Source organism: Streptomyces sp. NPDC051567 (assembly GCF_044454165.1).
Taxonomy (GTDB): domain Bacteria; phylum Actinomycetota; class Actinomycetes; order Streptomycetales; family Streptomycetaceae; genus Streptomyces.
Map to the genome: position 1 here is coordinate 1 of NZ_JBITDK010000008.1, position 55,927 is coordinate 55,927.

Here is a 55,927-nt window from a genome sequence, read left to right on the forward strand (position 1 = left end):
CGCCCCCCCCCCCCCCCCCCCCCCCCCCCCCCCCCCCCCCCCCCCCCCCCCCCCCCCCCCCCCCCCCGGCGCCGGGGGGGGCCCGCCCCCCCCCCCCCCCCCCCCCCCCCCCCCCCCCCCCTCGGCTGTGCCCCGGACCCTTCGGGTCCGGTCTCCCCCGTACTGCCCGCAGGCGCCCCCCGACGCCCCGGGCCGCCCTGCGGCCGCGCCGGTGGTCCCGAGCACAGGATTCCTGTGCGGCGATGTCCACCCCGGTATGCCGCTCCTGCCCCGCACGCCCCCGGTGCGCGGTCCGGTGTGCGGCCGTCACATGGTCATCGTGCCGTCCGCCGCCGTCATGCCGTCATGCCGTACGGCATCGGATCGACCGTCGCGGTGCCGACGCGGGCCGCGAAGACCTGCTCGCCCTCCTGCGTGCCGGTGACCTCGACCGTGGCCGGGCCGGTGCGCTCGGCACGTATCCAGAGCGGGGAGCCGAACTCCGCGTACCGCCGGTACGTACTGGAGACCTCGGCGGGCAGCACCGCGGGGGCCGGGGTCAGCGCCAGCGCCGCCTGGCGGGCCGCCTCCAGCAGGACCATCCCGGGGATGTGGTCGCCGGGGTGGTCGAAAAGGACCGGGTGCCGGGTGTCGTAGCGCAGCTGCCAGGTGGCGGTGGTGCCGGTCTGCGGGGCGGCGGCGAGCACCACGTCGAAGGGGGAGAAGCGGCCGACCTGGGCGGGCTGGAGCGGGCCGGGGGGCAGCGAGGGCGTGGGCCGCTGGTTCACGCGGTCGGCGCGCAGTCGCCGGTAGACGGCCGGGGAGGCGACGCTGTAGCCGACCTCGCCCGTGGCGATCACGTGATTTTCGTGACGCATCGTCACCTGGTAGGTCAGGTGCTGGAGCTGGGTGCCGCGGTGGCGGATCTCGGTGCACACGACGTCGAGGTCCACATCGGCCGGAGCGTCGCCGATGACCAGGTGCTCGGGGGTGGTCGCGTAGTCGAGGCCCGCCAGCAGGAACTGGTGGCCCAGGGGTACGCCGAAGGACCGGTGGGCGAGGTAGGAGCCGACCTGGCGGATGGTCTCGCAGATCATCATGGGGTCGTAGTGGGTGCCGGCGATCGGGGTGAAGAAGCTGTGCCCGCGCGGAAGCTGGGCGGTGACGTGGAACCGGTTCTCGGCCGGGCGGCACATACCGGTGAGGAAGACCTCGGCGATGGCGGCGCGGTGCACGAGCTCGCGGGGTACGGAGTGGGTCAGCCGGCCCGGGGCGTCCGCCTCCGGGCATCTGCAGTCCCGGAGAAGCGGAGTCAGGTGCGTGAGGACATCCGTGGGTTCCAACGTCATGGTCATGAACTTCCCCCGAGGTCATGGCCGGAAGGTTCAGTCTCCGCTTGATGTCGCGAAGTACGTACTTCCGAGTCTGATTGGCAGGTAGAGGATTACCCGAGGAGTGCGCCATTCCGGGTCTAGATGTGAGTCAAGTCACATCGTTGGATGTAGCGGAGTGGGTGCTTCCAGTGCATATAGGGCCAGTTCAGGGATGTGGAACCAGTGACTCCCCTGTCGTGCGGCGATTTTTGGACCGACTAGCTGCATTCGGAGGGAAGTCGGGTATCTTTTGCTCGACGCCAGCCGCGTACCTGGAAGTATTTTTTGGGGGCTCTTCCGGAGGCACCGAGGCCGGCACACGCGCGCCGTACGGCGCCTGCTCCGATGGGGCGCACCGTGTCCTGAGACCGCCTCGGCCCCCGCCGATTGGAGAGCGATGCGCACCCTCCGGCACGTCAGCCCGCTGAGACAGCTCAGGCTCGCCGCCGTGAACATCGACGGAGTCCTGCTCAACGACACTTTCAGCCCGGTGATCCACCACTTCGTCACCAGCCGCGGCGGGGTCTACGACGTCGAGGTGGAGCGCGCGGTCTTCTCCCAGTCCCGCACCTCGGCCGCCCGTGCGCTCGGCGCCGCGGCCGGTGTCGACTGGAGCCCGCAAAAAGTACTGGACGTCTACTTTGAGGAGCGCGCCGCGTACCTCGCCCGCAATCCGCTCCAGGTGTCCTGCGGCGCGGAGCAGTTGCTGAGCCGGCTGCGCTCCCTGGGCCTGCGCACCATCTGTTACGGCGGTCTGGACAAGAAGCACTTCGACACCCACCTCGGCCGGTACGCCCATCTCTTCGACGGGCCGGGCTACATCTGCACCAACGACTTCCGTCCCGGCATCCACGAGATCGCGGTCGACGCCTTCGGTCTCGACTACGCCCAGGTGCTCTTCATCGACGACGTCGCCCGGGTCTCCGAGGCCGCCCGAGATCTGCGGGTCCCCTTCATCGGGCATCCGAGCGCCTTCGAACACGGCTATCAGGGAGGCCTGATGCGCGATGCGGGGGTGCGGCACCTGGTCGGCTCGCTCGACGAGATAGACGAGCCGCTGCTGCGCACGCTCGACACGGAGGCGGCCGAGGGCCGCGCGTGGGCCGCCTGACCCGCGCCCCCGCCGTCCGGGCGGCCCGTACCGGCAGGGACCGCCCGGACGGCACCGGAGGGGGCCGTCGCCGACGGGCCCCGGGCAGCACGGTGTGTCGGTGCTGGGCACGACACTTCGCGGTACAGGAACCACCGGCATCAGAAGGAGAGTCATGGCAGGCGAACGCATACTCGACGGCAAGGTCGCTCTGATCACCGGCGCGAGCAGCGGCATCGGGGCCGCGGCGGCCCGGGTCTTCGCCCGGGAGGGAGCCGCGCTGCTCCTCGTCGCGCGCCGCGAGGACCGGCTCGACGCCCTGACCCGGGAGCTGCGGGAGAAGGGCGCGGAGGTCGAGTACGCCGTGGCGGACGTGACCCGCCGCGTGGACACGGCGGCGGCCGTCGCCCGGGCGGTGCGGCACTTCGGGCGGCTGGACTGCGCCTTCAACAACGCGGGCTGGGGGGCCGGCCGGACGCCCCTGCACGAGATGGACGACGACCTGTACGACCGGATCATGGACGTCAACGTGCGCGGGGTGTGGAACTGCCTGCGCGACGAGATCCCCGCGATGCTGGCGACCGGCGGCGGCGCCGTCGTCAACAACAGCAGTGTCGGCGGACTGCTGGCGACCCCGGTGGCCGCCCCGTACGTGGCCGCCAAGCACGCGGTGATCGGCCTGACCAAGGCCGCCGCGGCCGAGTACGCGGCGCAGGGCGTCCGGGTCAACGCGGTCGCCCCCGGCACGACCCGGACCGAGGTGGTCAGCGAGTGGTTCGCCGCCGTCCCGGGGATGGAGGAACAGTTGCACGCCGGGACCCCCCAGCCGCGCACCGCGGAGCCCGAGGAGATCGCCGAGGCGGCGGCCTGGCTCTGCAGTTCCCGTGCTTCGTTCATCACAGGGGTCACGATGCCGGTGGACGGGGGGTTCACAATGGTGTGAAACTGTACTGCGAGGTACGTACCCGGGGGCATGTATTGCCGATCGATCGGGGGCATGGAGAGGGACAGATACGTATGAGGACTGAACGACCCCAGGTGAAGCAGGACCGTGCGGTGCGCACCCGCCAGGCCATCCTGGAAGCGGCTGCCGTGGTCTTCGAGGACCGGGGCTACGACGCGGCGAAGCTCACCGACATCGTCCGGCTGGCCAATGTCACCAAGGGCGCGCTCTACTTCCACTTCGACTCGAAGGAAGACCTCGCGCAAGCGGTCATCGACGCCCAGGTGGGGATGGACCCCGCCTTCACCCCACAGGAGTTCAGGGCGCAGCAGTTCGTCGACATCGGCATGATCTTCTCGCACCGCCTCCAGCACGACGTGCTGATGCGCGGCAGCGCGCGGCTCACGCTGGAGCAGAACGGCCGGTCCCTGGACCGGGCCTCGCCCTACCAGGGATGGATCGATCTCCACACGGCCCTGATGGCGGAGGCGAAGGAGCGTGGTGAACTCCTCTCGCACGTGGACCCGGCCGGCCCCGCGCGGCTGGTGGTCGGCGCCTTCGCGGGGCTCAACGTCATGTCGCAGACGCTGGGCCTCGACCTTGACCAGGAGGTCTCGGCCCTGTACACCAGCGTGATGCCGAGCCTGGTGGTCTCGGCCGTGGCGATCCGCCTGGACACCGCGCCGGGGCGTGGCGGGCGGGCTCTGCACGGGCCGAACGGCGCGCACCTGTGCGACTGTTCGGAAGTGCCGGCGCCCGGCGCCCCCGCCCCGGCGCCCGCCGTCGGCTGACCCGGCGCCCGGCCCGCGCCGGGCGTCCGGCCAGGGTGGGACACGAGATCCCCCCGCCCTCCTGGGCGGGGGGATCTCGTGCTTCTCCGGGCTCTGGTGCGAGACCGGTAGCCAATAAAAGAATCCCGGGTATTATTTTATTGAGGGGCTCGCGCCGACCGGACCCAGCCCTGCCCTGCCCTGGGAGAAGACTGTGGACATTGACGTACTCGGAGGACTGGACGTCCTTGAGAACGGCGTGCCCGTCGCGCCCGCCGCCCCGCCCGCGCGACAGGTCCTGGCCGTCCTGGCCGGGCACGCAGACCAGATGGTTCCGGTCGCCGTGCTCGCCGAGGAGCTGGAGGCGCACGCGCCGCCCGAGCACACGCGCGCGGTGCTGCACTCCTGCGTGCGCCAGCTGCGCGAGCGGCTGGCCGCCGCGGTGGACCCCGGCGGCCCGCGCACCGCCACCACCGTGCTCTTCCAGGCCCCCGGCGGATACCTGCTCGACACCGGTGGAGGCCGCTGTGACCTGCACGAGTTCGCCCGTGAGGCCGGCGCCGGATACCGCGCGATGGCCCGCGGCGAGTACGAGACCGCCGCCCGCCGGCTGCGCGGGGCGCTGCGGCTCTGGAAGGGTCCAGCCTTCGACGGGGTGAACCCCGGACCGCGGCTGGCCGAGCTGATCGCCGGGCTGGAGGCCACCCGCAAGTCGGTCGTGGAGCAGTGGGTCGAGGCCGAACTCGCCCTCGGCCGCCACCGCGAACTCCGCTCCGGACTGCACGAACTGTCGCGGTCCGGGGGCGTGGCCACGGGCATCGCCGGGTCCGGCGGTGACGTCAGGGGCCTCCGGGACGCGGGCTGGGGACGTGCCCGTCGATCATCTTTCGAGGAGCAGCCCTTCCGGAGCTGGGGTTCCGGGTCTGATTTCCGGCGCGCCACCGCCCAGGAGCCCGGAGAAACGTACCGGGCGTTGGCGGACGTGCTCCGCGGCGATTTCGAACACGGCCCCCAGGACACCACCAGCGCCCTGCGGCGCACCCTGCTGCGCGGATCGTTCTCGCCGTCCGTGGTCTGACCCCCGCCGCCGCAGCAGGCCCTGAACCGGCCCCCGGGAGCCCCCGCCCCGGGGGCCTCCTCCTGTCCGCGGACGGTCTTGGCGCGGACGGCGCCCCTTTCACCCCACGCCCTGACCGCCGGAGCCCGTCCCCGCGCCGCCCGTCACTCCGGCAACCGCCATCCCCCGTACCCCGCAGTCCTCTTGACCGTGGCCGAACCTGAATCTAGGTTCGAACGGCCTGATTCCGCCGCCCGGGGACGGTATCGGCCACCGGGGTACGAGGGGTTGGCGGAGGGTTATGGCCTGGGACAACGGGACCGGCGCGCTCGCCGTGCTGGAACTCCTGGCCCAGGAGGCCCCGCCGGGCCGCTTCGACGAGCTGCTGCACGACGCCCTCAGATCCGGCGCCGACGAGGCGGAGCTGAACCAGCTCGCGAAAGCCGCCGTCATGGCCCGTACCGTTCTGGCCAGTGCCGGCCGCAGCCGTGACCGGGAGGCGGCGCTCACCGCGCTCGTGGACACGGCGCACGACCTGACCTCGCCGTACGACCTCGACAGCCTCCTGCGGGTGATAGCCCGCCGGGCCCGCCGGCTGCTCACCTTCGACATGGCGTACGTGAGCCTCCAGCGCCCGGACGGCACCTCGTACATACGTACCTCCGAGGGGGACACCACCGCCCTCAGCGCCGGGCTCGAACTGGGCGCGGCCCAGAACCTGGGCAGCCTCGCGCAGCGCCGCCGCGCACCTGTGTGGAGCGCCGACTACCCCGGCGACCGGAGCGTCCCGCACGACCCCGCCCTCGACGCGGTCGTCCTCGCCGAGGGGCTGCGCGCGGTCATCGCCGTCCCGCTGCGCCACGGCGACTCCAGCATGGGCGCCCTGTACTGCGCCGACCGCAAGGTCCGTCACTTCACCCCGGACGAGATCGGGGTGCTGCTCTCCCTCGCCGACCTCGCGGCGCTCGCCATCCAGAAGGCGAGCCTGCTGGAGCGCACCCGCGACGAGGTCACCGAGCTGGAGTACTTCAGCTCCGCCACGAACACCGCGCTGACCCGCATCCGCTACCTGTGGGACTGCCACGCGCGCCTGGTCCGGCTGGTCCTGGACGGCGCCCGGCTGCCGACGCTCGCACGGGCGACCGGGGACGCGCTGGACGGCGTGCTCCAGGTACGGGACCCCGGCGGGCGGCCGTTGACCGACGCCGGGGAACTGCCCGGACTGGACGAGGAGGCCGTCACGAGGGCCGCCCTCCAGGCGCACACCGGGCGGGCCCCGGTCCCGCTGCCCGACGAGGTGTGGGTGGCGCCGGTGACGGCCGGGGCCGAGGACCTGGGCGTCCTGGTGCTGCGCGCGTTCGCACCGCTGACGGACGAGGACGTACGCCTCCTGGAGCTGGCGGCACAGTCGGTGGCCGCGCTGCTGCTGATCCAGCGGTCCACGGCGGCGGCCGAGGGCCCGGTCCACGAGGAGCTGCTCCAGGACCTGCTGGACCGGCCGCACCGCGCCGGCCTGGACCTGCGGGAGCGGACCCGGCGGCTCGGGCTCGACCTGGACGTGCCGCACGTGGTCGTGGTGGCCCGCCCCGAGGGCGGCGAGCTGGGCAAGGCGGTCGCCTGGGCCAGCTCGTACGCGTACCGGCACGGCGGCCTCAAGGGGGTGCGGCGCGGCTGCATCGTGCTGCTGCTGCCCGGGGACGACGCCTCGGCGGCGGCCCGGCAGGTCTCGGCGGAACTCTCCCCGCTCCTGGGCCACCCCGTCTCCACGGGCGCGGCGGGCCCCACCGAGGGCGCCGGGGGCGTGGCCGCGGTCTACGAGGAGGCGTCCCGCTGCCTGGACGCCCTGACGGCGCTGGACGGCACCGGTGGCACGGCCTCCCTGCGGGAGCTGGGCTTCCTCGGGCTGCTGCTCTCCGCCGACCACGACGTGGACGCGTTCATCACCACCACGATCGGCCCGGTCCTGGAGTACGACGAGACCCGGCTGACCGAGCTGACCCGCACCCTGGACGCCTACTACGAGTCCGGCTCCAGCCCGACCCACGCCGCCGAGGCCCTGCACGTCCATCCGAACACGGTCTCGCGGCGGCTGGAGCGGATCGCCGAACTCCTGGGGGAGGGCTGGCAGAAGCCCGCCCAGGCCCTGGAGATCCAGATGGCGCTGCGGCTGCGCAAGACCCGCGTGGTCCTCCAGGAACGCCGTACCTCGCCGCCCCCGCGCCGACAGTAGCCGCCTGGGCCGCGCCGCCCCGTACGGAAGGTGGTCACTCCGCCGCCAGGGGGTGGGGGGAGGATGCCCCTGGCGGCGGAGGGTCAGCGGACGGCCAGCGCCGGGTGGACGCGGGCCGGGACGGTGGGCCGCCGCAGGGCGTGGGCCGTCACCGGTACGGGCTGGACCGGGCGCTGGCCCACCTGCGGACGCCCCGCCGGGGCCGCCTGGTGCACGGGCTCGGGCAGCGCGCCCGCCGGTACGGGTACGGCGCCGGCCCGGTGCGCGGCCCCGCCCAGGGCGAGCGCCGCGTGGGCCACCGAAGCCAGTGTCACGTGCCGGTTCCATCCGGGCAGCGACCGCCCCGAGAAGTCCCGCAGCCCGACCTCCTGCACGCTCCGCCCGGCGGCCAGCGTGACCCGTCGCGCCTGCTTCGTCATCCGCACCAGCGCGCCCGGGGCCGTCCGCACCATGTCGGTCACCCACAGCTGCGTCGGCAGCCGCCGGGCGTCCGCCCACTCCCCGAACAGCAGCACCTCGCGCCGTCGCCCCGGCGAGGGGTCCGGCACCATCACCCGCACCGCCGCCACCAGCGAGCTGCGCCGGGTGCCCGGCCGGTCCGGGTCGGCCCATTCCACGGGCATCCGCAGCCCGCGCACGTTCTGCAGGATGTCCCGCGCGGCCAGCGTCCCGGAGCCGTACCCCGGCAGCGAGGGGTCCGTCACCAGCAGCCGGGCGGTGGAGCTGACCCGGGCCACCACCGGGACCCGGGCCTCGGCGAAGCGGTTCAGCGTGGAGCGGGTCCCTATGTCACGGACGTCGAGGACCACCGGCCGCAGGGGCATCCGGCCTTCGCGTACGGCCTCCAGCACGCCCGTGACGGCGCAGGACTCGTACGACGCCTCCACGGCCTCCGGGCCGCCCGGCTCCTGCTCCGGCAGGAACAGCCGCCACCCGACGGGGGTGAGCACCCCGGCCGAGGTGAACCAGGTGCCGAACGCCTGCTGGCCCCGGAACATCTGGCCCTGGTGGGGGTCGTAGCGGTGCCCGACCCCCACCGAGTGGTCCCCGCCCTTCGGTATCGCCATCGGCTGCGCCACCCAGACACCCAGCGGGGTGGTCTGCCCCAGGTACTGCGTCAGCGCGGTGCGGATCGGCTGCCAGTCCCACGTGGAACCGGCGATGAAGTGGTGCAGGCTCTGTTCCGCCGCCGGACCGCCGGGGCCGATCTGCTGGGCGATGTTGCGGATCGACTTGCGGCCCCGGGCGGCGAGGAGACCGCGTACGTACTGCCGTCCGCGCTCGCGCTGGTCCCGGCGCCGGAGTGAGGTGAACACCGCCGCGCACAGTTCCTCGACGGCCTCGTCCACCGGATCGCACCGGAGCCGGACCGCCGAGTCGCGCCCCGGCTGCTGCCGATCCGTGCTGGTGATGGTGTTCACGACATCCCCCTTCGTCGATGGCACCCCTACCGTCGGCCCGGAGCCCCCCACGCGGGGAGGTGCGCCGGGCACATGACTGGGGTGCCGGGTGGTGGGGGGCCCACCACCCGGTCCGCCCGGCGGCCGGAGCGGCGGTCAGACCGACAGGTGGGCGGCGAGGGACGACCCCACGGCGCCGCCGAGGAGGAGGCCGAGGGCCAACACCCGTACGGCGCCGGGGTGCGGGCGCCCGGACGGCCCCCCGGTGGCGGCCGGTGTCCGCAGCCGCCCTGCCGGGGCCACGAGGAAGGCGACGAGGAGGGCAGGCACGGTCGCCGCCGCCCCGGTCACCATGACCACGACCGGCACCGCCGCAGTGGTGGAGTACGCGGCGAAGGAGACGGCGAAGAGGGCAGCGGCCGTAACGAACGCCCCCGCGCCGCACCACAGGTGCTCCGGCCTCCGCAGCAGGGCCAGGGGGACGAACCCGTCCGGCCGGGCCCGGACCCACCCCGCCAGCAGCATGCCCGTCACCAGCAGGACGGCCCCCGCCACGACCGGAGCCGCGCCCGCGCACACCACCGCCGCGACCGCCCCGGCCAGCAGGGCGGCCCCGAGCCCGTCGAACCCGTCGGAGCGGCTGGGGCGGTGGGCACGGTCGGCGGGCGCGGGCCGGGCGCGAGGGCCGAGGCGGTCACGGCGGTGGTGTGCGTGGCCGCCGGAGCCCCGGGAGCCGCCCGGGAGGTCACCGACCGCAGCCCCCGTACCCGGTGCCCGGCCCGCGACGACGGGCACGGCCAGCAGGCTCACGGCGGTCAGCATCAGCACCGCCCGCCACGGCGCCGCGTCCGCCAGCAGCGCCCCGGCGGGCGGGGCCAGGGCCGCGCCCGCCGCGATCCCGGAGCCGACCAGACCCAGCCGGGTCACCGTCCCGGCCAGCGCCAGCGCGACGGTGACCAGCCCGGCCGAGCCCAGCCCCTGGAGCGCCCGCCCGGCCACGGCCGGTACCGGCGCGGGCCAGACGAACAGCAGGACGGTCCCGGCCAGCAACAGGGCGGCGCCGGCCAGCAGGGCGGCCCGTGCGCCCCGCCGGTGCGCGGTCCGCGCCAGCAGCGGCGCCCCGACGCCGAGACCCCAGCCGAAGCCGGTCGTCACCCAGGCCGTGGCCGGGGCGGCGACCCCGAGTCCGGCGGCCAGTTCCGGCCCCAGCAGGGCGGGCACGGTCGCCCCGAAGCCGGCCGGGACCCCGAGCAGCAGGAGCCAGCCGACGGGAATCCGCCGGACCGGGCCGGGCCCGGCGGCGCGCGGTGCCTCGCGGAGCACCCGCCAGGTGACCGCCGACGGGTGGACGACCCGTCCGGAGGCCCCGGTCGCGGTGCGGGGCGACGCGGGCCCGCACACGCCCTCGTGGGGCGCCACCGGCCCGGCCCGGTAGGTGCCGCCGGTCCCGGTCCCGGACCCGGCCCCCGCCCCGGGCACGACCGGGGCGGGGGCCCTGCCTGTCGGGCGGGCGGGCCGCGCCCGGCGGCGGAGGCCGGTACGGGCCTCGCCGCCGGGCAGGGATGCCCGCCCGGCCGCCCGGCCCGCCCCGCCCGGAGGGCGGGGCGGGTCCGGTACGGCGGTCATCGGGCGGCCAGGAAGTCCCGTACCGCCTCGGTGAGTTCGGCGGTGAGCCGCCGGTCCGTCCGTTCTCCGCCGCCGCCTTCGACGGCCGGCCCGCGGCCCTCCTCGCGTTCGTCGCCCTGCTCTCCGTACGGCAGGCGGGTTCTTTCGATGCCTATGTGTGACATGAGGTGACGCCCTGTCTTTCTGCTGAGGAACGGAAAAGTGACAGCAAGTCATATTGCGGACGTTCGGGGCCCGCTGTCAGCCGGGCCGGAGCCAGTCCGTCAAACGTTCCGCACCGAGTCCGTGGAGTCGGCCCGCCCCGCCCGGAGCGGGAACCAGCTCAGGGCCGTCCCCATACACGTGTCCTGCCCCACCCGGCCCGTCCGGTGCGGCCTGTTCGTCCCACCTGTCCCACCCGCCCCGCGCACATCCGCGATACCCCAGACTGGGCGCATGTCCATTCACCAGAATCTGCTCGGGGGCCCCGCCCCCACCCACCTCCCCGACGAGCCGGGCCGCGCGGCCCTCGCCGCCGGTACCGCCCCCGCCGAGGTGGCCGCCGCGTACCCCACCTCCTCCCTCGCCTGGGCGACCCTCGCCGACGAGGCGTTCGCCGCCGGCCGCACGGTCGAGTCGTACGCCTACGCCCGCACCGGCTACCACCGCGCCCTCGATGCCCTGCGTCGCGCCGGCTGGAAGGGCCACGGCCCGGTGCCGTGGGAGCACGAGCCGAACCGCGGTTTCCTGCGCGCCCTGCACGCCCTGGCCCGCGCGGCCGGGGCGATCGGCGAGAAGGACGAGTACGAGCGCTGCTCGGGCTTCCTGCGCGACTCCTCCGAGACGGCCGCGGACACCCTCAACGCCTGATCCACGGCTGACCCGTGCTCGGTCCACGGGCCCGCGCGCGGTGCCGTCCGCCCGTCCGGCGCAGGCCCGCCCGTCGGGCGGGATCGGCTGTTTCACGTGAAACGCGGGCGTGAGCACGGGCGTACGTTTCACGTGAAACGTACGCCCGGAGGGCCCGCCGGTAGGGGGTGTTTCACGTGAAACACCCCCTCGTACCGGCGCGTGTTTCACGTGAAACACGGCCCGGTCGCCCGGGTGCGCCCGCCCGGCGGGGGGTGTGACCCGGGCCACTTTCCGCTGGAGCGCCGCCGGGACCGGGTCCTATGATGCGGGCAGGGGACCGGGGCTCCACTCACCTCACGGAAGGAGCGGACCGCTACCCGGAAGCACGTGTCGAGGAGACAGCGATGTCGAACACCCTTGATGCCTCCGGAGCCGGCGGTTCGGACACCCCGAACCTCGACTTCGACGGCACGACCCCGTACGAGGACTATGTACAGGCGGACGTCCTCACCCACCTCCAGCACCTCCGGTCGGACGATCCGGGCGAGATGGTCTTCCTGGTCACGACCCAGGTCATGGAGTTGTGGTTCACGGTCGTGGTCCACGAGTGGGAGACGGCGGCCCGCGCGCTGAGCGAGGACCGCATCCCGGTCGCGATGGACGCGCTGAAGCGTTCCCTGCGCGAACTGGAAGCCCTCAACGCCTCCTGGCGCCCCCTCGCCCAGCTCACCCCGGGCCAGTTCAACGCCTACCGCGCCGCCCTCGGTGAGGGGTCCGGTTTCCAGTCGGCCATGTACCGCCGGATGGAGTTCCTGCTCGGCGACAAGTCGGCCTCCATGCTCGTCCCGCACCGGGGCGCCCCCCGGGTTCACGCGGAACTGGAGAAGGCCCTCCACGAACCCGGCCTCTACGACGAGGTGCTGCGCCTCCTCGCCCGGCGCGGCCTCCCCGTCCCGGACTCCGTCCTGCGGCGGGACCTCTCGCAGCGCTACGAGTCCTCGCCCGAGGTCGAGGCCGTCTGGACGCGGCTCTACGCCGAACCGGACCGGTACCCGGACCTGCACCGCCTCGGCGAGGTCCTCACGGACGTGGCCGAGCTGGTCTGGCGCTGGCGCAACGACCACCTGGTGGCGACCCGCCGCGCGATGGGAGCCAAGACCGGTACGGGCGGCTCCGCCGGGGTGACCTGGCTGGAGAAGCGCGCGGCGAAGAACGTCTTCCCGGAGCTCTGGACGGCCCGCAGCCATGTCTGAGCCCACGCCCGCAGCCACGCCCGCAGCCACGCCCGCAGCCGTCTCCGACCCCAGGCCCGACCCCGGGCCCGACCCCGGGCCCGGTCCCGCCCCGCTTCCCGGGCTCGTGGAGCGGGCCGTCGCGCTCGACGCCGCCGACGGGCTCGGCGCCCTGCGCGAGCGGTTCGCCCTTCCCGAGGGCGTCGTCTACCTCGACGGCAACTCCCTCGGCGCACTTCCGGCCGCCGTTCCCGGGGCCGTGGCCGACGTGGTCCGCCGTCAGTGGGGCGAGCTGCTCATCCGTTCCTGGGACGAGTCCGGCTGGTGGACCGCCCCCGAGCGGATCGGGGACAAGATCGCGCCGCTGGTCGGCGCCGCCCCCGGGCAGGTGGTGGTCGGCGACTCGACCAGCGTCAACCTCTTCAAGGCCCTGGTCGGTGCGGCCCGCCTCGCGCCGCCCGGCCGGACCCGGCTGCTGGTCGACGCCGCCACCTTCCCGACCGACGGCTACATCGCGCGGTCGGCGGCCCGGCTGACCGGCCTCACGGTCGTCCCCGTCGATCCGGCCGGCGGGGCGGGCCCGTCAGGTGGGGCCGGTGCGGCGGAGCTGATCGACGGGGACACCGCCGTCGTCCTCCTCAACCACGTCGACTACCGCACCGGCCGTCTCCATGACCTCCCGGCCCTCACCGCCGCCGCGCACGCCGTCGGCGCCGTCACCGTCTGGGACCTCTGCCATTCGGCCGGAGCCCTCCCCGTGGACCTCGACGCGCACGGCGTCGACCTCGCGGTCGGCTGTACGTACAAGTACCTCAACGGCGGCCCCGGCGCCCCCGCCTACCTGTACATCGCCGCCCGCCACCAGGACCGTTTCGACTCCCCGCTCCCCGGCTGGAACGGCCACGCCGAGCCCTTCGCCATGACCCCGGGCTACCGCCCGGCCGAGGGCGCGGTGCGGGGCCGGGTCGGGACCCCGGACATCCTGTCCATGCTGGCCCTGGAGGCCGCGCTCGACGTCTGGGACGGGGTCCGTGTCGCCGCCGTACGGGCCAAGTCGCTCGCCCTGACCGACTTCTTCCTCGACTGCGTGGCCGCGTACGTGCCCCCGGGCGTGGTCGAGCCGGTCACCCCTGCCGCGCACGCCCTGCGCGGCAGCCAGATCTCGCTGCGCGCCCCGAACGCGCGCGAGGTCATGCGGGAGCTCGTCTCCCGGGGCGTCGTCGGGGACTTCCGGGCACCCGACGTCCTGCGGTTCGGCTTCACCCCGCTCTACGTCGGATTCACCGATGCGGAGCGTGCCGCGCGCACGCTGGGTCACGTTTTCGGGTGAATCAGTAGCGAATCGTCACCCCATGGGGCGGGCGGGGCCACGGCCCCGTCCGCCCTCGCACATCCGGGACCCCGCACAGAACGCCCCGTTCCAGACTGATACGGTCCCGCTCTGCCGGTATGCCGGAACAACCGCCCCCGACAACCGCCTCATCTCAACTGTCCCCGCTGTCACACGCGTTACCGAGAGGCTGAGCCGATGACGGACCCCGCAGTGGAACGGGATGCCGCCGAGGCCGCCTCGGCCCTCTCCCACCCGCCCGTCGCCCCGGACGCCACCGCCGCCTACGGGGACCACCCGGACCAGGTCGTGGACTTCTACGCCCCGCGTGCCGGCGGGCGCGGGCCGGTGCCGCTGGTCGTGGTCCTGCACGGTGGTGCCTGGCGGGCCCCGTACGACCGGGGCCACATCACCCCGTTCGCGGACTTCCTGGCCCGGCGGGGCTTCGCCGTCGCCAATGTCGAGTACCGGCGTGGCAGTTCGCTCCCGCACCAGGATGCCGAGGGTCCCGTGGCGGGCCGCTGGCCGGAGACCTTCGACGACGTGGCCGCCGCGCTGGACGCCCTCCCGGACCTGGCCGCGCGCACCTTCCCGCAGGCCGACACCCGCCGTGTCGTGGTCACCGGTCACTCGGCCGGCGGCCAGCTCGCGCTGTGGGCCGCCGCCCGGCACGTGCTCCCGTACGGGTCCCCGTGGAGGCTGTCCTGCGCGCCGGTGCTGCGCGGCGTGGTGGCCCTGGCTCCCATCGCGGACTTCGCGGTGGCGGAGGCGCTGGAGGTCTGCGGCGGCGCGAGCGCGCAACTGCTGGGCGGCGCGGAACACTTCGCCGACCGGCTGCCCTACGCGGACCCGTCCGCGCTGCTGCCCACGGGCATCGCCACCGCGCTGGTCCAGGGCCGGGAGGACATCGTCGTCCCGGCCCGGGTGGCGGAGTCGTACGTGGCGGCGGCGGCGCGGGCCGGGGAGCTGGTCGGCCTGACCCTGCTGGACGGGGTCGGCCACTTCCCGCTGATCGACCCGGCGGCGGACGCCTGCGCGGTGGTCCTGGAGGAGATCGCGCAACTCGCCTGGTAGAGCCCGGCAACCCGGCAGCCCGGCCCGGAGCATCCCGTGCACGGGGGCTCGGCAGGGCACTCGTACCGAACCCGATCCACCTCGCGCATATCGGAGTATGCTCGAACCATGTCAGGAACCACACGTATCACCGTGACGCTGCCCACCGAGCAGGTGGATGAGCTTCGGACGATGACGGACAACATCTCCGGCTACGTGGCCGAGGCGGTCGCCCGCCAGATCAGGCACCGGTTGATGGAGAAGGACCTTCTTCGCTACCAGGAAGAACACGGAGCCTTCACAGAGGAAGAGCTGGCCGCAGCGAGAGCCGAGCTCTTCGACATGCCCGAAGCCGCTGACACGGCCGCCGCCGCATGACTCAGACCGTCGAGACCGTCGTGCTCGACTCCCAGGGTTTCTCCGCTTGGATCGAGCAGGACCGCAAGATGCTCTCGCGGTTCGCGGTGTACCACTCGCTGGAGGCGAATTTCGTTGTCTGCGCCAACACGATCGTGGAAGTCAGCCACTCCCGCCTGAACCCCGCGAAGCTGGACTGGGCACTCTCCAGGGTTCAGGTCGAACCGGTGACGGCCGAGGCCGCGAGAGCCGCAGCCCGGCTGCTGAAATCCGTCGGGCGCCACGGGCACAAGTACGCCATCGACGCGACCGTCGCCGAGATGGCACTGCGCCAGCCCGGTCCGGTGGTCATGCTGACCTCGGACGCCGAGGACATGGCGATGCTGTGCGGCGACAAGGTCAAGATCATCAAAGTCTGACACGGTTCCGGCCGTGCCCGGACAGGCGTGAGGGGTGGGGCTCCCGGACGGGAACCCCACCCCTCACGCCTTGTCACGCCGTCCGTTCCCGACTACAGGAACGAGTTGATCTCGATCGTCTCGGTGCGGCCGGGGCCGACGCCGATCGCGGAGATCGGGGCGCCCGACATCTCCTCCAGGGCCTTGACGTACGCCTGGGCGTTCTTCGGGAGGTCCGCGAAGGTCTTGGCCTTGGTGATGTCCTCGGACCAGCCGGGGAGCATTTCGTAGATCGGCTTCGCGTGGTGGAAGTCCGTCTGCGAGTACGGGAGCTCCTCGACGCGCTTGCCGTCGATCTCGTACGCGACGCAGACCGGGATCTGCTCCCAGCCGGTCAGCACGTCCAGCTTGGTGAGGAAGAAGTCGGTGAGGCCGTTGACGCGAGTGGCGTAGCGGGCGATCGGGGCGTCGAACCAGCCGCAGCGACGGTCACGGCCGGTGGTCACACCGCGCTCGCCGCCGATGCGGCGCAGGTCCTCGCCGTCCTGGTCGAACAGCTCGGTCGGGAACGGGCCGGCGCCGACACGGGTCGTGTACGCCTTGAGGATGCCGATGACGCGGCTGATCTTCGTCGGACCGACACCCGCACCGGTGCAGGCGCCGCCCGCGGTCGGGTTCGAGGAGGTGACGAAGGGGTACGTGCCGTGGTCGACGTCGAGCAGCGTGCCCTGGCCGCCCTCGAAGAGCACGACCTTGTCCTCGTCCAGCGCGTTGTTGATGATCAGGGTGGTGTCGGCGACGTACGGCTTGATCTGCTCCGCGTACTGGAGCATCTCCTCGACGATCTGCGCCGGGTCGATCGCGCGCCGGTTGTACAGCTTCGCGAGGAGCTGGTTCTTGCCTTCGAGCGCCGCTTCGACCTTCTGGGTGAGGATCGACTCGTCGTAGAGGTCCTGGACGCGGATGCCGACGCGGTTGATCTTGTCCGCGTAGGTCGGGCCGATGCCGCGGCCGGTCGTACCGATCTTGCGCTTGCCCAGGAAGCGCTCGCCGACCTTGTCGAGGGTGACGTTGTACGGCGTGATCAGGTGCGCGTTGCCGCTGAGCAGCAGCTTGGAGGTGTCGATGCCGCGCTCGTTCAGACCGCGCAGCTCGGAGAGCAGGACGGCCGGGTCGACGACGACACCGTTGCCGATGACCGGGGTGCATCCGGGGGAGAGGATGCCGGAGGGGAGAAGGTGCAGCGCGTACTTCTGGTCGCCCACGACGACCGTGTGGCCGGCGTTGTTGCCACCCTGGTAGCGCACTACATAGTCAACGGAACCACCGAGCAGGTCGGTGGCCTTTCCCTTGCCCTCGTCACCCCACTGAGCTCCGAGCAGCACAAGAGCGGGCACAGGCGTACACCTCTTCCGGATGGGGCATGTCCAAGGTCAGGGGGCGTACGACGATGTACACCGCAGGCTGAGCCGTCGGACCGGTACCCCGGAATAGACGAAGGCCCTGGCGCAATAGCGCAAGGGCCTCTTGCACAAAGATGCTACCCGAGGAAGGACCGAGGTGTCGGCTCCAGAGCCCACCATGAGCCGTGCGGGCGCGCCGGTCGGCGGCCTGCTCGTGCTCATCGACCCGGTCGCCCGCCGTCTCGACGGGGAGTCCGTGCGGATCGCGAGGGACGTGCTGTCGGCCGGGGCGGCGGCGAAGATCTGCCTCCCGAACTCGCCGGAGGAGTTCGCGCGGGCCCTGGCCCGCCGGGGTCACCGGCGCCCGGTGGTCGTGGGTGACGACCGGGCCCTGGTCCGGGCCGTGGGGCTGCTGCACCGGGAACGGGCCCTGTCCGGGCTGGCCGTCTCGCTGGTCCCGGTGGGGCCGGTGGCGTCCCTGGGGCTGGCGAGGTCACTGGGCGTGCCGCTTTCGGCGGTCCTCGCGGCGCGGGCGGTGCTCGACGGCGCGACGGGGCTGCGGGACCTGCTGGTGGACGAGGACGACGGGGTGGTGCTGGGCAGCCTCTGCGTCCTGCCGCTGCGGGCGGTCCCCAGACCGGCCGGGCCCTCGGTGTGGAGCGCGTACCGCTCGCTGGTCCGTACGATCGTCCGCCCGCCGGTGTCCGGCGGCGCGGTGCGGCGGCTGCGGGTGGAGGCGGACGGGGTGGTGATCGCGGACGCGGACCGGCCGGTGGAGAGCGTCTCGGTGACGGCCCGGGAGGGCGACGGGCTGGCCGAGGTCGAGGTCCGCGCGGGCGGCGGCGGGCGACCGCTGCGGGTCCGGGCCAAGACGGTGACGGTGTCGGGCGGCGAGTTCCGCTACCGCGCCGACGCGACGACGACGGGCCCGGTCGACTGTCGCACCTGGACGGTCCACCCGACGGCGTGGACGCTGACACTGCCCCGGTGAGCGGGCGGGGCCGGGGCCTGGGGTGACTGGGTCGAACGGTGCGGGCGCGCAGGGCGGGCCGGGGTGGTCGGGCGGGCCGGGATGGTCGGGTGGGGTCGGGTGGGGCGTCAGTCGAGGTCCAGGCCCGACCGGTAGGTGCGCCAGCGTTCCAGCAGGCCCAGCAGCTCGCGCTGCATGAACGCGAAGAAGGCCGCCGTCTCCGCGACCCTGGCCCCGGCGGGCGTGTCGGTGCCCAGGGAGACCGCGCCCTCCCGGAGGGTCTTCTCCCACAGGGTCAGCACCTGGTCCCGCCGGGTGAACGTCTCGTACCAGAGCCCGTCGTGCAGCACGTACCGGTCCCGCCGGGAGCCCGGCTCGCGCTCCCGGCTGACCATGTTGACCTGCGTCAGGTACGCCACCGCCCCCGACACCGCCGCCGGACTGATCCGCAGGGCCTCGCCCAGCTCCGCCGAGGTCATCGCCCCGCCGTCGCTGGCCAGCAGTTGCGCGAAGACCCGTGCCGCCATCCGCTGCATCCCCGCCTCGGTGAGCTGCGCGGCGAACCGTTCCACGAACCGCGAAACGGCCGCTCCGTCCCGCGTCCCGGAACTGCCCGGTGTCCCGGCCGCCCCGGCAGCCCCTGTGTCCACGTCCACGTCCGTGTCCGTACCGGTGTCCGCGCCCGTGCTCATCTCGGCGTTCATGTCTTTCACGTCCTCCGCACCCCTCACGTCCTTCACGCCTTCCACACCCTTCACACCCTCCTCCCCTCAACTTTACGTTATTCCTGACCTTCACAAATTTGTGAAGGTAGCGTACGTTCGAAAGCATGACGAAGGCCATCAGCGTCGCCGGACTCCGCAAGGCATTCGGCCGCACCCACGCACTGGACGGGCTCGATCTCGCGGTCACCACCGGCGAGGTGCACGGCTTCCTCGGCCCCAACGGCGCCGGTAAATCCACCGCGCTCCGGATTCTGCTGGGCCTGCTCCGTGCCGACTCCGGCACCGCCGAGGTCCTCGGCGGTGACCCCTGGGCCGACGCCGTCGCCCTCCACCGCCGCATCGCCTACGTCCCCGGCGACGTCGCCCTCTGGCGCAACCTCTCCGGCGGCGAGGTCATCGACCTCTACGGGCGACTGCGCGGAGGCCTCGACCGCGCCCGCCGGGCCGAGCTGATCGAACGGTTCGACCTCGACCCGGCCAAGAAGGGGCACACGTACTCCAAGGGCAACCGGCAGAAGGTCGCCCTCGTCGCGGCCTTCGCGGCCGACGCCGAACTGCTCGTCCTCGACGAGCCCACCTCCGGCCTCGACCCGCTGATGGAGGAGGTCTTCCGGAGCTGTGTCGCCCAGGCGCGCGACGCCGGGCGCACCGTCCTGCTCAGCTCGCACATCCTCAGCGAGGCCGAGGCCCTGTGCGACCGCGTCAGCATCATCCGCAAGGGCCGCACGGTGGAGACGGGCACCCTGGCCGAGCTGCGCCACCTGACCCGTACCTCGGTCACGGCCGAGCTGGCCTCACCACCGGACGGCCTCGCGCACCTGCCGGGCGTCCACGACGTGGAGGTGCGCGGGCTGACGGTCCGCCTCCACGCCGACGCCGACGCGCTGGACGCCGTCCTGCGCACCCTCGCCACCTGCGGCGTCCGCGCCCTGACCTCGGCCCCGCCGACGCTCGAAGAACTCTTCCTCCGCCACTACGCGGAGGGCGGCCCGGGAGGCTCGGGCGGGCAGGACGTACGGGGCGGGCAGGGCGTACGGGAGGACGCGGGAGGTGCGGCGCGATGAGGAACCAGCTCGCCGGGACCGGCGCCCTGCTGCGCCTCGCCCTGCGCCGCGACCGGGTGATCATGCCGGTCTGGATCATGGCCGTGGCGATGACCGTGCTCAGCATGCCGGGCACGCTCGCCTCGGTGTACGCGACCTCCGCCGAACGGGCCGTCCTGGTCTCCACGACCAACGCCAACGGGTCCCTGCGCGCCCTGTACGGGCCGGTGTTCGGCGACTCGATCGGCGCGCTGACCGCCTGGCGGGGCGGGGTCTACGCAGGGCTGCTCGCCGGGGTCATGAGCCTGGTCGTCGTCGTCCGGCACACCCGCGAGGAGGAGGAGAGCGGCCGTCAGGAACTGTTCTCCGCCGCCATGGTGGGACGCCGGGCCCCGCTGACGGCCGCGCTGCTGGCGGCCCTGACCGCCAACGGCCTCGCCGTGCTGCTGGTCACCGTCGGCCTGGCCGGGCAGGGCGCGGGCGGCGCGCTCGCCCTCGGGCTGGGCATCGGCGCCACCGGGGCGGTCTTCGCGAGCCTGGCCGCCGTCGCGGCGCAGCTCACCGGGAGCGCCCGGCTCGCGCGGGGGCTCACGGGGGCGTCGATCGGTGCGGCCTTCGCCCTGCGCGCGGCGGGCGACGCGGGCTCGGCGGCCGGTGCGAGCCCGCTGACCTGGCTCTCCCCGCTGGGCTGGCTGGAGCACCTGAGGGCCTTCGCGGCCGAACGCTGGTGGGTGCTGGGCCTCTTCGCGGCGGCCGTGGCCGGGCAGGTGGCGGTGGCGTACGTCCTGGCCGGACGGCGCGACCTCGGTCTGAGCTTCCTGCCGGCCCGGCCGGGGCCGACGCACGGGAGGCTCGGCTCGGCCGGAGCCCTGGCCTGGCGGCTCCAGCGGGGCAGCCTGACCGGCTGGAGCCTCGCCTTCCTCACCGCCGGCCTGGCCTTCGGCGCGCTGACGGACGGGGCCACCCGGCTCATCGGCGACAACGCGAAGACGCGCGAAGTGATCGAACGCATGGGCGGGCAGGGTGAGCGGGGCGGTCCGGGCGGTCAGGGAGGGCCGGGCGGCCTGGGTGATCCGTCCGGGGCGGGCGGGACGGGTGGGATCAGCGGGACGGGTGGGCTCGCCGACGCCTTCCTCACGACGATGGCCGGAATGCTCGGCATGGTCGCCGCCCTCTACCTCGTCTCGGCGGTGCTGCGCCTGAGCGCCGAGGAGTCGGGGCAGCGGGCCGAACCCCTGCTGGCGGGCCCGGTCGGACGGCTGACCTGGGCCGGAGGCCACCTGGCCATCGCCTTCGGCGGCTCGGCGCTGATCCTGCTGCTGGCCGGGCTCGGCCTGGGCGTCGGCCACGGCGAGAACCCGGGCGCGGCGGTGGCCTCCTGCCTGGCCCAGCTCCCGGCGGTATGGGTGATCGGGGCACTGGCGGCGCTGCTGCACGGCGCGGCCCCGCGGTACGCGGCAGCCGCCTGGGCGGTGGCCGGGGCCGCGCTGGCCCTGGGCTGGATCGGCCCGGCGCTGAACCTCCCGCAGCCGCTCCTGGACCTCTCCCCCTTCGCCCACCCCTCCTGGGTCCCGGGTACGCAGACCCTGGCCTGGGTGCCTCTGCTGACCCTGACCGCCCTGGCGGTCGCCCTCACCACGGCCGCCCTCGGCACCTTCCGCCACCGCGACCTGGCGACCTGACGACCCCTCTGCCGGGGGACGAGGTGGGCTGGGGTGGACGGTCAGTTCCTGTGCGGCGACCGGGACTTCACCGGGAGGACGAACCTTCTCGCGACGGCTGGAACCCCGATGGGTGGTGGGTAGTGCCGCGTCGGGCAACGTTCGCCCCGTCGCGACGCCCGGCACGCACTCCCGCCGCACCGGCCGAAAGCCCAGGTACGTCCCGTACGAGGACTTCCGGCCGACGCACCGGAACCACGCACCGGGCGCCGCTCCTTGACGGGCAAACGTCGCCTGACGCGGCACTAGAACTCCACCAGCAGCCGTTCCAGACCCCGGATGACGTAGCCCTCCTGCCACCGGGGCTCCTCCACGAGCCGCAGTGGCGGCACTCCGTCCGCCAGCAGTGCCCCGAAGGACGCCTCCAGCTCCCGCAGCGCGAGCGGAGCGCCCAGGCAGTAGTGGATTCCGGCCCCGAAGCTCAGGTGCGGATTGTCGGCCCGGGAGAGGTCCAGAATGTCGGGGTCCGTGAACCGTGCGGGGTCGCGGTTCGCGGACCCGAAGAGCAGCGCGACCTCCGCCCCGCGCGGGACGGTGGTCTCCCCGACGGTGATGTCGTCGAGCACCCAGCGTTCGAACATCTGGAGCGGGGTGTCGTACCGGAGAAGTTCATCCACAGCTGTGGACAACTTTTCGGGACGCGCGCGGAGGGCGGCGAGCTGCCCGGGATTCCTGAACAGGGACCACCAGCCGTTGACCGTGCTGTTGACGGTGGCCTCGTGGCCCGCGTTCAGCAGGAGCACGCAGGTGGAGATCATCTCCTGCTCGCTGAGCCGCCCCTCCTCATCGTGTGCGGCGATCAGCCCGGAGATCACATCCTCGCCGGGCCGGGCGCGCCGCTCGGCGATCAGCCCGTGCAGGTACGCGCTGAACTCGACGCTCGCCCGCACCGCGCGGCGGGCCGTCTCCTCGTCCGGCCGGAGCTCGAACATCCCGCAGATATCGGCCGACCAGGGCCGCAGCAGCGCCCGGTCCGCCTCCGGCACGCCCAGCAGCTCCGCGATCACGGCCACCGGCAGCGGTTCGGCGACAGTGGTGAGCAGATCCCCGCCCCCCTCCGCGAGCAACCTCCCCACCAGCTCCTGCGCCAGCCGCCGCACGGCGGGCACGAGCCGCTCCACGGTCCTCGGCGTGAACGCCTTGGCCACCAGCCTCCGTACCCGCGCGTGCGCGGGATTCTCCAGGTCCAGCAGGCCGTTGCCGTTGAGGACGTGGAAGGGCTCGTGCTCCGCCGACGGCACCTCACGCCCGAACTCCTCGTGGGTGAAGCGGTGCAGGTAGGTCCGGCACAGCCTCCGGTCACGCAGCAGCGCGCTCACATCGGCGTAGTGCGGTACCAGCCACTGCCCGGTGGGCTCCCACCACACGGCCCTGCCCTGCTCCCGCAACTCCCGGTAGGCCGGGTACGGATCGGCGACAAACGCGGCATCCCACGGATCAAAGCCCATCCCCGCACCCTAAAGGCTGTCCTTCTCAGCCCTCAGCCCTCAGCCCTCAGCCCTCAGGCCTTCGCCCCCAGCCTTCGGTCCGTAGCGGTCCGTCGCGCTGCTCCGTCCTCCTGCCTACTCGTCCCAGGGGGAGTTCTGGATCACCTCCACGAAATCACCGGGTACGAAACCCGGCACGAAGTGCCGCAGTACGTCCGCCTTCACGTTGCCGAAGGCCGTGTCCGGCTTCGGGGCGATGCCCTCGGTGAAGGCTTCGAGAATCCGCCGCTTGAAGTCGGGTCGGGGGTGCAGCGCGGTGATCGCGGCGCGGGCGGCCGGGCCGATGTCGTCGAAGCCGATGCCCAGGACGTCGTACTCGACGCCCGCCGTCACCAACGCCACCTCCGGCTCCATGAACTCCGGGATGCCCGGGGTGGTGTGGAGGGCGATCGCCGTCCACACCCGGCGGACACCGTCCTCCGGTACCCCGTGGCGCTCCAGGAACCGCCGGGCCTCGTCCGCCCCGTCCACTTCGAACCGGCGCCCGCTCCCGCGGAACCGTTCCCCGAGCCCCAGATCGTGGAACATCGCCCCGATGTAGAGCAGCTCCGGATCGAAGTCGAGGCCACGCCGCTGACCCTGGAGGCTCCCGAACCAGTACACCCGCCGCGAGTGGTGGTAGATCAGCTCACTCGTGGTGTCCCGCACCAGCTCGGTCGCCTCGGCGGCGAGCTTGCCGTCCGGCACCGCCACCCCGGCGGCGGTGTTCCCCTGCGTACTCATGACACGCTCCTCTCGACGTGTCCCCAGCCTCCCCGCCTTCCGTCCGGGCCGCCAGGTCTATCCCGGCCTGACCACCCGGTTCTCGTAGGCGAACACCGCCGCCTGGGTACGGTCCCGGAGGCCCAGCTTCACCAGGACGCGGCTCACGTGGGTCTTGATCGTGGACTCCGCGACGATCAGCCGGCCCGCTATCTCCGCGTTGGACAGCCCCTGCGCGATCAGTACCAGCACCTCCGTCTCCCGTTCCGTCAGCTCCTCCACGACCGCCGGGTCCGCCGGTCTCGGCAGCTGCGGCAGCTGCGGCAGCTGCGACATCTTCGAGAACTCCGAGATCAGCCGCCTGGTCACCGAGGGCGCCAGCAGCGCGTCCCCGGCCGCCACCACCCGTACCCCGTCCGCCAGCTGGCGGGCCGACGCGTCCTTGAGCAGGAACCCGGAGGCCCCGGCCCGCAGTGCCTGGTACACGTACTCGTCGAGGTCGAAGGTGGTCAGGACCAGAACCTTCGTGCCCGTGCCGGCCGCCACGATCTCCCGTGTCGCCTCCAGCCCGTTCATCTCCGGCATCCGGATGTCCATGAGCACCACATCCGGCCTGAGCGCCGCGACCTGGGCGATGGCCTCCCGGCCGTCGACCGCCTCGCCCACCACCTCGATGCCGTCCATGGCGTTCAACAGGACGGAGAACCCCTCCCGGACCATCATCTGGTCGTCGACGATCAGCACCCGGATCGTCATGCCCTCTTCCCCCCTGGCCCGGCCGGCGTCCCCGTCCCTGTACCCGTCGCCATCGCCGCCGTCTTCTCCACGGCCTTCTCCTTCGTCCCGGGGTTCGGTTCCTGACGGGCACGGACCGGTATGAAGACCGCCACCTCGTACCCGCCCGACGCCGTCTCCCCGGCGGTCATCTCCCCCTCCAGCATGGCCACCCGCTCCCGCATCCCGGTGATGCCGTGCCCGGCCCCCGGAGAGGGACGGGTCTCCTCGGTCCCGGGCTCGTTGACGATCCGTACCCCCAGGCCGCCCAGGACGTACGACACCTCCACCCCGGCCGACGCACCCGGTGCGTGCCGCAGGGTGTTGCTCAGGGCCTCCTGGATGATCCGGTACGCCGACAGTTCCACGCCCTGCGGTAGTTCCCGCACCGCACCCGTGACCGTCTTGTCCACACTCAGTCCGGCTTCCCGCACATTGGCCAGGAGCTTGTCCAGCGCGGCCAGCGTCGGCTGCGGGGCGTCCGGGGCCTCGTAGTCCGCGGAGCGGACCACGCCCAGGACCCGGCGCAGCTCGGTCAGGGCCGCCACCGCGTTCTCCCGGATGGTGGCGAACGCCGCCTCAAGCTCCGGCGGGGTGTCCTTCACCCGGTACGGCGCGGCCTCCGCCTGGATCGCCACCACCGACATGTGGTGGGCCACCACGTCGTGCAGTTCCCGCGCGATCGTCGTCCGCTCCTCAAGGAGTGTCCTCCGGTCGCGCTCGACGGCTGTGACCTCCTGCTGAGCCGTGACCTCCTGCTCCGCCTCCCGGCGGATGTGCCGGACGCTGGCGGTCAGCAGCGAGATCGCCGAGATGAAGGTCATGAGGATGACGCTTCCCAGGCCACCCCAGCCGAGTACGGCCGACAGGGTGATACTGGTCCCCAGAGTGACGGCCCACATCCACATCGCGACCCGGGGTCCGGTCCGCATCGCGACGACCGTCACCACGGTTACGTGGGCGACGAACGAGCCGAATGACCACGGCCAGGTCGTCCCGCCGGGTATCAGTACGGCCAGCACGCCACTGGCCGCTATCGCGCACCAGAAGGCTCCCACCGGCCGCACCAAGGTGGTCAGCACCGGGACAGCGGCTACCACTCCCAGGCCCAAGGCCATGGGCGAGGACCGGTACAGGCCTTCGTGTGCACCGGTGAGGACGATCACGAGGAGCGCCAGCAGCCACACGGCCGCATGGGGCGCGTACGCCGCCGCCGGGCGCATCTGCTCCGGAAGCCGCAGCACCAGCGGGGTGTCCGTGCGCTGCAGTGGAAGTGGTCGGTAGGCGAAGGCATCCGTGATCAGGTCCCGGCGGAATGCCGGGAAGAGACTGGAGCCCGTTCTGTTTTCCGATGTCCGGGTTGACCCCCCGGTGGTCGTCTCGCTCACATACAGAACGGTAGGTCCAGTCCCACCTCGTCCGCGTCGCCGTTGAAGGGGATCTTCTGGGGTCCCTCTCAAGTACTACCCGGGCTCTCAGTAGCCCGCCGGACGGACCAGACCGGTCTCGTACGCGAAGACGGCGGCCTGGGTGCGGTCCCGCAGGCCCAGCTTCACCAGGATGCGGCCCACATGGGTCTTCACGGTCTGCTCCGCCACCACCAGGTGCTCCGCGATCTCCGCGTTCGACAGTCCCTGGGCGATCAGCGACAGTACTTCCGTCTCCCGCCCGGTCAGCTCGTCGATCCGCGCCTTCGACGGCGCCCGGGGCGCCCCCAGCCGGGAGAACTCGGTGATCAGCCGCTTCGTGATGTTCGGGGAGAGCAGCGCCTCCCCGGCCGCCACCACCCGTACCGCCTCGGCGAGCTGGTCGGCCGACGCGTCCTTGAGCAGGAACCCGGAGGCGCCGGAACGCAACGCCTCGTACACGTACTCGTCCAGGTCGAAGGTGGTCAGCATCAGCACCTTCACGGTGGAGTCCGGGACGCCGGTGATGACGGAGGTGGCCTCGATGCCGCCCATCCCCGGCATCCGGATGTCCATCAGCACCACGTCCGGTCCGAGCTCGGCGGCCTTCGCCACGGCATCGGCGCCGTTCACGGCCTGGCCGACCACCACGATGTCGGGCTGTGCGTCGAGGAGGACGGTGAAGCCCTGCCGGACCATCATCTGGTCGTCGGCGATCATCACCTTGATCGGGGTGGTCATGAGTCCTTCTTCGTCTCGGGGGAGGAGTCGTGGGGCGGGTCCAGGGGAAGTACGGCGCTCACCTCGTACCCGCCGCCGGGCCGGGGACCGGCGGCCAGCTCGCCGCCCAGCATGCCCGCCCGTTCCCGCATCCCCAGCAGTCCGTGGCCCGTGCCTTGCGGGGGCGGGACGGGCCGGGCCGGCGCGGTGTTGGCCACGCACAGGTGCAGTGCGCGCGGCCCGTACGCGATGCCGACCTCCACCCGGGAGCCGGGCGCGTGGCGCAGGCAGTTGCTCAGGGCCTCCTGCACGATCCGGTACGCGGTCAGCTCGACACCCGGGGCCAGGGGCCGTCTGATCCCCGCCGTCTCGACGGTGACCTCCAGCCCGGCACCCCGCACGTTGTCCACGAGGCCGTCCAACTCGGCCAGGGTGGGCTGCGGACGATGGGCGTCCGCGGAGTCGTCCGGCTGCTCGGAGCGGAGCACGCCCAGGACCCTGCGCAGCTCCGTCAGGGCCTCCAGAGCGTTCTGCCGGATACCCGCCAGGTTCTCCTTGAGCTCCTCGGACGGGTCCTCCACCAGATGAGGGGCGACCTGGGCCTGGATGGAGATCACCGACATGTGGTGCGCGACGACGTCGTGCAGCTCGCGGGCGATCCGGCCGCGCTCCTCCAGCAGGGTGCGCCGGGCCCGTTCCTCCTCGGTGAGGGTCTCCTGTTCGACCAGCTCGCCCCGGGCCAGGCGCAGTGCGCGCAGCGCGTAGCCGAGGAGCCCCACGAAGCCGAAGAGGAGGAGGGCACCCACGACGCTGCTCCGACCGCGCTCCGGCTGGGCGAGGGCCTCGGCCAGGACGGTCAGGGCGATCGGGAGACCGGCGGCCGCGACGGTGGCCCGGGGCGGCACGCGCAGGGCCACCAGGAGCACCAGCGGGGCGAACACGAAGATCCCGCCGGGCGTCCACGGCCAGCTCTGGCCCTGCCCGGCCTGGGCGTGGCCGGCCCAGGCGATCAGAGCCGCGGTGACGAGGCCGAGCCAGAAGGCGGCGACCGGCCGGACCGTCGCGAGCGCGACGGACGCACCGGTCAGGACCGACAGCACCAGCGAGGGGGCGCCCGTGACGGCGTAGTGGTCGGCGAGCTGCGCCGAGGTGAGGAAGCCGAAGAGCACGGCCGCGCAGAGGACCAGCACATGCGGCAGCCGGGCCAGCAGACGCGGCCGGTTCATCCTGGGCAGCGGGTCCCGGTCCAGGGTCAGCAACTCCCGCGCCAGGTTCCGCAGGAAGGCGTCCTGCCGCACGAGGATCTGGTCCGGGAGGGCGGTCTGCTCGTTTTTCACGCCGGTCAGCCTAGGCACGGGACACCCTCCCGGTCCCGGCCTCCGGCCGGAAGCCGGGACCGGAAGCCAGGACCGGGAGGGGAACGGTGCTCACGCATGGCCGGCCTCCGTGGTGCGGGCGGTGCCGAGGACGATCGAGGCCAGGCTGTCGAGCGACTCGCCGCCGGGCACGAGGTAGTCGCTGTGCCCGGCGGCGCCGGCGGCGAAGACGCGCGCTCCGAAGGCGGGGTCCACGGGGTCGGTCGCGAACCCGACTCCGGCGAAGCGGAGGTGGGGGACCCGCCCGATCCAGTCGCCGCTGCCCCGCCCGGCCCAGACCCGGGCCCCGGTCGGCAGGTCACGGGCGGTGGCGGCACCCGTGCCCGGACTGCCGAACAAGGCCATGTCGGTGACCTGGGGGCCGGTCACGGTCCGCGCGCAGACCACCGAACCGTAGGAGTGACAGAGGAGGGAGAACCGGGCACCGGGTCCGGTGGTCTCCCGCAACCCGTCGAGGAAGGGAGCCAGTACGGCCGCGGCCTCGTCCGCGCGGCCGGTGGTCAGAACGGTCCCGCTGACCGTGCCGGGGGTGTCGTACCCGAGCCAGGCGACCACGGCGGTGTGCGGGTCCCCGGCGCGGAGGCGCTGGTACAGGGCGACCGCTCCGGCCCGGAACCTCTGGTAGGTGTCCAGCGTCGTGTCCGAACCGGGTATCAGTACGGCGACCCGGCCGGCGCTCTCCAGATCGCCGAACACCTCGACGGCCCGGCCCCTTCCCCGGCCGTCGAAGGCGAGGAGCCTGGCCGTCCCGCCCGCCCCCATGGCCTGGAGCGCCGCGGCCCGGCCGGTGCGTCCGGCGTCCTGTGCCGCGCGGTCCGCGGCGGCGAGATCCGTGAGGGCGGTGGCGTACCGGTCGTGGAGGGTGGCGTCCCCGGCGAGCACCGTGGGCGTGGGGGCGGGGACACCGGCGGAGGCGGTGCCGGACAGGGGGAACGCGACCGCGACGACGGCGAGTCCGGCCAGCAGAGTGCGGAGCAGGCGGCGGCCGACGGCCATGGTGTCTTCCTTCGTCCAGAGGGATGCGGTCTTCTCCGTGACGAAGTTAGGAAGGGGGCGCCGTCGTCGGCGTCCCGCTGGAGAGCCGGGTTCAGAGGTGGCTCTCAGGTATGACAGAGGGAACCAGGGAGCTACGCGAACGGTCCTGACCACCGCCCCGGAGCCCCACCCCCGGGCCCCGCCCCGCACCCCGCGACGCCCGTACCCCACGGCGCCCGAGCCCGGCCCCGCACCCCGGCGCCGTCAGGCCGCCCGACCGCCCGGTCGACCGTCAGACGGCCATCACCACAGCTCAGTCCGCCACCATGGGCTCGACGTACCCCGCGCGCCAGCGCGGCGCCGGGTCCTGGCCGGGGCTGGTCCAGTACTCCCGGGCGCCGACGATCTCCCCGTCCCTGACCGTCCAGAGGGATACGGCCCGGTAGACGACGTGGTCCTGTGGTATTTCCACCTCGGTGACGACGAGGTCCCCGTCCCCGAGAATCCGGAGGACCTCCACGGAACTCTCGTCCGCGTCACCGTCGTCACGGAGCACGGCGATGAAGTTGGCGCGCCCCACGATGCGTTCGCTGCTGACCGGCCATTCGATGACCGCGTCCTCGGCGACGAGCCCGGCCACTCCGTCCCAGTCGCGTGCCTCGATCCGTTCCCACAGTTGTGCCACTACGTTCAACGGCTCCATGTGCGGCAGTGTCCGATGACGGTGTTGTACGTAACAAGCTCTGCTTGCAGGCTTATTGACTTCGACACAATTGAGTGCGAGTCACTGCCTGTGGTAGCTGAGCGAGGGGTGGGAGGCGCCCGTCAGTTCGCGCTGGAGCGTGCCGTCGGGGAGCAGGCGCAGCAGGCTCCGGGCGCCCGGAGCGCAGGCGTGCGGGGTGCCGGAGGTGATGGTGGAGGTCACGGTCGAGGCGCCGAGTTCGACCGGTTCGGCAGCGGTGTGGAGCGGGGCCTTCCAGGTGCAGGCGAAGCCGGGGTCGTGGACGCTCAGGGACATCACCTGGTCCCCGACCGCGCCCGGGGTGAGGACGAGCTGCCAGACCTGGGCGCCCGCGGTGGCCCGCCAGGTGCCGACGTACGCCTGGGGCAGCCTTCCGGCGGTTCCGCTTTCACCTCCGGTTCCGGTTCCGTTTCCGGTCTGGTTCCCCGTTCCGTTCCGGGCCCCGGTACCGGTACCGGAACTCACACCCGCCTCCGGGCCGTCTCCCGCCCCCGGAGTGTCCTTGCCCCGTTTCCCGGTGCCGGACCCGTTCCCCGCCCCCGGACCCGTGGTGGACCTGGTCCTTCCCGCGTCGCCTCGGTCGTCGCTGCCCGTGGTCGTGGCCGGTGCGGTGTTGGGGGTGCGGGGGCTCTTGCCCGGGGGGAGGGGGTGGCCCTTCCCGCTCATCACCGCGTACACCGAGCCGCCCGCCGCGATGGCGACGACCACGGCCACCACGAGGAGGAAGGCCGTGGACGCGGTGCGGGCCCGCTGCGGAGGTTCCTCCTCCAGGGGCGCGTACTCCGGGTAGGGGGAGTGCGCCGGTACGGACGCGCCCCGGGCCGTGCCCGGAAGCCGGTCCCCACTCCCGCCACCGCTCCCACTCCCCCCACCGATCCCCCCACGGCTCCGGATTCCGCCCCCGCCCTCGCCCCTGTCTCCGGTCCGACTTCCGTTTCCGTTTCCGTTTCCGCTCCGGCCCGGAGCCGGGACGCGGTCCGGACCGGCGTCCTCACGGTCCAGCAGCTGTACGGTGTGCCGCCCGATCTGGGCCACCAGCAGCATCGGAAGCCACGGTTCCACAGCCCTCCCGGCGTCTGCGGCGCCCGCGGCCGGGCCCTCGCCGCCCCCCGGACCTCCTCCGCCGCCCGCGCGCCCCGCCACCGGACCCGCTCCCGTCCCCGTGGCCCTGGCCGTGTTCGCGCCGACCCGGGCCAGGATCTCGTCGGGTCCGGGCCGCGTGGCGGGTTCCTTGCGCAGGCAGTCCCGGACGAGTGCGCGCAGGTCGGCCGGTACGTCGTCCAGCGACGGTTCCGCTTCGGTGACGCGGCGCAGGAGCGCCGCGCTGCCTCCCGGCTGCCCCGGGTCGCCGAAGGGCAGCCGCCCGGTGACCGCGTAGGACAGGACGACGCCGAGCCGGAAGACGTCGCAGGCGCCGGTCACCGCCTCACCGCGGACCTGTTCGGGGGCGATGAAGCCGCTCGCGCCGGTCGGCGTGCCGGTGCGGTCCGGGGCGCCGGACATGCCGGCCCGGCCGGGTCCGGTCGGCGCGCCGCCACGTTCCGGATGCGTGCGTCCACCGGGCCGGGACATGTCTGTTCGGGACACGTCGAGCCTGGACGCGTCGAGCCGGGACATGTCTGTTCGGGGCACGTCTGTTCGGGACGTACCGGTGGCGCCGCCCTCCCCGTCCCGGCCGGGTGCTCCGGCTCCGCCCGCCCGCTCCGGGCGGTCCCCGGCGGGGTCCGCCAGCGCACGGGCGATGCCGAAGTCGAGGACGCGGGGGCCGTGGAGGGTGAGCAGGACGTTCGAGGACTTCAGGCCGTGGTGGACGAGGCCCGCGCCGTGGAGGTCCTGGAGCGCGTACGCGAGACCTGCGGCGAGGACCCGTACGGAACGGCCGGGCAGCGGGCCGAACCCGTGGGCCACGACCTCGTGGACGCTGGGCCCGGCGACGTACCCGGTGGCGAGCCAGAGGGCCTCGGCCTCGGTGTCGGCGTCGAGGAACGGGACGGTCCATTCGCCGCCGACGCGGCGGGCGGCGGCGATGTCCCGGCCTAAGCGGGCACGGAACTCCTCGCGGGCGGCGAGGCTCCGGCGGACCAGTTTCACGGCGACGGTGCGGCCCCGGTCGGAGCGGGCGAGGTACGCCTGACCCGTGGAGCCGGAGCCGGAGCCGGAGCCGAGACGGGACAGGAGGCGGTACGGGCCGATGCGGTGCGGGTCCCGCGGATGCAGTGGTTCCATGGCCGGGTTGTCCCTCCCCCTGGGGCTGTAGAACGGCCTGAGAATAGTGCGGCGGACTCCGCCCGGGAGGACGGTTTCGCCCGCGCGTCCGGTTGCCGACCCGAGGGTGGCCCGCCACCGGGTCTTGCGCGCCGGGCCCGGGCGTGCGGGCCCGGCGTACGCGGGCGGCGGGTCCCGCGCACGGCGGGTTCCGGGCGGAACACACCGTACTCATCCCGGGTATCGGGTGGACATCCCCTACGTGTGTACCATCCCCACCGCATATGCCACGCCCGTCCGGCGGACCGGCGCGCGCCCCCCGGCCCCCGGACCCGTCCCGCCCCCCGGCCTCACCCCGGCCCCCGCACACCGGTCGAGCGCTCCGGCGCGCGCCCGCGTGGATTTTCACAAGTCCTTGTCCGTGCGCTGGGCGTGCGCTGTACGGGCGTTAACCCGGCGGACGCGAGAGTGAGGAGCATTCGAACACCCAACTGAAACAGGAGTTCTGATGAGGCGTCAGCGAAAGATATCCACCCTGGCCACCGTCGCGACCGCCGTCACCGTCGCGGTCGTCGGCACCGTCACCGTCGGCGTCGGCGTCGCCCAGGCGGGCGACCAGCGCGACCAGCGCAGCAAGCACGACAAGCGCGTCAAGGTCGAGCGGGAGATCGCCGGCCTCTTCGACCAGTGGAACAGCGCCCTCCAGACCGGTGACGCCGAGAGGGTCGCCGACCGGTACGCCCACGACGCGGTGCTGCTCCCCACCGCCTCGCCGCAGATCCGTACCAACGAGGCCGAGATCGTCGACTACTTCCAGCACTTCCTCCTGAAGAAGCCGCGCGGCGAGAAGATCCGCACGGTCATCAACATCCTGGACAGCGACTCGGCGATCGACGCGGGCCTGTACCGCTTCTACCTCACCGACCCGATCACCGGCGTGACCAAGCCGCTCGAGGCCCGTTACTCCTACTCGTACGAGAAGCGCGGCGGCAAGTGGCTGATCGTCAACCACCACTCCTCGGTGCTCCCGGCCGCGGGCTGATCCACGGTCCCACCCGCGTGTCGGTCCGCGGGCCGGTGGCGGCCCGCAGACCGATCCGTACGCCCAGCCCGCCGCCGGGCGCGCGGCGCAGGGCCACGGTGCCGCCGTCGTCCGTCACCAGCTGCTTGACGATGGAGAGCCCGAGGCCCGACCCGGACCGGCCGGTGAGGCCCTGGCCGCGCCAGAACCGGTCGAACGCGCGGGACTGCTCGGCGGCGGACATGCCCGGCCCCTGGTCGAACACCTCCAGCACCGATTCGTCCGCCGAGGCCGCCTCCAGCCGGACCGTGATCGCGCCCCGGTCCGGGGAGACCTCCAGGGCGTTGGACAGGACGTTGTCCAGCACCTGGTCGAGATTGCCGGGGCCGGCCAGGACGCGCAGCGGGTCGTCCACGTCGCAGTCGAGGACGATGGTCACCCCCCGCTCGTCGGCGGCCGGCCGCCAGACGCTCAGCCGCTCCTCGACCAGTTCGCGCAGGGCGAGCGGCTCGGGCGCGGAGACCTTGGCCTCCGCCCGCGCCAGCACCAGCAGGCCGCTGACCAGCCGGCTCATCCGGACCACCTCGGCGGTGGCCTGCTCCACGTCCTCGCGCACGGACTCGTCGTCCACCCCGTCCGCGATGTTGTCCAGGGAGAGCCGCAGCGCCGTCAGCGGGGTGCGCAACTGGTGCGAGGCGTCCGCGACGAAGATCCGCTGCGAGGCGACCAGCGTGTCGAGCCGCTCGGCGCCCTGGTTGAGCGTCCGGGCCAGGGTCTGCGTCTCCTGCGGGCCGGTGACGGGGGAGCGGGCGGTCAGGTCGCCGTCGCTGAACCGGCTGGCCATGTCGTTGAGCTGGAGCAGCGGCTTGGTCAGCAGCCGGGCCACGATCGCGCCGAGCCCGGCGGCGACCGCCAGCACGCCGACGGCGAGAACGGCGCGGAATCCCCAGATCCGCCAGAGCCGGTCGGTGAGGTCGGTGGTCGCGTACCTGATCCGCACCGCGCCGACGATCCGTTCCTTGTCGGCCTGCGCGTACGCGGGCACGGTCACCACCAGCTCCGGCCCCCAGACGAAACGGGAACCCCAGTCGGCCGTGGACCGCCCGTCCCGCAGGGCCCTGGTGAACGCGGCGTCGCCCGGCCGCGCGGGCCGCGGCAGCGGGGGCACGGCCGCCCCGCCCGCGGCCACCACCTCCACCGCCCCGGGGGTCTCGTCCGCGTACGCCCCCGCCATCCGGGCCAGCGCCTGCCGGGCGGGTGCGTCGCCGACGCCGAGCAGCAGCGCCATGGTGGTCGCCTCCCGGCGCACCGACTCCTCGGTGTCCCCGCGCAACTGCGCGGTCAGCGTGAACGCCACCGGCACGGTGAACGCCGCCAGGGCCACGCCGACCAGCAGGACGTAACTGACGATCAGCCGTCGGATCACGGCGTGTCCCCGCCGACCACCAGACGGAAGCCGACGCCGCGCACCGCCTCGATCACCACCGCACCGGCGAGCTTGCGCCGCAGCGCCGCCACGTGCACGTCGAGCGTCTTCGTCGGCCCGAACCAGTTGGCGTCCCAGACCGCTTCCATGATCTGCTCGCGCGACATCAGCGCGCCCGGCTCCTCGGTCAGGAACGCCAGCAGGTCGTACTCCTTGGGGGTGAGGGCCACCTCCACCCCGTCCACCCGCACCCGGGCCGCCTTCCGGTCCACGGCCAGCCGCTCCCCGTACAGGTCCGGCCCGCTCGCGGCCCGCTGCTCCTTGGGCTGGACGCGGCGCATCACCGCCCTGATCCGGGCTATCACCTCGCGGACCCCGAACGGCTTGGAGACGTAGTCGTCCGCCCCGATCTCCAGGCCGACGACCCGGTCCGTCTCGTCGCTGCGGGCACTGATGACGATGATCGGCACGTCGCCGCGCCTGCGCAGCGCCCGGCACACGTCCAGCCCGTCGGTGTCCGGCAGCCCGAGGTCCAGCAGCACCAGGTCGTACGGCGCGGTGACGGCCAGCGCCGCGCCGCCCGTGGTCACCCACTCCACGCCGAACCCGTAGCGCAGCAGCCCGCGCCGCAGCGACTCGGCCACGGGCTCATCGTCTTCCACCAGCAATACGCGCACGAGGGGAACCCTAGGTCCTGTCGTCGGACATGGCGGCGGGAACGGTTCCGGTGTCCGGGACCGTACGGTGCTCCCGGCCTCGACGGGAGGCCGCCGGGGCCGGGAGCACCGCACGGCCGCCGGCGCGAGACAGATTGCCGAGACCCGCCCCCCACTCGCGTACAGTCCGCCGATACCGCTTCCCACCTGCGCACTTCTAGCGTGACGGCATGATCCCTCCCACCGCTCCTCCCATCGCTCCTCTCGTCGTTCCTCCGGCCACCCCTCCCGTGACCGTGGTCCCTCCCGTAACCGTGGCCCCTTCCGTCCCGCCCGCCGCCGTCCCGTCCGCCACCGTCCCGCCCGCGGCCTCGTACGCCGACCCGGTCGCGGGCGCGGCCGTCAAGGCCGCGGACCGGGCCCACGTCTTCCACTCCTGGTCCGCCCAGGCCCTGATCGACCCGCTCGCCGTCGCCGGGGCCGAGGGCTCGTACTTCTGGGACTACGAGGGCAGGCGCTACCTCGACTTCTCCTCCCAGCTCGTGAACACCAACATCGGCCACCAGCACCCCAAGGTCGTCGCGGCCGTCCAGGAGCAGGCCGCCAGGCTCTGCACCCTCGCCCCCGGTTTCGCCGTCGACGTCCGCTCCGAGGCGGCCCGCCTCATCGCCGAGCGGACCCCCGGCGACCTGGACAAGATCTTCTTCACCAACGGCGGTGCCGAGGCCGTCGAGAACGCCGTCCGCATGGCCCGGCTGCACACCGGCCGGTCCAAGGTGCTCTCCGCCTACCGCTCGTACCACGGGGCCACCGCCGCCGCGATCAACCTGACCGGCGACCCGCGCCGCTGGCCCTCCGACACGGCCGCGGCCGGGGTCGTGCACTTCTGGGGCCCGTACCTCTACCGCTCCGCCTTCCACGCCACCACCGAGGCCGAGGAGTGCGCGCGCGCCCTCACCCACCTCGCCGACACCATCGCCTTCGAGGGGCCGCAGACCATCGCGGCGATCATCCTGGAGTCCGTGCCGGGCACCGCCGGGATCATGACCCCGCCGCCGGGCTACCTCGCGGGCGTGCGCGAGCTGTGCGACCGGTACGGCATCGTCTTCGTCCTCGACGAGGTCATGTCGGGCTTCGGCCGCACCGGGAAGTGGTTCGCCGCCGACCACTGGGGCGTCACCCCCGACCTGATCACCTTCGCCAAGGGCGTGAACAGCGGTTACGTCCCGCTCGGCGGTGTCGCCATCTCGGCCGCCGTCGCGGAGACCTTCGCCACCCGCCCCTACCCGGGCGGACTGACCTACTCCGGCCACCCCCTGGCCTGCGCCGCCGCCGTCGCCACGATCGACGCCATGGCGCGGGAGGGCATCGTCGAGAACGCCGCCCGCATCGGGGAGCGGGTGATCGGCCCGGGGCTCGCGGAGATCGCCGAACGGCACCCGTCCGTCGGGGAGGTCCGGGGCCTGGGCACGTTCTGGGCGCTGGAACTCGTCCGGGACAAGGGGACGCGCGAGCCGCTCGTCCCCTACAACGCCTCCGGCGCCGACAACGCGCCGATGGCCGAATTCGCGGCGGCCTGCAAGTCCTCCGGTCTGTGGCCGTTCGTCAACATGAACCGGACGCACGTCGTGCCGCCCTGCACGGTCACCGAGGCGGAGGCCAAGGAGGGCCTGGCCCTGCTGGACGAGGCACTGACCGTCGCCGACCGCCACACGACGGCCGGATAGCGGCGGACGGCCGGATTCCCCGGTCGGCGGCCCGGCGGCGGTCCGTCGGCCGGGCCGCCGACTCCGGCCGGATGTACCCGTACGGAGACGGCCGGTCCGCGTCCGGATAACGAGCGGTAAATCCGCATACCGGCCACCAACCGCCCGATTTCGGCCTCGCCGCCTGGCCTAAGGTGTCCGGAGTTCTACAGAGGAGACGGACCCCTATGCCAGGCAGCGGCGCTGTCACCCGCAACACCCTCCGGCAGCAGATAGCGGACGCGCTGCGCGACGAGGTGCTGGCGGGGCGCATGCCCCCGGGGACCGAGTTCACCGTCAAGCAGATCGCCGAACAGTACGAGGTCTCCGCGACCCCGGTCCGCGAGGCCCTGGTGGACCTCTCGGCGCAGGGGCTGCTCGAACTGGTCCAGCACCGGGGCTTTCGCGTCCGGTCCTACACCGTGGACGAGTTCCGGGGCATGGTCGAGGCCCGCACGCTGATCGTGGACGGGATCTTCCGCCGGCTCACCGAGGGCGGCACCCTCCCCGGCTCCGGGGAGATGCTGGTGTCGATACGCCGCCGGGCCGAGGAGGCCCGGCGGGCCGCGCGCAGCGGTTCGCTCGAAGTGCTCATCGGCTACGACCTGCGCTTCTGGCGGGAGCTGAGCCGACTGGTCGGCAACACCTACATCTCCGACTTCCTGCACCGCATCCGGGTGCAGTGCTGGGTCTTCGCCGTCCCCCACCTCCAGCGCGACCCCGCACTGCGGGCGGCGCTGTGGGACGGGCACAGCGCCCTGGTGGACGCGGTGACCCTGGCGGACGCCGCCGAGGTGCGGCGGATCGTGCAGGGCTACAACCAGCACGTGCTGGACTGGTCCGCCCGGCTCTGAGGGCCGCCCCGTGGGCAGGGCCCGCCGAACCGCCTGGTCACGCCCCGGTCACCGCCCGCCCGGTCCCCGGCCCGCGCCTCCCCGTCCGTCCCGGTCGCGGCGCCGGGCCCCGTCCGTGCCCGCGGCGCCCGGGGGGACCGGTCGCCGAGGGCCTCTTCGCGGAGCGTGTCCGGCGCACTACGCTGGCCCGATCGGCGGCAACGACTGATCGGAGCCCACGTGGCCTGCGACCTGTGGCTGGTACCCCTTGTCGACGTGCTGTGCCACAGCCCCGACAACCCCTTCGCGGAAGAGATCGCCTCGTACGACAAGGCGCTGGGCGAGGCCGGACTGCCGTCCGTGCCCGTCTTCTCCTACATGCCGGGCCTGAGCGGGGACGTCGCCCCGGTCGCCGGTTTCGACTACGACGCCCTGCACTTCCTGCGGCGGGCGTACCTGCTCCAGGTCTGCGGGCTGCCGGTGACCCCGGTGGACGAACTCGGCGGGGACTACGAGCAGTTGCTGGAGATGTTCGAGCCCACGGCCCAGCAGTCGCACCTGGTCTGGCACTACGACCACGCGGGGGCGTACGTCCCGGTGGACTTCGCGGCCCCGCTGGCCAACGAGGAGCTGCTGGCCGGGGGCGGACCGCTCGGTTCCGCGCAGGGGCTGCTGCGGGAACTGGTCTTCGTGGCCCCCGCGATCGGCATCGACCCGGGCAACCCGCCCGCGGCCCCGGCGCCGCCCGGCCGGCCGACGTCACCGGAGGAGCCGGCGGGACCGATCCCGTACGACGAGAGCCCCTTCGCCCGGGAACGCCACGTCTGGCTCGGCCTGCACGCGGCGGCGACCCGCTGCCTCGGCCAGGGCTCGATGATCATCTTCAGCTGAGCGGGCCCGGCCGGGCGCCCGTACCGCCCGCCCCGCCCGTACCACTCGCCCCGCCCGTACGGCCTGTGCCGTCCCGCCCCGGCCGCTGACCCGGCCGCCACGACGGCCGCCGGGTTCAGCGCGGCTGTTCCGGCGGGCGCTGGCGGGGCATGTTCGGCCGGGTGCCCGGCGGCAGCGGGAAGCGGGCCGGCAGGCCGCCCGGCTCCGGGCCGCGCACCGGGCTCGTGGTGGGGGACTGCGTCAGCAGCGGGACGGGCCCGGCCCGGAACTCCACCATCCAGTCCGCCGTCTCCGCGCGCACCAGCTCCGTGATGTCCTCGGAGAAGCGCCGCAGGACGGTCAGACACCGCTCGGCGGCCTCGCTGGCGGTGCCCTCCGTCGGCCCGAGCACCTCCCGGACGTTCTCCGAGGCCCAGTCGAACTGGAGCGTCTGCAGTCTCCGCTGGACCGCCTGCGCCGTCGCCACGTCCCGCATCCACCCGGACGTCAGCCCGAAGAACCGGTCGCAGGCCAGGGCCGCGGCCCCCAGCAGCAGCGCGAGGTACCCGTAGAGCGCCGCGCCGTGCACCGACCCCGTCAGCTCCACCAGCGGCATCGCGGCGCCCGTGACGGCGCCCAGCGCCGCCCCCGCCCGCAGGACCCGCGCGCCCCGGCGCTTCCACGCCCGGTCGGAGAGGTACCACGCGGCGGTGCGCAGCGCGTCGGCCTCGACCCGCCGGTAGAGCTCGTCGAGCCGCTCGGCGGGTTCGCCCCAGTCCCCGAGGGGGAACGGCCGTCCGGTCAGATCGCCCGCCGCCGTCGCCCCGCCGCCCTCCTCCCGGGGATCGCGGGAATCCCGCGGCTCCCGGGGTGGCCCCTCGGGCTGCATGTCCGGCTGGCTCACCCGGCACTCCCTCTGCCTGCACTGAACGTGTGGTGGTGCGCGTGTGCGCGATTCGTGCGTGGTGCGTGGTGCGCAATGGTGCGCACGCTCTTCCTACCTTCGAATGACCCGCGATGGGCGACGAATCCCGGGATTCCCGTGTACAGGGAGGTCTCCATCAGGTAGGCGTATGCCCCGGCTCTCACTCGAAAGAGTTGGTCCTCACGGCGTAGGGCGCGGTGCGCGGGGAGCACGTAGGCTCGGATTGACCAAGCGTTCCGAGGGATGGAGTGAGTTTCCTGTGATTTCCGGTGGTGGCCAGCCCAACATGCAGCAGCTGCTCCAGCAGGCCCAGAAGATGCAGCAGGACCTCGCCGCGGCCCAGGAAGAGCTGGCGCGGGCCGAGGTCCGGGGCCAGGCGGGCGGCGGTCTGGTCACGGCGACCGTGACCGGTTCCGGCGAGCTGCGCGCGCTGGTGATCGACCCGGAGGCGGTGGACCCGCAGGACACCGAGACCCTCGCCGACCTGGTGGTCGCGGCGGTCCAGGCGGCCAACGACAACGCCCAGGCGCTCCAGCAGCAGAAACTGGGCCCCCTCGCCCAGGGCCTGGGCGGCTCCAGCGGCATCCCCGGCCTCCCCTTCTAGCCCCCGGCCGCCCGCACCGACGCGGGCGCGGACGCCACCGCAGGACGCCGCCGCAGGAAGCGTCCGCATCCGCAGACGCACCGGCGTCCCGGTCCGCGTCCCGGCCCGTGGCCCGACCCGCAGTTCCGCCCACAGAAAGCAGGCAGTCCGTTGTACGAAGGCGTGGTCCAGGACCTCATCGACGAACTGGGCAGACTGCCCGGCGTCGGGCCCAAGAGCGCGCAGCGGATCGCCTTCCACATCCTCCAGGCCGAACCCACCGACGTCCGCCGTCTCGCGCACGCGCTGCTGGAGGTCAAGGACAAGGTCCGGTTCTGCGCGGTCTGCGGGAACGTGGCCCAGGAGGAGCGGTGCGGCATCTGCCGCGACCCGCGCCGTGATCTGACGGTCATCTGTGTGGTCGAAGAGCCGAAGGACGTCGTCGCGGTCGAGCGGACGCGGGAGTTCCGGGGCAGGTACCACGTCCTCGGCGGCGCGATCAGCCCGATCGAGGGCGTCGGCCCGGACGACCTGCGCATCCGCGAACTGCTGACACGGCTCGCGGACGGCGAGGTGACCGAGCTGATCCTCGCCACCGACCCGAACCTGGAGGGCGAGGCGACCGCCACCTACCTCGCCCGCATGATCAAGCCCATGGGCCTGAAGGTCACTCGCCTGGCCAGCGGGCTCCCCGTCGGGGGAGATCTGGAGTACGCGGACGAGGTCACGCTCGGGCGGGCCTTTGAAGGAAGGCGACTACTCGATGTCTGACGCAACGCTGCACGCCGTGGACCAGGACCCGGACGACTTCGCCGTCCAGATCGCGGACCAGATCGAGTCCTTCGTCGTCGCGGTCACCGAGGTGGCCAAGGGCGAGGACCCGGACAGCGCGGTGCCGTTCCTCCTCCTGGAGGTCTCCCAGCTGCTGCTCGCGGGCGGCAGGCTGGGCGCCTACCAGGACGTCCTGCCCGACGAGCGCTACGAGCCCGACCTCGGCCCGGAGCCGGACGTGGACGACCTGCGCGAGAGGTTCGCCCTGATGCTGGAACCGGTCGACGTCTACTCCGAGGTCTTCGACCCGTACGAGCCGCGCAAGGCCCCGGTCGCGCACCGGATCTCCGACGACGTGGCCGACGTGGTCGCCGACCTGCGGCACGGCCTGGCCCACTACCGGGCGGGCCGGACCACCGAGGCGCTGTGGTGGTGGCAGTTCTCGTACTTCACCAACTGGGGCCCGACGGCCTCGGCGACCCTGCGCGCCCTCCAGTCACTGGTGGCCCACGTCCGACTGGACCAGCCGCTGGCGGCCCTGGACGGGCTGGACACCGACGAGGACCTGACCGAGGACGAGCTCGCCGAGCAGGCCGGCCGGGTGATGGCCGAGGAGCTGGGCGGTCTGGGCCGCGGGTGAGGACCGGTCCGCGCGGGGCCGTCCGGCACTCCGCGCGGGAACTTCTGCGCTGATCATTTCGTCTCATGATGTGGTACGAAGCAGTCGGATCGCGGCCGCTCGTTAGACTGCACCAGCAAATTCAGACGGACTGAGCGAGGAGCGCACGTGGGCCTTGTCGTGCAGAAGTACGGAGGCTCCTCCGTAGCCGATGCCGAAGGCATCAAGCGCGTCGCCAAGCGGATCGTGGATGCCAAGAAGAACGGCCACCAAGTGGTCGTCGTGGTCTCCGCGATGGGCGACACGACGGACGAGCTGATCGATCTCGCCGAGCAGGTGTCCCCGATGCCTGCCGGACGCGAATTCGACATGCTGCTGACCGCCGGAGAGCGGATCGCCATGGCCCTGCTGGCCATGGCGATCAAAAACCTGGGCCACGAGGCCCAGTCGTTCACCGGCAGCCAGGCGGGTGTGATCACCGACTCGGTCCACAACAAAGCGCGCATCATCGATGTCACGCCGGGCCGTATCCGCACCGCGCTGGACGAGGGCAACATCGCCATCGTCGCCGGTTTCCAGGGCGTGTCCGCGGACTCCAAGGACATCACCACCCTCGGCCGCGGCGGCTCGGACACCACCGCCGTCGCGCTCGCCGCGGCGCTGGACGCCGAGGTGTGCGAGATCTACACCGACGTGGACGGCGTCTTCACCGCCGACCCGCGCGTGGTGAAGAAGGCCCGGAAGATCGACTGGATCTCCTCCGAGGACATGCTGGAGCTCGCCGCCTCCGGTTCCAAGGTGCTGCTGCACCGCTGCGTCGAGTACGCGCGCCGATACAACATCCCGATCCACGTCCGCTCGTCCTTCTCGGGACTGCCGGGCACCTGGGTCAGCAACGAGAATCCGCAAGGGGACGAGCAGGTGGAGCACGCCATCATCTCCGGAGTCGCTCACGACGTCTCCGAAGCCAAGATCACGGTCGTCGGTGTCCCGGACAAGCCGGGTGAGGCCGCGGCGATCTTCCGCGCCATCGCGGACGCCGAGATCAACATCGACATGATCGTGCAGAACGTCTCGGCGGCCTCCACGGGCCTCACCGACATCTCCTTCACGCTCCCCAAGGCCGAGGGCCACAAGGCCATCGACGCCCTGGAGAAGGCGAAGGGCAAGATCGGCTTCGAGTCCCTGCGCTACGACGACCAGATCGGCAAGATCTCCCTGGTCGGCGCGGGGATGAAGACCAACCCGGGCGTCACCGCCGCCTTCTTCCAGGCGCTCTCCGACGCCGGGGTCAACATCGAACTGATCTCGACCTCCGAGATCCGCATCTCGGTCGTCACCCGCCAGGACGACGTCAACGAGGCCGTCCGCGCCGTGCACACGGCCTTCGGTCTCGACTCCGACAGCGACGAGGCCGTCGTCTACGGAGGCACCGGACGATGACCGCGCACCGGTCCTCCGGCCCGGCGCTCGCCGTGGTCGGGGCGACCGGGGCAGTCGGTTCGGTCCTGCTCCAGATCCTGTCCCAGCGGGCGGACGTCTGGGGCGCCATCCGCCTGATCGCCTCCGCGCGCTCGGCCGGCCGGGTGCTGGCCGTCCGCGCGCGGGAGACCGAGGTGCTCGCCCTCACCGAGGACGCCTTCGACGGCCTCGGCGAGGGCGACGTGGCCATCTTCCTGACCCCGGCCGAGGTCTCGGCCCACTGGGCGCCCCTCGTCACCGCGCGCGGCGCCGTCGTGGTGGACCGGTCGGCCGCCTTCCGGGAGGACCCCGGTGTGCCGCTGGTGGTCCCCGAGGTCAACGCCGATGCCGTACGGGACCGGCCGCGCGGGATCGTGGCCGGGCCGGACTGCGTGACCGCCGCGATGATCGCCGCCGTGGGCGCCCTGCACCGCGCGTACGGGCTGACCGAGCTGGCCGTCTCCTCGTACCAGGCGGCCGGCGCCGCCGGACGGGCCGGTTCCGAGGCCCTGCGCCGCCAGCTCTCCGTGGTCGCCGGAACCTCCCTGGGCGAACAGCCCGGGGACGTACGCCGTGCCGTGGGCGAGGACACCGGCCCCTTCGCGGCCCCGCTCGCCCTCAACGTCGTGCCGTGGTCCGGCGAACTGCGCGCGGACGGCTGGTCCTCGCACGAGCTGGCCGTGCGGGCCGAGACCCGCCGGATACTGGGCCTGGAGCGGCTCCCGGTGGCGGTGACCTGCGTCCAGGTGCCGGTGGTGACCGGGCACTCGCTGACGGTACGGGCCCGGTTCGAGGCCGTGGTGGACGTGGCGCACGTCCGGGAGGTCCTGGAGGCCGCCCCCGGCGTGGTGCTCGTGGACGACCCGCAGGCGGGGGAGTTCCCGACCCCGGCGGACGCGGCCGGGACGGACCCGGCCTGGGTGGGGCGGGTCCGGGCCTCGCTCGACGACCCGTTCTCGCTGGAGTTCTTCGTCTGCGCCGACAACCTGCGCAAGGGCGCCGCCCTGAACGCCGCCCAGATCGCGGAACTGATCGCGGGTGAATACGCGTAATCGGCTTTGTAGGATCGGTACTGATCCCCTGAACAAGGTGATGGCCCGACTGCCGCCTCGATGGCCGGGGCAATCGGGAAGAGCGGGTACGTATGAGGGCAAAAAGGACAGCGCCGGTCAGGTCGGCTCGCGCGTACAACCCTGACGGGACGACGCGTGTCCTACTGGCGTGGCTGAGGCACTGCTCGACTTCGCCGTCCTACCGACACGGCACCCCGGGACCGCTCCGGCGCGCCCTGGCTCCCGTACGTCCAACGGCGGCCTCCCTGTGATGGTTCCCGTCCCGCCGGCCGGACCGTACGAGGCGCTCCCCGTACGGGGAGCCGTACCGAACCGGGGCGGCCGGGTGCCCTCGCCCCGCGGCGGCGGCGCGGAGACCGCCAAGAGCACCGGCGCGGGCACCACCGGGGGCGGGGCGGAAGCGGCCGAGGAGCGGACCGTGGTCGCCGGCACCACCGTCGACCACCTCACCCGCACCTACCAGGCCCACTACCGCTCGCTCCTGGGCCTCGCCGCGCTCCTCCTCGACGACACCGCCTCCTGCGAGGACGTGGTCCAGGAGGCGTTCATCCGCGTCCACTCGGCCCGCAACCGGGTCCGTGACCGGGACAAGACCCTGGCCTACCTGCGCCAGACGGTCGTCAACCTCTCCCGCTCGGCCCTGCGCCGCCGCATCCTCGGCCTCAAGCTGCTCCCGAAGCCGATGCCGGACATGGCCAGCGCCGAAGAAGGCGCCTACGACCAGCTGGAACGGGACGATCTGATCAAGGCGATGCGCGGACTCCAGCGGCGCCAGCGCGAGGTGCTGGTGCTGCGTTACTTCGCGGACATGACGGAAGCCCAGGTGGCCGAGACGCTCGGCGTGTCGATCGGCTCGGTGAAGGCGTACGGATCGCGGGGCATTGCCGCGCTGCGGGTGGCGATGGAGGCTGCGCAGTCATGACGGAAGACCACACCCCGCCGGATGGCGCGGGCGAGGAAGAGGCCCTGCGGAGCCTGCTGCGCGGAGCCGTCGCGGGCCTTGAGCCCACCGATGACGCGCTGGAGCGGCTGCGGCGCGCCGTCCCCGCCCGCCGGACCCGCAAGCGGATGGTCCTCGTCGGCGCCGCCACCGCGGTCGTGCTGGCGGGGACGGCCATCCCCGCCGCCCTGCACCTGACGGGCGGCGAGGGCGCCGCCCGCCCCTCCGCCATGGCCGGCCCCGGCGAGGACCCCGGCGGGAGAACGGGCGGCAGCCGTTCGGGCCCGCACCAGAGCGGCTCCGAGGCGATCCCGAGGGCCGACAGGTCCGCCGACGGGACCCCGGCCGCGGGCGGTACCACGGGCGGCGGGCCCGACCCGCATACCCCGGCCCCGACCGACGGTGCGACGGAGCCCCTCCCGGACGCCGCCGCCACGACCGGCGCGGACCGGGGCAGGGTGCCGCCCGCGTCGGTGCCGGGCGTCCCCGGGTGCGGCGCGGAGCAGTTGCGCGTCATGGCCGCGGCCCGCGCCCCGGAGGCCGACGGCAAGGTCTACGGCAGCTTCAAGGTCACCAACGTCTCGGCGCGCGGCTGTACCGTCACGGGCCCGGACACCGTGACCGCGGCCTCGGTGACCCGGTCCGGCCCGATGCCCGTCCAGGGCACCCGGGTCTCGGTCATCGGCCACCGGACCGGGGACCCGGCGAGCGGGCTGCCCGACCCCTCGGCGGAGGCGCCGCTGCTGCTGCTCCACCCGGACATGGCGTACGAGGTCCGCTTCGCCTGGGTGCCGTCCGGGCCGTCCTGCCCGGCGGGGGGCCGCGAGCCGGCGAAGAAGCCCCCGCAGGGCGTCCCCCCGGACACCTCGGTACCCGCGTCGGGCGGCGCGGACCACCCGCCCGGCCAGGAGCCGCAGAAGGGCGGCCCGGCCCCGGAGCCGCCCGGGATCACCGTGTCGCACACGCCCTACACCCTGGCGTCCGGGGCCCCGACCACCCGGACGACGATCCCCTCGGCCTGCGGGGGAACCGTCTACCGGACGGGGGTCATTCCGCTGGACGCGCCGGTGCGGTAGCGGCCGTGGCCCGCCCGGCCGCCGGTTCCGGCGACCGCTGCGCGGCCGTGGCCCGCTGGTCCGCCGCGAGCAGCTCCGCCTCCGTGTCGCGCAGGGTCTCCACCTCACGCCGGTAGAGCCGGAACCACATGAAGAACACGAAGACGACGAAGACGAACCACTCGCCCGTGTAACCGAGGTTCTGGAAGGCCTTCAGGTCGAGCCCGGTGTCGTTCGGCGCCTGCGCGGGCACCGGCACCATCCCGTCCGCCGGGGTCTGCACCGTCAGCCAGGCGTCGTACAGGTCGTACGGCACCAGGTTGACCAGGGAGGCCGACCCGATCACCCCGAGCTGCCCGGCCGGCAGACCGCCCTCGGCGTGCACGCCCTTGGTACGGGAGTTCTCCGAGGACTGCAGCGCCCCGGTGACCTCGACCCGCCCGGTCGGCGCGGCCGGCGCCTTCGCCGGGTCCGCCACCCCCGGCAGCCAGCCCCGGACCACCGGGACGGCCTTGCCGGAGTCGGTCCGCAGCAGGGTCAGGACGTAGTACCCGGCGGCGCCGTCGAGCCGCCGCTCGGGGACCAGCAGCTGTTCGCCGTACTCCCCGGTGGCGGACGCGAGCCGTCCCGAGGTCCTCTTGTCCACCGGGAGCAGTGAGTCCAGCGGCGTGGCGTCCAGGTCGGCGGGCCGCTCGGCGGTCGCCTCCCGGTGGCTGTCGACGCGGTCCTCGAACCGGCCGAGCTGCCAGCTCCCCATGTAGAGACAGAAGGGAACGGAGAGCGCGACGAAGATGTTGATCCCCCACCAGCGCGGGGTCAGGAGAAACCGGTGCACCCCACCACCGTACGGGGGGCGCACCGGCCGGTGTGTGGCGGGTCAGGCCGCCGGGTGCGGCGGCAGGTGCTTCAGCGCGAACTCCAGCTCCATCCGGACCTGCTTGATCCGCTCCTCCACCACGAGCGAGCCGTGCCCGGCGTCGTACCGGTAGACCTCGTGCTCCGCGCCGCGCGCCGCCAGCCGGTCCACGTAGGTGTCGATCTGCCGGATCGGGCAGCGCGGGTCGTTGACGCCCGCCGCGATGTGGACGGGCGCCTTCACCGCGTCCACGTACGTCAGCGGCGAGGAGACCTCGAACCGCTCCGGGACCTCCTCGGGCGTACCGCCGAAGAGGGTGCGGTCCAGGGACTTCAGCGCCTCCATCTCGTCGTGGTAGGCCGTCACGTAGTCGGCGACCGGTACGGCGGCCAGCCCTACCGCCCAGTTGCCGGGCTGTGTACCGAGGCCCAGGAGCGTGAGGTACCCGCCCCACGAGCCGCCGGACAGCACCAGCCGCGCCGGGTCCGCGAGGCCGCAGGAGACCGCCCACTCCCGGACCGCAGCGATGTCCTCCAGCTCGATCAGGCCGATCCGGTGCTTGAGCGCGTCCGTCCAGGCACGGCCGTACCCCGTCGAGCCCCGGTAGTTGACCCGCACGACCGCGAAACCGTGGTCCAGCCAGGCCGCCGGGGTCGCCGCGAAGGCGTCACTGTCGTGCCAGGCGGGCCCGCCGTGGATCTCGAAGACGGTCGGGAACGGGCCGTCGCCGTGGCCCGTCGGCCGCTGCGCCAGCGCGTGCACGCGCCCGCCGGGGCCCTCCACCCACACGTCCTCCACCGCGACCGAGCCGGGCGCCCGGAACCCCGGAGGGTCCAGGACGACCCCGCCCGCCGTGGACCGCACCACCGAGGGCTCGGCGGCCGAGGACCACTGGTACTCCACCGTCCCGTCCGGCCGCGCCGTCGCCCCCGACACCGAACCGGGCGGGGTGTCCACGCGGACGAGCTCCCGCGCGGCCAGGTCGTAGCGCCACAGCTCGCTGCGGGCCTCGAAGCTGTGCGCGACCAGCAGCGCGGAGCCGTCCGGGTACCACTCGGCACTCACATCGCCGGGCAGCTCGATCGCGAGTTCCTGCTCGCTCCCGGTGGCCACGTCCCACACCATCGGCTCCCAGCGTCCCCGCCGCTGGTGGCCGACGAGCAGCCGGGTGTCGCCCGCGACCGGGGCGAAGCCGAGCACCTCCAGGCCCAGCTCCTCGGTCCCGCCCTTGGAGTCGTCCAGTTCCGCGACGGTGGCACCGTCGAGGGAGAGCACGCGCAGGGCGGAGTGCATCGCGTCGCCGTGCTCGGTGTGCTCGACGGCCACGAGCCGCCCGTCACGGGACAGGTCGCCGACGCCCGCCGACTCCCGGTGCCGGTAGATCACGGTGGGCGCGGAGCCGTCCGGCCGTACGACGTGGACCGTCGACCCGTCCTCGTCGGTGGAGCGCCCGACGACCGCCGTACCGTCCCGGCCGATGGCCAGCCCGGCGGGGTACGAGGGCTCCAGCCCCGGGGTGGCGGGCTCGTCGGGTCCGCCCGCGAAGGGCTGGCGGACCCAGGTGCCGAACTCGTCGCCGTCCGTGTCGGAGAACCACCAGATCCATTCGCCGTCCGGGGAGAGGGTGCCGTCGGTGGTGCCGTTGGGGCGGTCGGTGGCCTGCCGCTGCGCGCCGGTGGCCCGGTCCCAGGCGTAGAGCTCGTAGGTCCCCGTCGCGTTGGAGACGAAGAGGGCGCGGTCCGGGGCGTCCTCGGCCCAGTCGGGCAGCCCGACGCGCGGGGCCCGGAACCTCTTCTCCCAGTCGGGCCACCCGGCATCGCCGTCCGGGCCGGTTTCACGTGAAACACCGGCCGGTCCCGTTGTCCTGGTCGGGCCCGTTTCACGTGAAACGTCGGCCGGTCCCGTCCCGCCGGTCGAGCCGGTTTCACGTGAAACATCGGCCCGGGTCACATCGCTGTCGCTGCTCATGTCCCCATTCTCGCCGGGGCGGCGGGAGCACCGGGACGGACCGGGAACATCGGGGGTGCCGCAGGTGCCGGGCCCACCGGGATGCCGACCGGCCCGCAGGAGCGCATGGTGGTGTGCGTACACGTGATCCGGGCTCCGAGGAGGAGTGATCATGGCCAAGAAGGCTCGTACGGGCCACCACGGCCACCACGGCCACCAGGATTCAGAGCGGGAGACAGCGAAGAACACGGCAGCCGAGGCACGGGCCAAGGCCGCGGTCCGGGAGGTCCAGTCCGTCACCGAGAAGACACGGGGCATGCGGCAGAAGGCCCAGGCCAAGCGCGGCTGAGTCCGGCAACGGCTCCCCGGCCGGCCCGCGATCGGCCGTCCCCCGGCGGGTCGCGGGCCGCCTGCGTAGGCTGAGGACATGCGGATGATCGTCCGAGGCGCCCGGCTGTCGCACACCGAAGGGGACGGCCCGCGTGGCCTGTCCGACGTCGAGGTCGGCGAGGACGGCCGCATCGCGCGCGTCGTCCCGTACGACGACCGGAAGGAACCACCCGCCACCGGCACCCTCGTCGAGGCCCGCGGCGCCCTCCTCACCGCCCCCTTCGTCGAACCGCACATCCACCTGGACACGGCCCTCACGGCGGGCGAACCGCGCCCGAACGTCTCCGGCACGCTCTGGGAGGGCATCGCCCGCTGGAGCGAACGCAAGCGGACCCTGACCCGTGAGGACGTGATCGCGCGCGCCACCGAGGTGCTGCGCTGGCAGGCGGCCCAGGGCGTGCTGCACGTCCGGACCCACTGCGACGTCACCGACCCCTCCCTGACCGCGCTCGACGCGCTGCTGGAGGTCCGCGACCGGGTGCGGGGGTTCATGACGCTCCAGATCGTGGCCTTCCCGCAGGAGGGGATCGTCTCCTTCCCGGACGGCGAGGCGCTGCTGCGCGAGGCGGTGGCCCGCGGCGCGGACGTCGTCGGCGCGATCCCGCACTTCGAGGACACCCGCGAGGACGGCGTCGCGTCCCTGGGCATCGCCTTCGCGGTGGCCGAGGAGTACGGGCTGCGCGTGGACGCCCACTGCGACGAGATCGACGACGAACAGTCCCGGTTCGTGGAGGTCCTGGCCACCCTCGCCCTCCGCTCCGGCCTGCGCGAGCGGGCCACGGCCTCCCACACGACGGCGATGGGCTCCTACGGCGGCGCCTACAGCTTCAAGCTGCGGCGCCTCCTGTCCCGTTCCGGGATCAACCTCGTCTCCAACCCCTTCGCCAACCTCAACCTCCAGGGCCGTTTCGACGGCTACCCCCGGCGCCGCGGCCTCACCCAGGTCAAGGAGATGCTGGCGGCGGGCGTCAACGTGGCCTTCGGCCACGACGACGTGATGGACCCCTGGAACGCGCTCGGCACCGCCAGCCCGCTCCAGACCGCCCTGGTCGGGCTGTACGCCGCCCAGCTCACCGGGGACGCCGAGATCGCCACGGCCTTCTCGATGGTGACGGACCGCGCGGCCCGCGTCCTCGGTCTCGGCCCCGACGAGTACGGCATCACCGAGGGCGCCCCCGCCTCCTTCGCCCTCCTCCCGGCCCCGACCCCGCAGGAGGCGATCCGCCGCCAGGTCCGCCCCAGCCACGTCGTCTCCCACGGCACCCTCCTCGCCGAAACCCCTCCCACCCCGACCCGCCTCACCTGGCCGGGCGAAGGGCCGACGGAGGTCGATTTCAGCCGGAGCCACCCGAGCTGACGGCACACCGGCCCCTCGGCCACCTCCCGGTGGTCCCGCTGGACGGGGCGGGGCCGAGGCCCGCCCGCTTCCTGCCGACCGGGCACCCCACGCCTCGTCCCGCCCCGAGGTGGCGCCCGGCGCGCGGACCCGCCCGGCGGTAACCTGCGCGCATGTCGTGGGACGAGGACGGAACACCGCACCCGCTCGCGCTGCGCCGCACCGGCCGCAGCGAACAGGAGCCGGACCGGCTGCCCGAGATCCGGGAGCTGGAGGTGCTCGGCTGGGAACCGGCGCCCGAGGACGCGCTCTGGGTCTTCCTCCCCTACGTCTGGCCCCCGACGGCCCGCACCTGGGTCCCGGACCGCTCCACCCGCTGGGCGGTGGAGACCCGCCTGGACGGCCACGGCCACATCACCGGTGTGGAGTGCGCCCCGCTCTCCGGGCCCGACCGCGACGACCTCGACCGCGAGGCCGACGCCGCCCTCACCGCACTGGGCCTCCCACCCCGCCCCCGGCACCGCCTGTGGCTCCTGCGCCCGGTCGGTCCCTTCCCCACCGTCGAAGCGGTCCTGACCCACCTCCACACACGGGCCACGGCCCGCGCGCTCCCCCTCCGCCCCTCCCCGGAGCTCCTGACCCTGACCCACACGGAACTCACGGCTCTCACCGGACCCGGGAACGGGTGAACGCAGGGCAGAAATCGATGGGTGAAGGCGGGGAACCGCGTTCTCCGACGCATTCCGGCGGTCAGGGAACTTGCGGGCCGGCCCCGAACTCATGGGACAACGAGGCAGGGAAGACCACACGGCCCACGTCCGTGAGCGACCCCACAGGGCTGCCCGGTACTGCCGGGACGGCGGCCAGCTCCCGCCACATCTCCCAGGTCACCTGCCACAGTCCGGGCAGGACCTTGGAGTGGACGGCCCCTCGCGAGCGGCTTGCCGCCTGGTTCCTCGGGCGCCACACCCCGTCGGCCTGCCTCCGCCGGCTGTTGAGCGGAGGAGACGTGGCCAGTTGGAGCAAGTGCTCCAGGGCGAGACCGCACACGGCCGGCCCCAGCTCGGCGACGGCCGCACGATCCGCGGCAGGTGCTTTCTCCACGAGTTCCGGCCAGCGCACCACCACGACCCGCTCCCATACTTCCGGAGGCAAGGTGTTCGCCAAGTGGTGGCTCTCGCCGACGGGAAGGTCCCTCAGCCGGCGCTGGGCTTCCTGCGTCTGACCCACGTAACAGAGCCCCACTCCGGGCGCGAAGACACCGTAGAGGGCCGGCCCCGTGACGGACGACGAGCCCGCTGCGGACTCGGTCAGCAGCCTTCCGACCTCGTGGGCGAACCGGAAGCGCTGGTCCTGCCACACCCCGAGGCGGTGCCCGTCCGAAACGAGCGTCTCCAGTGAGGCACGCCAGAGGGCGTACGCACCTTCGTACTCCTGATCACTCACGCGACCAGTCTGAGGCACAGCCGTGACCGGCATGAGCGGGTCGGACGGCCAACCGCCCCGGCGCCCGCGAGGGGGCGGCACCCCAGAATCGCCCCGAGGAGGTACCCGCTCGGCCGGTCAGGCACACGAAAAGATCCCCCACCCTACTCACGTGAGTAGGTGGGGGATCTTTTCTTTCAGCTGTCGGGGTGGCGGGATTTGAACCCACGACCTCTTCGTCCCGAACGAAGCGCGCTGCCAAGCTGCGCTACACCCCGATCGTCGCCCTTGCAGAGCTTGCTGCCGTGGCGACATCGATTACTTTAGCGGACCGTCGGCCGGAGACGAAATCCGGTTTCGCGCGGCGGGCGCGGGGTCGGCGGGGGCTCGGGGAGGGGGAGCGGGGCGTCAGGCCTTCGGGGTGAGGGTCAGCAGGGTCGCTTCCGGCGGGCATGCGAAGCGGACCGGGGTGAAGCGGTTCGTGCCGCAGCCGGCGGAGACGTGGAGGTAGGCGCGGTGGCTGTCCGTCTCGTGCGTGGAGAGGCCCTTCACCCGCTTGGTGTCCAGGTCGCAGTTGGTGACGAGGGCCCCGTAGAAGGGGACGCACAGCTGCCCGCCGTGCGTGTGGCCCGCGAGGATCAGCGGGTAGCCGTCGGCCGTGAACGCCTCCAGCGCGCGCAGGTACGGGGCGTGCACCACGGCCAGCGAGAAGTCCGCGTCGGCCTCCGGTCCGCCCGCCACCCGCTCGTAGCGGTCCCGCTTGATGTGCGGGTCGTCCAGTCCGGTGAAGGCCAGCTCCAGGCCGTCCAGCTTCATCCGCGCCCGGGTGTTGGTGAGGTTCAGCCAGCCGGCCGCGTCGAAGGCGTCCCGCATCTGCTCCCACGGGTTGTGGACGACGCCGACGACCGGCTTGTTGCCGTTCAGCCCGTGCCGGCCCTGGGTCTTCTCGATCAGGTAGCGCCCGGGGTTGCGCGGCCGGGGCCCGTAGTAGTCGTTGGACCCGAAGACGTACGCCCCGGGGAACTCCATGAGCGGACCGAGCGCGTCCAGTACCTCCGGCACGCCCTCGGTGTCGGAGAGGTTGTCGCCGGTGTTCACGACGAAGTCCGGGCGCAGGCCGGCCAGGGACTGGAGCCAGGCGCGTTTCTTGCGCTGCCCGCCGACCATGTGGATGTCCGAGACCTGGAGGACGCGCAGCGGGCGCATCCCCTGGGGCAGGACGGGCACCGTGACCCGGCGCAGGCGGAACGACCGCGCCTCGAAACCGGCGGCGTAGGCCACACCCGCGGCCCCCACCGCCGCGATCCCGGTGGCCACCTTCAGGGGTACTCCGTAACGCGCGCGCATGGCCCCATCGTCGCAGACCAGGGAAACCGGCGGGCGCCACCGCCCCCGCACCTGGCAGACTCAGGTCATGACCACGCTCAAGGACAGGCTCCGGGAAGACCTCACCACCGCCATCAGGGAACGCGACGAGCTGCACTCGTCCACCCTGCGACTGACCCTCTCCGCCATCACCAAGGAGGAGGTCGCGGGTACGGCGGCACGCGTGCTTTCCGACGAGGAAGTCCTCAAGGTGATCGCCAGGGAGGCGAAGAAGCGCCGCGAGGCCGCGGAGGCGTTCGCGCTCGGCGGTCGCTCCGAGCAGGCCGCGCGGGAGACCGCGGAGGGCGAGTTCCTCGACACCTACCTGCCCAAGCAGCTCACCGACGACGAGCTTGAGGCGATCGTGACCCAGGCCGTCGCGGAGGCCCGGTCGGCGGGTGCCGAAGGGCCGCGGGCCATGGGCGCCGTCATGAAGATCGTGAACCCGAAGGTCGCCGGTCTGGCGGAGGGCGGCCGTGTCGCCGCCCTCGTCAAGCGGCAGCTGTCCTAGTTCCTGCCGTCACGGTCCTGCCCGGCCCGCCGCGTCCCGCGGTCACCCGGTCGGCGGACAGGGACGGCGGAGCGGTGGAACAGCGAAGGAGGGGCCCCGCCGGATGCGGAATCCGGCGGGGCCCCTCCTTCGTGGCCCGGGCCCGGGTGGACGACCACCCGGACCCGGCGTGACCACCTCGCGGTGCGCTACCTCCCGGACCGGTTCGGGCCGGGGGTCGGGGGGGAGCTGGGGTTCGTGCCCGGCCTGTTGCCGCGGGGCCCGCCGGACGAGGGCGAGGTGTCGGCGATCGGCACCGTGGTGAAGCTGGGCGCCTCACGGCCGGACAGCGCGCCCGAGACCGCGTTCTTCCAGATCGGACCGGGCAGACCACCACCGAAGACCTTGTCGTACGACTTGCCGCCGATCACGATGTTCTCCATCGTGATCTTCTTCGCGCCGCCCGAGCCGACCCATACGGCGCCGGAGATGTTCGGGGTGTAGCCGACGAACCAGGCGTTGTACCGGGCGTCGGTCGTACCGGTCTTGCCGGCGCTGTCGCGGTCGGTCAGGCCGGCCCGTTCACCGGTACCGGAGTCGACCACTCCGCGCAGCAGGGTGTTGATGGTGTCGGCCGTGGCCGTCGACATCGCCCGGTCGCACTTGCTCTTCGGCACCGCCAGCGCCTTGCCGTGGGTGTCGGTGATCGACTCGATGGCGATCGGGGTGCAGTAGACCCCGCGGTTGGCGAAGGTGGCGTACGCGTTGGCCATCGTCAGCGGGGACATCTCCTCGGAGCCGAGCGCGATGGCCGGACCGTCCGCCATCCTCGCGCCGCTCGCGGGGGCCACGCCCAGCTTCTGCGTCATCTGCGCCACCGGGCAGAGGCCGATCTCGCCGATCATCTCCACGAAGTACGTGTTGATCGACTTCTCCATGGCCGTCTTCAGCCCGTAGGGGCCGATCTCGTCCTCGGTCTCGTTCTTCGCCGTCTCGTCCTTGAGGTTGATGTAGTCGGTGCCGTCGCAGCGCGGGATCGGGCTCGGGTACTCCATCTTGTTCGGCGACGCGTACGTCTTGGTCGGCGACATGCCCCGTTCCAGGGCGGCGGCGGCGATGAACGGCTTGAACGTCGAGCCGACCTGGAAGCCGAAGTTGGAGCCGCCCATCCGCTTGTCCACGGAGTAGTTGATCTGCGTCTCGTTCTTGCCGAAGCCGTACGGCTTGGACTGACCCATCGCCAGCACCCGTCCGGTGCCCGGCTGGACCATGGTCACGGCCGTCGCGATCTTGTCGTCCTCGTAGACGTGGTCCTTGATCGACTCGTTCGTCGCGTCCTGCGCCTGCGGGTCCAGGGTCGTCCGTACCGTCAGACCGCCCTGGTTCCAGACCTTGGCCCGCTCCTCGCGCGTCTTGCCGAAGACGGAGTCGGTCAGGAAGGAGTTGCGGACGTAGTCGCAGAAGAAGCCCGCGCCCTTGACCGCCGTGATGCAGCCGTTCTTCGGGCGGGTCACCTTCAGCTGGACCGGCTTGGCCTTGGCCGCGTCCGCCTCCGCCTGGGAGACGTCCTTGATGTCGGCCATCCGCTGGAGCACGATGTTCCGGCGCTTGGTCGCCTCCTGGGAGTCGTTCACCGGGTCGTACCGGCTCGGCGACTGCACGACGCCCGCCAGCAGCGCCGCCTCCTCCAGTGCCAGGTCCTTGGCCGGCTTGCTGAAGTAGCGCTGGGCCGCGGACTCGATGCCGTACGCCTGCTGCCCGAAGTAGGTGATGTTCAGATAGTTCTCAAGGATCTTCTTCTTGCCGAGCTCCTCCTCCACCTGGATCGAGTACTTCAGCTCGCGGATCTTGCGGCCGAGACTCTTCTCCTGCGCCTCGCGCACCTTGGTCTCGTCATTGCCGGCCTCTTCGACGAACACGTTCTTCACGTACTGCTGCGTGAGCGTCGAGGCTCCCTGAGCGGCGCCGCCCTCCTGCGCGTTGCGGTTGACCGCGCGCAGGATGCCCTTGAGGTCGATGGCGCCGTGCTCGTAGAAACGGGAGTCCTCGATCGCGACGATCGCCTTCTGCATGTACGGGGAGATGGCCGTCAACGGGACCACCTGCCGGTCACGCGAATAGACCGTGGCGATCAAGCCACCCTCGGAGTCCAGAATCGTGGTGCGCTGGCTCAGCGGGGGTGTCTTGAGATTGGCCGGGATCTCGTCGAATCCCTCTACCGT

General features: G+C 72.9%; 52 protein-coding genes and 1 tRNA gene (1 of these 53 cut by a window edge). 29 read left to right on the top strand and 24 right to left on the bottom strand.

The features are described from left to right. Positions 1-335: 335 nt before the first annotated feature. Positions 336-1,334, bottom strand: coding sequence for a ScbA/BarX family gamma-butyrolactone biosynthesis protein (locus ACIA5F_RS11640; RefSeq protein WP_399351774.1), 999 nt, complete (start codon positions 1,332-1,334; stop codon positions 336-338). A gap of 415 nt (positions 1,335-1,749) precedes the next feature. Between ACIA5F_RS11640 and ACIA5F_RS11645 the strand changes: the two genes are divergently transcribed. The 5 genes from ACIA5F_RS11645 to ACIA5F_RS11665 all read left to right on the top strand — a co-directional run bounded on the left by ACIA5F_RS11645 (position 1,750) and on the right by ACIA5F_RS11665 (position 7,442). After that, entirely contained in the window at positions 1,750-2,463 is a 714-nt protein-coding gene (locus tag ACIA5F_RS11645; RefSeq protein WP_399351776.1) for an HAD family phosphatase, read from the top strand. Positions 2,464-2,617: 154 nt separating this feature from the next. Then, positions 2,618-3,385 carry a glucose 1-dehydrogenase gene (locus ACIA5F_RS11650; protein WP_399351778.1) on the top strand — a complete coding sequence of 256 codons (768 nt, stop codon included), beginning with the start codon at positions 2,618-2,620 and terminating at the stop codon, positions 3,383-3,385. Positions 3,386-3,459: 74 nt separating this feature from the next. Next, positions 3,460-4,176, top strand: coding sequence for a ScbR family autoregulator-binding transcription factor (locus ACIA5F_RS11655; protein ID WP_399351780.1), 717 nt, complete (start codon positions 3,460-3,462; stop codon positions 4,174-4,176). A 193-nt stretch (positions 4,177-4,369) separates the two neighbouring features. After that, complete coding sequence (locus ACIA5F_RS11660; protein ID WP_399351782.1) at positions 4,370-5,233, top strand: BTAD domain-containing putative transcriptional regulator; 864 nt, start codon at positions 4,370-4,372, stop codon at positions 5,231-5,233. 280 nt (positions 5,234-5,513) lie between these two features. Beyond that, entirely contained in the window at positions 5,514-7,442 is a 1,929-nt protein-coding gene (locus ACIA5F_RS11665; protein ID WP_399351784.1) for a GAF domain-containing protein, read from the top strand. 83 nt (positions 7,443-7,525) lie between these two features. Here the strand turns inward: ACIA5F_RS11665 and ACIA5F_RS11670 are convergent, their stop codons facing one another. The 3 genes from ACIA5F_RS11670 to ACIA5F_RS11680 all read right to left on the bottom strand — a co-directional run bounded on the left by ACIA5F_RS11670 (position 7,526) and on the right by ACIA5F_RS11680 (position 10,632). Next, entirely contained in the window at positions 7,526-8,863 is a 1,338-nt protein-coding gene (locus ACIA5F_RS11670) for an IS701 family transposase (RefSeq protein WP_399351786.1), read from the bottom strand. Between the two features lie 135 nt (positions 8,864-8,998). Next, positions 8,999-10,468, bottom strand: coding sequence for an MFS transporter (locus tag ACIA5F_RS11675; RefSeq protein ID WP_399351788.1), 1,470 nt, complete (start codon positions 10,466-10,468; stop codon positions 8,999-9,001). Continuing rightward, positions 10,465-10,632: a hypothetical protein gene (locus ACIA5F_RS11680; protein WP_399351790.1), complete on the bottom strand. Its 168-nt coding sequence runs from the start codon at positions 10,630-10,632 to the stop codon at positions 10,465-10,467. Before ACIA5F_RS11680 ends, ACIA5F_RS11675 begins: the two co-directional genes overlap by 4 nt. 271 nt (positions 10,633-10,903) lie before the next feature. Here ACIA5F_RS11680 and ACIA5F_RS11685 point away from each other — a divergent pair, with 271 nt between their 5' ends. From ACIA5F_RS11685 to ACIA5F_RS11710, 6 genes are all read left to right on the top strand, one after another. Beyond that, the gene (locus ACIA5F_RS11685) at positions 10,904-11,317 is read left to right on the top strand and encodes a DUF3151 domain-containing protein (protein ID WP_399351792.1); all 414 of its coding nucleotides are present in this window, start codon (positions 10,904-10,906) and stop codon (positions 11,315-11,317) included. Between the two features lie 386 nt (positions 11,318-11,703). Further along, positions 11,704-12,552 carry a tryptophan 2,3-dioxygenase family protein gene (locus ACIA5F_RS11690; RefSeq protein WP_399351794.1) on the top strand — a complete coding sequence of 283 codons (849 nt, stop codon included), beginning with the start codon at positions 11,704-11,706 and terminating at the stop codon, positions 12,550-12,552. Continuing rightward, the gene (gene kynU, locus ACIA5F_RS11695; protein ID WP_399351796.1) at positions 12,545-13,861 is read left to right on the top strand and encodes a kynureninase; all 1,317 of its coding nucleotides are present in this window, start codon (positions 12,545-12,547) and stop codon (positions 13,859-13,861) included. Before ACIA5F_RS11690 ends, kynU begins: the two co-directional genes overlap by 8 nt. 198 nt (positions 13,862-14,059) lie before the next feature. Then, the gene (locus ACIA5F_RS11700; protein ID WP_399351798.1) at positions 14,060-14,935 is read left to right on the top strand and encodes an alpha/beta hydrolase family protein; all 876 of its coding nucleotides are present in this window, start codon (positions 14,060-14,062) and stop codon (positions 14,933-14,935) included. Positions 14,936-15,043: 108 nt separating this feature from the next. Then, the gene (locus ACIA5F_RS11705; protein WP_399351800.1) at positions 15,044-15,292 is read left to right on the top strand and encodes a hypothetical protein; all 249 of its coding nucleotides are present in this window, start codon (positions 15,044-15,046) and stop codon (positions 15,290-15,292) included. Beyond that, positions 15,289-15,690, top strand: coding sequence for a DNA-binding protein (locus ACIA5F_RS11710; protein WP_399351802.1), 402 nt, complete (start codon positions 15,289-15,291; stop codon positions 15,688-15,690). The genes ACIA5F_RS11705 and ACIA5F_RS11710 overlap by 4 nt, the downstream gene beginning before the upstream one ends. Before the next feature lie 92 nt (positions 15,691-15,782). Here the strand turns inward: ACIA5F_RS11710 and ACIA5F_RS11715 are convergent, their stop codons facing one another. Beyond that, positions 15,783-17,066 (bottom strand): adenylosuccinate synthase, encoded by a 1,284-nt coding sequence (locus ACIA5F_RS11715; protein WP_399351804.1) that lies wholly within the window; start codon positions 17,064-17,066, stop codon positions 15,783-15,785. A 184-nt stretch (positions 17,067-17,250) separates the two neighbouring features. Here ACIA5F_RS11715 and ACIA5F_RS11720 point away from each other — a divergent pair, with 184 nt between their 5' ends. Beyond that, the gene (locus tag ACIA5F_RS11720; RefSeq protein WP_399351975.1) at positions 17,251-18,063 is read left to right on the top strand and encodes a diacylglycerol kinase; all 813 of its coding nucleotides are present in this window, start codon (positions 17,251-17,253) and stop codon (positions 18,061-18,063) included. A gap of 107 nt (positions 18,064-18,170) precedes the next feature. On the opposite strand, the gene ACIA5F_RS11725 is transcribed toward ACIA5F_RS11720, so the two are convergent. After that, on the bottom strand, positions 18,171-18,746 hold the full coding sequence (locus tag ACIA5F_RS11725; RefSeq protein ID WP_399351806.1) for a GbsR/MarR family transcriptional regulator: 576 nt from the start codon (positions 18,744-18,746) through the stop codon (positions 18,171-18,173). 125 nt (positions 18,747-18,871) lie between these two features. On the opposite strand from ACIA5F_RS11725, the gene ACIA5F_RS11730 reads away from it, so the two are divergent. Then, on the top strand, positions 18,872-19,831 hold the full coding sequence (locus ACIA5F_RS11730; RefSeq protein WP_399351808.1) for an ATP-binding cassette domain-containing protein: 960 nt from the start codon (positions 18,872-18,874) through the stop codon (positions 19,829-19,831). Then, a complete protein-coding gene (locus ACIA5F_RS11735) occupies positions 19,828-21,492 on the top strand; it encodes an ABC transporter permease (protein ID WP_399351810.1) in 1,665 nt (554 codons plus the stop codon). The genes ACIA5F_RS11730 and ACIA5F_RS11735 overlap by 4 nt, the downstream gene beginning before the upstream one ends. Positions 21,493-21,776: 284 nt before the next feature. On the opposite strand, the gene ACIA5F_RS11740 is transcribed toward ACIA5F_RS11735, so the two are convergent. The 9 genes from ACIA5F_RS11740 to ACIA5F_RS11780 form a co-directional block, all read right to left on the bottom strand. Continuing rightward, the gene (locus ACIA5F_RS11740; protein WP_399351812.1) at positions 21,777-22,979 is read right to left on the bottom strand and encodes a cytochrome P450; all 1,203 of its coding nucleotides are present in this window, start codon (positions 22,977-22,979) and stop codon (positions 21,777-21,779) included. 114 nt (positions 22,980-23,093) lie between these two features. Next, positions 23,094-23,741 (bottom strand): HD domain-containing protein, encoded by a 648-nt coding sequence (locus ACIA5F_RS11745; protein WP_399351814.1) that lies wholly within the window; start codon positions 23,739-23,741, stop codon positions 23,094-23,096. A 57-nt stretch (positions 23,742-23,798) separates the two neighbouring features. Beyond that, positions 23,799-24,476: a response regulator gene (locus tag ACIA5F_RS11750; protein ID WP_399351816.1), complete on the bottom strand. Its 678-nt coding sequence runs from the start codon at positions 24,474-24,476 to the stop codon at positions 23,799-23,801. Next, positions 24,473-25,738, bottom strand: coding sequence for a sensor histidine kinase (locus ACIA5F_RS11755; protein WP_399351818.1), 1,266 nt, complete (start codon positions 25,736-25,738; stop codon positions 24,473-24,475). Before ACIA5F_RS11755 ends, ACIA5F_RS11750 begins: the two co-directional genes overlap by 4 nt. Positions 25,739-25,969: 231 nt before the next feature. Continuing rightward, positions 25,970-26,641, bottom strand: coding sequence for a response regulator (locus tag ACIA5F_RS11760; RefSeq protein ID WP_399351820.1), 672 nt, complete (start codon positions 26,639-26,641; stop codon positions 25,970-25,972). Continuing rightward, positions 26,638-27,957, bottom strand: coding sequence for a sensor histidine kinase (locus tag ACIA5F_RS11765; protein ID WP_399351822.1), 1,320 nt, complete (start codon positions 27,955-27,957; stop codon positions 26,638-26,640). Before ACIA5F_RS11765 ends, ACIA5F_RS11760 begins: the two co-directional genes overlap by 4 nt. A gap of 90 nt (positions 27,958-28,047) precedes the next feature. Then, on the bottom strand, positions 28,048-28,992 hold the full coding sequence (locus tag ACIA5F_RS11770) for an alpha/beta hydrolase (RefSeq protein ID WP_399351824.1): 945 nt from the start codon (positions 28,990-28,992) through the stop codon (positions 28,048-28,050). Positions 28,993-29,284: 292 nt separating this feature from the next. Next, the gene (locus ACIA5F_RS11775; RefSeq protein WP_399351826.1) at positions 29,285-29,674 is read right to left on the bottom strand and encodes a nuclear transport factor 2 family protein; all 390 of its coding nucleotides are present in this window, start codon (positions 29,672-29,674) and stop codon (positions 29,285-29,287) included. An 81-nt stretch (positions 29,675-29,755) separates the two neighbouring features. Beyond that, positions 29,756-31,939 (bottom strand): protein kinase, encoded by a 2,184-nt coding sequence (locus ACIA5F_RS11780; protein WP_399351828.1) that lies wholly within the window; start codon positions 31,937-31,939, stop codon positions 29,756-29,758. A gap of 487 nt (positions 31,940-32,426) precedes the next feature. Here ACIA5F_RS11780 and ACIA5F_RS11785 point away from each other — a divergent pair, with 487 nt between their 5' ends. Next, positions 32,427-32,960, top strand: a complete 534-nt coding sequence (locus tag ACIA5F_RS11785) for an SgcJ/EcaC family oxidoreductase (protein WP_399351830.1) — start codon at positions 32,427-32,429, stop codon at positions 32,958-32,960. Here the strand turns inward: ACIA5F_RS11785 and ACIA5F_RS11790 are convergent. After that, on the bottom strand, positions 32,923-34,365 hold the full coding sequence (locus tag ACIA5F_RS11790; RefSeq protein ID WP_399351832.1) for a sensor histidine kinase: 1,443 nt from the start codon (positions 34,363-34,365) through the stop codon (positions 32,923-32,925). The genes ACIA5F_RS11785 and ACIA5F_RS11790 overlap by 38 nt on opposite strands. Further along, positions 34,362-35,042, bottom strand: a complete 681-nt coding sequence (locus ACIA5F_RS11795) for a response regulator transcription factor (RefSeq protein WP_399351834.1) — start codon at positions 35,040-35,042, stop codon at positions 34,362-34,364. The genes ACIA5F_RS11790 and ACIA5F_RS11795 overlap by 4 nt, the downstream gene beginning before the upstream one ends. Positions 35,043-35,335: 293 nt before the next feature. Here ACIA5F_RS11795 and ACIA5F_RS11800 point away from each other — a divergent pair, with 293 nt between their 5' ends. From ACIA5F_RS11800 to ACIA5F_RS11810, 3 genes are all read left to right on the top strand, one after another. Further along, on the top strand, positions 35,336-36,748 hold the full coding sequence (locus ACIA5F_RS11800) for an aspartate aminotransferase family protein (RefSeq protein ID WP_399351836.1): 1,413 nt from the start codon (positions 35,336-35,338) through the stop codon (positions 36,746-36,748). A gap of 206 nt (positions 36,749-36,954) precedes the next feature. Beyond that, on the top strand, positions 36,955-37,620 hold the full coding sequence (locus ACIA5F_RS11805; protein WP_399351838.1) for a GntR family transcriptional regulator: 666 nt from the start codon (positions 36,955-36,957) through the stop codon (positions 37,618-37,620). Between the two features lie 219 nt (positions 37,621-37,839). Further along, a complete protein-coding gene (locus tag ACIA5F_RS11810; protein ID WP_399351840.1) occupies positions 37,840-38,490 on the top strand; it encodes a hypothetical protein in 651 nt (216 codons plus the stop codon). A gap of 115 nt (positions 38,491-38,605) precedes the next feature. Here ACIA5F_RS11810 and ACIA5F_RS11815 read toward each other — a convergent pair whose 3' ends face one another. Continuing rightward, positions 38,606-39,373 carry an SLATT domain-containing protein gene (locus tag ACIA5F_RS11815; protein ID WP_399351842.1) on the bottom strand — a complete coding sequence of 256 codons (768 nt, stop codon included), beginning with the start codon at positions 39,371-39,373 and terminating at the stop codon, positions 38,606-38,608. 280 nt (positions 39,374-39,653) lie between these two features. Here ACIA5F_RS11815 and ACIA5F_RS11820 point away from each other — a divergent pair, with 280 nt between their 5' ends. The 7 genes from ACIA5F_RS11820 to ACIA5F_RS11850 all read left to right on the top strand — a co-directional run bounded on the left by ACIA5F_RS11820 (position 39,654) and on the right by ACIA5F_RS11850 (position 45,917). Then, complete coding sequence (locus ACIA5F_RS11820) at positions 39,654-39,998, top strand: YbaB/EbfC family nucleoid-associated protein (protein WP_399351845.1); 345 nt, start codon at positions 39,654-39,656, stop codon at positions 39,996-39,998. A 150-nt stretch (positions 39,999-40,148) separates the two neighbouring features. Next, a complete protein-coding gene (gene recR / locus ACIA5F_RS11825; protein WP_399351846.1) occupies positions 40,149-40,748 on the top strand; it encodes a recombination mediator RecR in 600 nt (199 codons plus the stop codon). After that, positions 40,741-41,388, top strand: a complete 648-nt coding sequence (locus tag ACIA5F_RS11830; RefSeq protein ID WP_399351848.1) for a DUF5063 domain-containing protein — start codon at positions 40,741-40,743, stop codon at positions 41,386-41,388. The genes recR and ACIA5F_RS11830 overlap by 8 nt, the downstream gene beginning before the upstream one ends. Positions 41,389-41,535: 147 nt before the next feature. Further along, positions 41,536-42,810 carry an aspartate kinase gene (locus tag ACIA5F_RS11835; protein ID WP_399351850.1) on the top strand — a complete coding sequence of 425 codons (1,275 nt, stop codon included), beginning with the start codon at positions 41,536-41,538 and terminating at the stop codon, positions 42,808-42,810. Beyond that, positions 42,807-43,880, top strand: a complete 1,074-nt coding sequence (locus ACIA5F_RS11840) for an aspartate-semialdehyde dehydrogenase (RefSeq protein ID WP_399351852.1) — start codon at positions 42,807-42,809, stop codon at positions 43,878-43,880. The genes ACIA5F_RS11835 and ACIA5F_RS11840 overlap by 4 nt, the downstream gene beginning before the upstream one ends. 169 nt (positions 43,881-44,049) lie before the next feature. Further along, positions 44,050-44,823 carry a SigE family RNA polymerase sigma factor gene (locus ACIA5F_RS11845; RefSeq protein WP_399351854.1) on the top strand — a complete coding sequence of 258 codons (774 nt, stop codon included), beginning with the start codon at positions 44,050-44,052 and terminating at the stop codon, positions 44,821-44,823. After that, a complete protein-coding gene (locus tag ACIA5F_RS11850; RefSeq protein WP_399351856.1) occupies positions 44,820-45,917 on the top strand; it encodes a hypothetical protein in 1,098 nt (365 codons plus the stop codon). Before ACIA5F_RS11845 ends, ACIA5F_RS11850 begins: the two co-directional genes overlap by 4 nt. Here ACIA5F_RS11850 and ACIA5F_RS11855 read toward each other — a convergent pair. Further along, positions 45,889-46,731, bottom strand: coding sequence for an SURF1 family protein (locus tag ACIA5F_RS11855; RefSeq protein ID WP_399351858.1), 843 nt, complete (start codon positions 46,729-46,731; stop codon positions 45,889-45,891). The genes ACIA5F_RS11850 and ACIA5F_RS11855 overlap by 29 nt on opposite strands. A gap of 42 nt (positions 46,732-46,773) precedes the next feature. Next, positions 46,774-48,720 carry a prolyl oligopeptidase family serine peptidase gene (locus tag ACIA5F_RS11860; protein ID WP_399351860.1) on the bottom strand — a complete coding sequence of 649 codons (1,947 nt, stop codon included), beginning with the start codon at positions 48,718-48,720 and terminating at the stop codon, positions 46,774-46,776. Positions 48,721-48,871: 151 nt separating this feature from the next. On the opposite strand from ACIA5F_RS11860, the gene ACIA5F_RS11865 reads away from it, so the two are divergent. From ACIA5F_RS11865 to ACIA5F_RS11875, 3 genes are all read left to right on the top strand, one after another. Beyond that, positions 48,872-49,048 carry a hypothetical protein gene (locus ACIA5F_RS11865; RefSeq protein WP_399351862.1) on the top strand — a complete coding sequence of 59 codons (177 nt, stop codon included), beginning with the start codon at positions 48,872-48,874 and terminating at the stop codon, positions 49,046-49,048. Between the two features lie 78 nt (positions 49,049-49,126). Beyond that, entirely contained in the window at positions 49,127-50,446 is a 1,320-nt protein-coding gene (codA, locus tag ACIA5F_RS11870) for a cytosine deaminase (protein ID WP_399351863.1), read from the top strand. A gap of 152 nt (positions 50,447-50,598) precedes the next feature. Next, positions 50,599-51,114, top strand: a complete 516-nt coding sequence (locus ACIA5F_RS11875) for a DUF5956 family protein (RefSeq protein WP_399351865.1) — start codon at positions 50,599-50,601, stop codon at positions 51,112-51,114. 61 nt (positions 51,115-51,175) lie between these two features. Here the strand turns inward: ACIA5F_RS11875 and ACIA5F_RS11880 are convergent, their stop codons facing one another. From ACIA5F_RS11880 to ACIA5F_RS11890, 3 genes are all read right to left on the bottom strand, one after another. Then, complete coding sequence (locus ACIA5F_RS11880; RefSeq protein WP_399351866.1) at positions 51,176-51,871, bottom strand: hypothetical protein; 696 nt, start codon at positions 51,869-51,871, stop codon at positions 51,176-51,178. Between the two features lie 183 nt (positions 51,872-52,054). Then, positions 52,055-52,128, bottom strand: a tRNA-Pro gene (locus ACIA5F_RS11885). Between the two features lie 130 nt (positions 52,129-52,258). Further along, complete coding sequence (locus tag ACIA5F_RS11890) at positions 52,259-53,197, bottom strand: metallophosphoesterase (protein WP_399351868.1); 939 nt, start codon at positions 53,195-53,197, stop codon at positions 52,259-52,261. A 67-nt stretch (positions 53,198-53,264) separates the two neighbouring features. On the opposite strand from ACIA5F_RS11890, the gene ACIA5F_RS11895 reads away from it, so the two are divergent. Continuing rightward, entirely contained in the window at positions 53,265-53,726 is a 462-nt protein-coding gene (locus ACIA5F_RS11895; protein ID WP_399351870.1) for a GatB/YqeY domain-containing protein, read from the top strand. 188 nt (positions 53,727-53,914) lie between these two features. On the opposite strand, the gene ACIA5F_RS11900 is transcribed toward ACIA5F_RS11895, so the two are convergent. Beyond that, positions 53,915-55,927, bottom strand: the 3' portion of a protein-coding gene (locus tag ACIA5F_RS11900) for a transglycosylase domain-containing protein (protein ID WP_399351872.1). It continues 141 nt past the right edge of the window; the window shows 2,013 of its 2,154 coding nt (coding positions 142-2,154); the start codon falls outside the window, past its right edge — the gene reads right to left on this strand; its stop codon occupies positions 53,915-53,917.

Bases quoted from the DNA above. Each gene is read 5' to 3' on its own strand.
- ACIA5F_RS11805 (WP_399351838.1), top strand. From the start codon at position 36,955: ATGCCAGGCAGCGGCGCTGTCACCCGCAACACCCTCCGGCAGCAGATA.
- ACIA5F_RS11865 (WP_399351862.1), top strand. From the start codon at position 48,872: ATGGCCAAGAAGGCTCGTACGGGCCACCACGGCCACCACGGCCACCAG.
- ACIA5F_RS11760 (WP_399351820.1), bottom strand. From the start codon at position 26,641: ATGACCACCCCGATCAAGGTGATGATCGCCGACGACCAGATGATGGTC.
- ACIA5F_RS11770 (WP_399351824.1), bottom strand. From the start codon at position 28,992: ATGGCCGTCGGCCGCCGCCTGCTCCGCACTCTGCTGGCCGGACTCGCC.
- ACIA5F_RS11775 (WP_399351826.1), bottom strand. From the start codon at position 29,674: ATGGAGCCGTTGAACGTAGTGGCACAACTGTGGGAACGGATCGAGGCA.
- ACIA5F_RS11890 (WP_399351868.1), bottom strand. From the start codon at position 53,197: ATGCGCGCGCGTTACGGAGTACCCCTGAAGGTGGCCACCGGGATCGCG.
- ACIA5F_RS11640 (WP_399351774.1), bottom strand. From the start codon at position 1,334: ATGACCATGACGTTGGAACCCACGGATGTCCTCACGCACCTGACTCCG.
- ACIA5F_RS11730 (WP_399351808.1), top strand. From the start codon at position 18,872: ATGACGAAGGCCATCAGCGTCGCCGGACTCCGCAAGGCATTCGGCCGC.
- ACIA5F_RS11680 (WP_399351790.1), bottom strand. From the start codon at position 10,632: ATGTCACACATAGGCATCGAAAGAACCCGCCTGCCGTACGGAGAGCAG.
- ACIA5F_RS11675 (WP_399351788.1), bottom strand. From the start codon at position 10,468: ATGACCGCCGTACCGGACCCGCCCCGCCCTCCGGGCGGGGCGGGCCGG.
- ACIA5F_RS11685 (WP_399351792.1), top strand. From the start codon at position 10,904: ATGTCCATTCACCAGAATCTGCTCGGGGGCCCCGCCCCCACCCACCTC.
- ACIA5F_RS11895 (WP_399351870.1), top strand. From the start codon at position 53,265: ATGACCACGCTCAAGGACAGGCTCCGGGAAGACCTCACCACCGCCATC.
- ACIA5F_RS11875 (WP_399351865.1), top strand. From the start codon at position 50,599: ATGTCGTGGGACGAGGACGGAACACCGCACCCGCTCGCGCTGCGCCGC.
- ACIA5F_RS11735 (WP_399351810.1), top strand. From the start codon at position 19,828: ATGAGGAACCAGCTCGCCGGGACCGGCGCCCTGCTGCGCCTCGCCCTG.
- ACIA5F_RS11665 (WP_399351784.1), top strand. From the start codon at position 5,514: ATGGCCTGGGACAACGGGACCGGCGCGCTCGCCGTGCTGGAACTCCTG.
- ACIA5F_RS11655 (WP_399351780.1), top strand. From the start codon at position 3,460: ATGAGGACTGAACGACCCCAGGTGAAGCAGGACCGTGCGGTGCGCACC.
- kynU (WP_399351796.1), top strand. From the start codon at position 12,545: ATGTCTGAGCCCACGCCCGCAGCCACGCCCGCAGCCACGCCCGCAGCC.
- codA (WP_399351863.1), top strand. From the start codon at position 49,127: ATGCGGATGATCGTCCGAGGCGCCCGGCTGTCGCACACCGAAGGGGAC.
- ACIA5F_RS11830 (WP_399351848.1), top strand. From the start codon at position 40,741: ATGTCTGACGCAACGCTGCACGCCGTGGACCAGGACCCGGACGACTTC.
- ACIA5F_RS11700 (WP_399351798.1), top strand. From the start codon at position 14,060: ATGACGGACCCCGCAGTGGAACGGGATGCCGCCGAGGCCGCCTCGGCC.
- ACIA5F_RS11705 (WP_399351800.1), top strand. From the start codon at position 15,044: ATGTCAGGAACCACACGTATCACCGTGACGCTGCCCACCGAGCAGGTG.
- ACIA5F_RS11690 (WP_399351794.1), top strand. From the start codon at position 11,704: ATGTCGAACACCCTTGATGCCTCCGGAGCCGGCGGTTCGGACACCCCG.
- ACIA5F_RS11650 (WP_399351778.1), top strand. From the start codon at position 2,618: ATGGCAGGCGAACGCATACTCGACGGCAAGGTCGCTCTGATCACCGGC.
- ACIA5F_RS11850 (WP_399351856.1), top strand. From the start codon at position 44,820: ATGACGGAAGACCACACCCCGCCGGATGGCGCGGGCGAGGAAGAGGCC.
- ACIA5F_RS11745 (WP_399351814.1), bottom strand. From the start codon at position 23,741: ATGAGTACGCAGGGGAACACCGCCGCCGGGGTGGCGGTGCCGGACGGC.
- ACIA5F_RS11720 (WP_399351975.1), top strand. From the start codon at position 17,251: ATGAGCCGTGCGGGCGCGCCGGTCGGCGGCCTGCTCGTGCTCATCGAC.
- ACIA5F_RS11785 (WP_399351830.1), top strand. From the start codon at position 32,427: ATGAGGCGTCAGCGAAAGATATCCACCCTGGCCACCGTCGCGACCGCC.
- ACIA5F_RS11710 (WP_399351802.1), top strand. From the start codon at position 15,289: ATGACTCAGACCGTCGAGACCGTCGTGCTCGACTCCCAGGGTTTCTCC.
- ACIA5F_RS11645 (WP_399351776.1), top strand. From the start codon at position 1,750: ATGCGCACCCTCCGGCACGTCAGCCCGCTGAGACAGCTCAGGCTCGCC.
- ACIA5F_RS11750 (WP_399351816.1), bottom strand. From the start codon at position 24,476: ATGACGATCCGGGTGCTGATCGTCGACGACCAGATGATGGTCCGGGAG.
- ACIA5F_RS11860 (WP_399351860.1), bottom strand. From the start codon at position 48,720: ATGAGCAGCGACAGCGATGTGACCCGGGCCGATGTTTCACGTGAAACC.
- ACIA5F_RS11840 (WP_399351852.1), top strand. From the start codon at position 42,807: ATGACCGCGCACCGGTCCTCCGGCCCGGCGCTCGCCGTGGTCGGGGCG.
- ACIA5F_RS11740 (WP_399351812.1), bottom strand. From the start codon at position 22,979: ATGGGCTTTGATCCGTGGGATGCCGCGTTTGTCGCCGATCCGTACCCG.
- ACIA5F_RS11780 (WP_399351828.1), bottom strand. From the start codon at position 31,939: ATGGAACCACTGCATCCGCGGGACCCGCACCGCATCGGCCCGTACCGC.
- ACIA5F_RS11725 (WP_399351806.1), bottom strand. From the start codon at position 18,746: ATGAACGCCGAGATGAGCACGGGCGCGGACACCGGTACGGACACGGAC.